This is a genomic window from Bradyrhizobium sp. AUGA SZCCT0176 (genome assembly GCF_018130145.1).
Classification (GTDB): Bacteria; Pseudomonadota; Alphaproteobacteria; order Rhizobiales; family Xanthobacteraceae; genus Bradyrhizobium.
The window spans coordinates 110064-153831 of record NZ_JAFCMB010000015.1 but is presented as its reverse complement, the minus strand read 5'-3'; the positions used below and the strand labels follow the sequence as shown (position 1 = coordinate 153831).

43 protein-coding genes and 2 tRNA genes (1 of these 45 running past the window's edge) are annotated in these 43768 nt (G+C 63.4%); 26 read left to right on the top strand and 19 right to left on the bottom strand.

From position 1 onward, the window contains the following. Nucleotides 1-618 precede the first annotated feature (618 nt). The 4 genes from thrC to JQ600_RS27720 all read left to right on the top strand — a co-directional run bounded on the left by thrC (nucleotide 619) and on the right by JQ600_RS27720 (nucleotide 4716). Nucleotides 619-2037: a threonine synthase gene (gene thrC / locus JQ600_RS27735; protein WP_212265256.1), complete on the top strand. Its 1419-nt coding sequence runs from the start codon at nucleotides 619-621 to the stop codon at nucleotides 2035-2037. Next, nucleotides 2034-3323, top strand: coding sequence for a pitrilysin family protein (locus JQ600_RS27730; protein ID WP_212265255.1), 1290 nt, complete (start codon nucleotides 2034-2036; stop codon nucleotides 3321-3323). Before thrC ends, JQ600_RS27730 begins: the two co-directional genes overlap by 4 nt. A 25-nt stretch (nucleotides 3324-3348) precedes the next feature. Next, a complete protein-coding gene (locus tag JQ600_RS27725) occupies nucleotides 3349-3936 on the top strand; it encodes a GNAT family N-acetyltransferase (protein WP_212386404.1) in 588 nt (195 codons plus the stop codon). Between the two features lie 129 nt (nucleotides 3937-4065). Then, nucleotides 4066-4716 (top strand): hypothetical protein, encoded by a 651-nt coding sequence (locus JQ600_RS27720; protein WP_212265254.1) that lies wholly within the window; start codon nucleotides 4066-4068, stop codon nucleotides 4714-4716. A gap of 52 nt (nucleotides 4717-4768) precedes the next feature. Here the strand turns inward: JQ600_RS27720 and JQ600_RS27715 are convergent, their stop codons facing one another. The 5 genes from JQ600_RS27715 to JQ600_RS27695 all read right to left on the bottom strand — a co-directional run bounded on the left by JQ600_RS27715 (nucleotide 4769) and on the right by JQ600_RS27695 (nucleotide 7370). Beyond that, nucleotides 4769-5254 (bottom strand): ATP F0F1 synthase subunit B, encoded by a 486-nt coding sequence (locus JQ600_RS27715; RefSeq protein ID WP_212265253.1) that lies wholly within the window; start codon nucleotides 5252-5254, stop codon nucleotides 4769-4771. Nucleotides 5255-5257: 3 nt separating this feature from the next. After that, nucleotides 5258-5830: a F0F1 ATP synthase subunit B' gene (locus JQ600_RS27710; RefSeq protein WP_212386405.1), complete on the bottom strand. Its 573-nt coding sequence runs from the start codon at nucleotides 5828-5830 to the stop codon at nucleotides 5258-5260. 57 nt (nucleotides 5831-5887) lie between these two features. After that, on the bottom strand, nucleotides 5888-6118 hold the full coding sequence (locus tag JQ600_RS27705) for a F0F1 ATP synthase subunit C (protein WP_192735362.1): 231 nt from the start codon (nucleotides 6116-6118) through the stop codon (nucleotides 5888-5890). Between the two features lie 57 nt (nucleotides 6119-6175). Next, on the bottom strand, nucleotides 6176-6925 hold the full coding sequence (locus JQ600_RS27700; RefSeq protein WP_192735361.1) for a F0F1 ATP synthase subunit A: 750 nt from the start codon (nucleotides 6923-6925) through the stop codon (nucleotides 6176-6178). Between the two features lie 73 nt (nucleotides 6926-6998). After that, a complete protein-coding gene (locus JQ600_RS27695) occupies nucleotides 6999-7370 on the bottom strand; it encodes an AtpZ/AtpI family protein (protein WP_192735360.1) in 372 nt (123 codons plus the stop codon). Nucleotides 7371-7709: 339 nt separating this feature from the next. On the opposite strand from JQ600_RS27695, the gene JQ600_RS27690 reads away from it, so the two are divergent. The 3 genes from JQ600_RS27690 (at nucleotide 7710) to JQ600_RS27680 (ending at nucleotide 9636) form a co-directional block, all read left to right on the top strand. Further along, nucleotides 7710-8345 carry a 2-hydroxychromene-2-carboxylate isomerase gene (locus tag JQ600_RS27690; RefSeq protein ID WP_212386406.1) on the top strand — a complete coding sequence of 212 codons (636 nt, stop codon included), beginning with the start codon at nucleotides 7710-7712 and terminating at the stop codon, nucleotides 8343-8345. A gap of 79 nt (nucleotides 8346-8424) precedes the next feature. Further along, complete coding sequence (locus JQ600_RS27685; RefSeq protein ID WP_409363265.1) at nucleotides 8425-8985, top strand: hypothetical protein; 561 nt, start codon at nucleotides 8425-8427, stop codon at nucleotides 8983-8985. Nucleotides 8986-9162: 177 nt separating this feature from the next. Then, the gene (locus JQ600_RS27680; RefSeq protein ID WP_212386407.1) at nucleotides 9163-9636 is read left to right on the top strand and encodes a secondary thiamine-phosphate synthase enzyme YjbQ; all 474 of its coding nucleotides are present in this window, start codon (nucleotides 9163-9165) and stop codon (nucleotides 9634-9636) included. 93 nt (nucleotides 9637-9729) lie between these two features. Here JQ600_RS27680 and JQ600_RS27675 read toward each other — a convergent pair whose 3' ends face one another. Then, complete coding sequence (locus JQ600_RS27675; protein ID WP_212386408.1) at nucleotides 9730-11373, bottom strand: MFS transporter; 1644 nt, start codon at nucleotides 11371-11373, stop codon at nucleotides 9730-9732. A 367-nt stretch (nucleotides 11374-11740) separates the two neighbouring features. On the opposite strand from JQ600_RS27675, the gene JQ600_RS27670 reads away from it, so the two are divergent. Together JQ600_RS27670 and JQ600_RS27665 are read left to right on the top strand one after the other, a co-directional pair. Continuing rightward, the gene (locus JQ600_RS27670; protein WP_212038440.1) at nucleotides 11741-12415 is read left to right on the top strand and encodes a response regulator transcription factor; all 675 of its coding nucleotides are present in this window, start codon (nucleotides 11741-11743) and stop codon (nucleotides 12413-12415) included. A gap of 16 nt (nucleotides 12416-12431) precedes the next feature. Next, nucleotides 12432-13106: an HAD family phosphatase gene (locus JQ600_RS27665; RefSeq protein ID WP_212386409.1), complete on the top strand. Its 675-nt coding sequence runs from the start codon at nucleotides 12432-12434 to the stop codon at nucleotides 13104-13106. Nucleotides 13107-13138: 32 nt separating this feature from the next. Here the strand turns inward: JQ600_RS27665 and JQ600_RS27660 are convergent, their stop codons facing one another. From JQ600_RS27660 to JQ600_RS27620, 9 genes are all read right to left on the bottom strand, one after another. Then, a complete protein-coding gene (locus JQ600_RS27660; RefSeq protein ID WP_212386410.1) occupies nucleotides 13139-16648 on the bottom strand; it encodes a PAS domain-containing hybrid sensor histidine kinase/response regulator in 3510 nt (1169 codons plus the stop codon). A 139-nt stretch (nucleotides 16649-16787) separates the two neighbouring features. Continuing rightward, entirely contained in the window at nucleotides 16788-18017 is a 1230-nt protein-coding gene (gene hemA / locus JQ600_RS27655; RefSeq protein WP_212265247.1) for a 5-aminolevulinate synthase, read from the bottom strand. 221 nt (nucleotides 18018-18238) lie between these two features. Then, nucleotides 18239-18439 (bottom strand): hypothetical protein, encoded by a 201-nt coding sequence (locus JQ600_RS27650; RefSeq protein ID WP_192735352.1) that lies wholly within the window; start codon nucleotides 18437-18439, stop codon nucleotides 18239-18241. A gap of 26 nt (nucleotides 18440-18465) precedes the next feature. Next, the gene (locus tag JQ600_RS27645) at nucleotides 18466-18762 is read right to left on the bottom strand and encodes a hypothetical protein (RefSeq protein WP_212265246.1); all 297 of its coding nucleotides are present in this window, start codon (nucleotides 18760-18762) and stop codon (nucleotides 18466-18468) included. Nucleotides 18763-18830: 68 nt separating this feature from the next. Continuing rightward, the gene (locus tag JQ600_RS27640; protein WP_212265245.1) at nucleotides 18831-19079 is read right to left on the bottom strand and encodes a hypothetical protein; all 249 of its coding nucleotides are present in this window, start codon (nucleotides 19077-19079) and stop codon (nucleotides 18831-18833) included. 129 nt (nucleotides 19080-19208) lie between these two features. Next, a complete protein-coding gene (locus JQ600_RS27635) occupies nucleotides 19209-20270 on the bottom strand; it encodes an MBL fold metallo-hydrolase (protein WP_212386411.1) in 1062 nt (353 codons plus the stop codon). Nucleotides 20271-20468: 198 nt separating this feature from the next. After that, nucleotides 20469-22613 (bottom strand): methyl-accepting chemotaxis protein, encoded by a 2145-nt coding sequence (locus tag JQ600_RS27630; protein WP_212386412.1) that lies wholly within the window; start codon nucleotides 22611-22613, stop codon nucleotides 20469-20471. Between the two features lie 237 nt (nucleotides 22614-22850). Then, entirely contained in the window at nucleotides 22851-23567 is a 717-nt protein-coding gene (locus JQ600_RS27625; RefSeq protein WP_212386413.1) for an outer membrane protein, read from the bottom strand. A 246-nt stretch (nucleotides 23568-23813) separates the two neighbouring features. After that, complete coding sequence (locus tag JQ600_RS27620; RefSeq protein ID WP_212386414.1) at nucleotides 23814-24134, bottom strand: hypothetical protein; 321 nt, start codon at nucleotides 24132-24134, stop codon at nucleotides 23814-23816. 101 nt (nucleotides 24135-24235) lie between these two features. Between JQ600_RS27620 and JQ600_RS27615 the strand changes: the two genes are divergently transcribed. Further along, nucleotides 24236-24472 (top strand): hypothetical protein, encoded by a 237-nt coding sequence (locus JQ600_RS27615; RefSeq protein WP_212265240.1) that lies wholly within the window; start codon nucleotides 24236-24238, stop codon nucleotides 24470-24472. Nucleotides 24473-24580: 108 nt separating this feature from the next. Here the strand turns inward: JQ600_RS27615 and JQ600_RS27610 are convergent, their stop codons facing one another. From JQ600_RS27610 to JQ600_RS27600, 3 genes are all read right to left on the bottom strand, one after another. Beyond that, the gene (locus JQ600_RS27610; RefSeq protein WP_212386415.1) at nucleotides 24581-26050 is read right to left on the bottom strand and encodes a GH1 family beta-glucosidase; all 1470 of its coding nucleotides are present in this window, start codon (nucleotides 26048-26050) and stop codon (nucleotides 24581-24583) included. 57 nt (nucleotides 26051-26107) lie between these two features. Then, nucleotides 26108-27079: a family 16 glycosylhydrolase gene (locus JQ600_RS27605; protein ID WP_409363266.1), complete on the bottom strand. Its 972-nt coding sequence runs from the start codon at nucleotides 27077-27079 to the stop codon at nucleotides 26108-26110. Between the two features lie 104 nt (nucleotides 27080-27183). Then, complete coding sequence (locus tag JQ600_RS27600; RefSeq protein ID WP_249136121.1) at nucleotides 27184-27621, bottom strand: hypothetical protein; 438 nt, start codon at nucleotides 27619-27621, stop codon at nucleotides 27184-27186. A 547-nt stretch (nucleotides 27622-28168) separates the two neighbouring features. Between JQ600_RS27600 and JQ600_RS27595 the strand changes: the two genes are divergently transcribed. Beyond that, nucleotides 28169-28933, top strand: coding sequence for a Crp/Fnr family transcriptional regulator (locus JQ600_RS27595; RefSeq protein ID WP_212386445.1), 765 nt, complete (start codon nucleotides 28169-28171; stop codon nucleotides 28931-28933). A 417-nt stretch (nucleotides 28934-29350) separates the two neighbouring features. Next, nucleotides 29351-30952: a Calx-beta domain-containing protein gene (locus JQ600_RS27590; RefSeq protein ID WP_212490172.1), complete on the top strand. Its 1602-nt coding sequence runs from the start codon at nucleotides 29351-29353 to the stop codon at nucleotides 30950-30952. A gap of 205 nt (nucleotides 30953-31157) precedes the next feature. Here JQ600_RS27590 and JQ600_RS27585 read toward each other — a convergent pair. Next, nucleotides 31158-31232, bottom strand: a tRNA-Thr gene (locus JQ600_RS27585). 320 nt (nucleotides 31233-31552) lie between these two features. On the opposite strand from JQ600_RS27585, the gene JQ600_RS27580 reads away from it, so the two are divergent. From JQ600_RS27580 to JQ600_RS37015, 14 genes are all read left to right on the top strand, one after another. Beyond that, nucleotides 31553-31756 (top strand): hypothetical protein, encoded by a 204-nt coding sequence (locus JQ600_RS27580; RefSeq protein ID WP_212265236.1) that lies wholly within the window; start codon nucleotides 31553-31555, stop codon nucleotides 31754-31756. Between the two features lie 77 nt (nucleotides 31757-31833). Beyond that, on the top strand, nucleotides 31834-33555 hold the full coding sequence (locus JQ600_RS27575) for an FAD-dependent oxidoreductase (protein WP_212386417.1): 1722 nt from the start codon (nucleotides 31834-31836) through the stop codon (nucleotides 33553-33555). Between the two features lie 125 nt (nucleotides 33556-33680). Beyond that, nucleotides 33681-34193: a hypothetical protein gene (locus tag JQ600_RS27570; protein ID WP_212386418.1), complete on the top strand. Its 513-nt coding sequence runs from the start codon at nucleotides 33681-33683 to the stop codon at nucleotides 34191-34193. A gap of 111 nt (nucleotides 34194-34304) precedes the next feature. Next, complete coding sequence (locus JQ600_RS27565; protein WP_212386419.1) at nucleotides 34305-35129, top strand: alpha/beta fold hydrolase; 825 nt, start codon at nucleotides 34305-34307, stop codon at nucleotides 35127-35129. Continuing rightward, nucleotides 35126-35785 (top strand): NAD-dependent epimerase/dehydratase family protein, encoded by a 660-nt coding sequence (locus JQ600_RS27560; protein ID WP_212386420.1) that lies wholly within the window; start codon nucleotides 35126-35128, stop codon nucleotides 35783-35785. The genes JQ600_RS27565 and JQ600_RS27560 overlap by 4 nt, the downstream gene beginning before the upstream one ends. Before the next feature lie 331 nt (nucleotides 35786-36116). Further along, entirely contained in the window at nucleotides 36117-37406 is a 1290-nt protein-coding gene (gene murA, locus JQ600_RS27555) for a UDP-N-acetylglucosamine 1-carboxyvinyltransferase (RefSeq protein ID WP_212386421.1), read from the top strand. Nucleotides 37407-37502: 96 nt separating this feature from the next. Next, on the top strand, nucleotides 37503-37958 hold the full coding sequence (locus JQ600_RS27550) for a DUF2948 family protein (protein WP_212490171.1): 456 nt from the start codon (nucleotides 37503-37505) through the stop codon (nucleotides 37956-37958). A gap of 224 nt (nucleotides 37959-38182) precedes the next feature. After that, the gene (gene hisD / locus JQ600_RS27545; RefSeq protein ID WP_212265230.1) at nucleotides 38183-39478 is read left to right on the top strand and encodes a histidinol dehydrogenase; all 1296 of its coding nucleotides are present in this window, start codon (nucleotides 38183-38185) and stop codon (nucleotides 39476-39478) included. Beyond that, nucleotides 39475-39978: a UPF0262 family protein gene (locus JQ600_RS27540; RefSeq protein WP_212265229.1), complete on the top strand. Its 504-nt coding sequence runs from the start codon at nucleotides 39475-39477 to the stop codon at nucleotides 39976-39978. The genes hisD and JQ600_RS27540 overlap by 4 nt, the downstream gene beginning before the upstream one ends. 105 nt (nucleotides 39979-40083) lie before the next feature. Beyond that, a complete protein-coding gene (locus JQ600_RS27535) occupies nucleotides 40084-40551 on the top strand; it encodes a low molecular weight phosphatase family protein (protein ID WP_212386423.1) in 468 nt (155 codons plus the stop codon). 285 nt (nucleotides 40552-40836) lie between these two features. Continuing rightward, nucleotides 40837-41460 (top strand): Maf-like protein, encoded by a 624-nt coding sequence (locus JQ600_RS27530; protein WP_192735329.1) that lies wholly within the window; start codon nucleotides 40837-40839, stop codon nucleotides 41458-41460. Then, a complete protein-coding gene (yacG, locus tag JQ600_RS27525; protein WP_212386424.1) occupies nucleotides 41450-41686 on the top strand; it encodes a DNA gyrase inhibitor YacG in 237 nt (78 codons plus the stop codon). Before JQ600_RS27530 ends, yacG begins: the two co-directional genes overlap by 11 nt. Before the next feature lie 157 nt (nucleotides 41687-41843). Next, nucleotides 41844-41919 (top strand) — tRNA-Phe (locus JQ600_RS27520). 424 nt (nucleotides 41920-42343) lie between these two features. Continuing rightward, nucleotides 42344-43768: the 5' portion of an EAL domain-containing protein gene (locus tag JQ600_RS37015; protein ID WP_212386425.1), read on the top strand. 1227 nt of this gene lie beyond the right edge of the window; the window shows 1425 of its 2652 coding nt (coding positions 1-1425); it begins with the start codon at nucleotides 42344-42346; the stop codon falls past the right edge of the window.

The window sequence follows — 43768 nt, the reverse complement described above, 5'->3', positions numbered from 1 at the left end:
GCAGGCGTCAAGCTGTCGGAGAAGCGCAAGCGGGAACGGCAGCGACGGAGTCAACCAAGAACTCGTCTCCGGGGAGATCACGGCATAAGCCGTAAAGCCATTGCGCAGGGAAGGCCGGGTGTTCTCCGCTGCCCTGTATGCTCGTGTGCACTTTGTTTTGTGCAAACCGCACGCGAGACCGCGGGTGCAGCGCGCACCCGGTCTTCCCTGCGCCCTCTCGATGAGAGGGCGGGAAGTTTCTGGCAAAGCTCGGACGCAATGCGCCGCGAGATCGCGAATGCATGTTTTGCGATGCTTATCCACGTCGTCCCGGCCTTGAGCCGGGACCCATACGCCGCGGCCCATCGGTGAGAGCGCTGACGTTAGATACCTTTTGCAAAATAACCGCCGCGGCGTATGGGTCCCGGCGTTCGCCGGGACGACATTTAGCAGAATGCGCGCTTCACCAGAATGTAACCGCCGGATGGCGCAAGCCTCCCCCGCACTCACCTTTTCGCCATTGCGGCATTTCACAAGGAGCGAAAACGCTTTAAGGTGCCGCGCGCTTTGTCGTTGGCGAAGGGTAATAATTCACAGATATCAAAGGGTTAGCGGAAGCTAACGCCTTTGGAGGGCGGTTTGACGCGGTATATTTCGACGCGGGGGGAAGCTCCCACCCTGGGTTTTTGCGATGTGATGCTGACCGGGCTTGCCCGCGACGGCGGTCTCTATGTGCCTGAAACCTGGCCGCAGCTTTCGCCCGAGACCATCGCCGGATTTTTCGGACGGCCCTATTGGGAAGTCGCGGTCGAGGTGATCCGGCCGTTCGCCGGCGGCGAGATCTCCGACGCCGATCTCGGCCGCATGGCCAATGAAGCCTACGCCACGTTCCGCCATCCCGCGGTGGTGCCGTTGCGGCAGACCGGCTCCAGCCAGTTCGTGCTCGAACTTTTCCATGGCCCGACGCTCGCGTTCAAGGACGTCGCGATGCAGTTGATCTCGCGGCTGATGGATCACGTGCTGGCCAAGCGCGCGCAGCGCACCACCATCGTCGTGGCGACCTCGGGCGATACCGGCGGCGCCGCGGTCGACGCCTTTGCCGGTCTCGACAATGTCGATCTGATCGTGCTGTTTCCGCATGGCCGGATTTCCGACGTGCAGCGGCGGATGATGACGACGACGGGCGCGGCCAACGTGCACGCGCTGGCGATCGAAGGCAATTTCGACGACTGCCAGGCGATCGTGAAGGAGATGTTCAATCATCACGGCTTTCGCGATGCGGTCTCGCTGTCGGGTGTCAATTCGATCAACTGGGCGCGGGTGGTTGCGCAGGTGGTTTATTATTTCACATCGGCGGTGGCGCTCGGCGCGCCCGCGCGCACGGTCGATTTCACGGTGCCGACCGGGAATTTCGGCGATATCTTTGCCGGCTACGCCGCCAAGAAAATGGGCCTGCCGATCCGCTGGTTGCGCATCGCCTCGAACATCAACGACATCCTGCCGCGCACGCTGAAGACCGGCATCTACGAGGTGCGCGAGGTCCATGCGTCCGCGTCGCCCTCGATGGATATCCAGGTGTCCTCGAATTTCGAGCGGCTGCTGTTCGAGGCTGGTCAACGCGATGCCGCCAGCGTGCGGCGGCTGATGGGTTCGCTGAAACAGTCCGGGCGCTTCGTGCTGCCGGATGCGACGCTGGCCGCGATCCGCGAGGAGTTCGACGCCGGCCGCGCCGATGAGACCGAAACCGCGGCCACGATCCGCGCCGCCTGGCGCGAGGCCGGCGACCTCGTCGATCCCCATACCGCGGTGGCGCTGGCGGTGGCCGACCGCGACACCTCGGATTCGAAGATCCCCAATATCGTGCTGTCGACCGCGCATCCGGCCAAATTCCCCGATGCGGTCGAGGCGGCCTGCGGCGTGCGACCGCAATTGCCGGCCTGGCTCGACGGCCTGATGACCAAATCTGAACACATCACGGTGATGAAAAACGATTCAGCCGAAGTGGAGCGATTCGTGCGCTCGGTGAGCCGTGCCGCGAAGCAGGGAGTTGCCGGATGAGTGTTGACGTCACCAAGCTAGCATCCGGCCTTACCGTCATTACCGATAGCATGCCCCATCTGGAGACCGCCGCACTTGGCGTGTGGGCCGGCGTCGGCGGTCGCGACGAAAAGCCCGACGAGCACGGCATCTCGCATCTGCTCGAACACATGGCATTCAAAGGCACCACGCGGCGCTCCTCGCGCGAGATCGTGGAAGAGATCGAAGCGGTTGGCGGCGACCTCAATGCGGGGACCTCGACCGAGACCACCGCCTATTATGCACGGGTGCTGAAGGCCGACGTGCCGCTGGCGCTCGACGTGCTCTCCGACATCCTCGCCAATCCGTCCTTCGTGCCAGATGAACTCGAGCGCGAGAAGGGCGTCATCGCCCAGGAAATCGGCGCGGCGCAGGATACGCCCGATGACGTCGTGTTCGAGCATCTCAACGAGCTCTGCTATCCGGACCAGCCGATGGGGCGGTCGCTGCTCGGCACCACCAAGACGCTGAAGAAATTCGATCGCGACATGCTGCGCGGCTATCTGACCAGGCATTATCGCGGGCCCGACATGGTGGTGGCGGCGGCGGGCGCCGTCGATCACAAGCGCGTCGTCGAGGAAGTGACGCAGCGCTTTGCGAGTTTTGAAGCAACGCCGGCGCCGAAACCGCAAGCAGCGATGTTCGGCAAGGGCGGCTCGCGCGTGGTGCATCGCGACCTCGAACAGGCGCATATGACGCTGGCGCTCGAGGGCGTGCCGCAGACCGACCTGTCGCTGTTCTCGCTGCAGGTGTTCACCAACACGCTCGGCGGCGGGATGTCGTCGCGGCTGTTCCAGGAAGTGCGCGAGAAGCGCGGGCTGTGCTACTCGATCTACACCTTCCATGCGCCCTATAGCGACACCGGGTTTTTCGGCCTCTATACCGGCACCGATCCGAACGATGCGCCGGAAATGATGGAAGTGATCGTCGACGTCATCAACGACGCGGTGGAAACCCTGACCGAGGCCGAGATCGCCCGCGCCAAGGCGCAGATGAAGGCGGGGCTCTTGATGGCGCTGGAAAGCTGTTCCTCCCGTGCCGAGCAGCTGGCCCGCCATATGCTCGCTTACGGCCGGCCGCTGACGGCGGAGGAGCTGGTCGCCCGGATCGACGCGGTCAGCGTGGAATCGACCCGCAATGCCGCACGGGGCCTGCTTTCGCGCAGCCGGCCGGCGGTCGTGGCGCTCGGCAGCGGCAGGGGTCTGGACACGGCGGTGACTTTTGCGGAAGGATTGACCAAGGTGAAGGCAAAGACGCTGCTCCACTGAAGGAGAGCGTTCTGGGAGTTAGGGCATGGCCCTGTTTCGGTTGCCATCCAGCGGACCGGCCGCACTCATGCCGCGCGGCCACGGCCTGTTGCTGCGCGCCCCGCAGATGGCGGATTTCCTGCAATGGGCGCAATTGCGCGAATCGAGCCGGGCCTATCTGACGCCGTGGGAGCCGATCTGGCCGTCGGATGACCTCACCCGGGCCGGCTTCCGGCGGCGGCTGCGGCGCTATGCCGAGGATATCGCGGCCGACCGGTCCTATCCGTTCATCATTTTCCGCGAATCTGATGGCACCATGATCGGCGGCATCACGCTGGCCAATGTCCGCCGCGGCATCGTGCAGGCCGGCACCATCGGCTATTGGGTCGGCCAGCCCCATGCCCATCGCGGTTACATGACGACGGCGCTGCGGGTGCTGCTGCCGTCGCTGTTCGGCGAGCTCAATTTGCACCGTATCGAGGCCGCCTGCATTCCCACCAATACGCCCTCGATCCGGGTGCTCGAGAAATGCGGCTTTACCCGCGAGGGGCTGGCGCGGCGCTATCTGTGCATCAACGGCGTCTGGCAGGACCATCTGCTGTTCGGCATGCTGCATGAGGATTTCCGCGGTTAACCCATGATTTCAGGCCTTGCCGGATGCCTCACGCGCCTTCAGGTGGCCTTGGGTTCGCCGCCATTGGCCTGCTATAAGGCCCGCCGGGGGAAGATAACTTCGAGATGACGTGGATACCGGGGACGTCGCATGGGTAATGATCGGTTGTTCAGGGTAGCGCTCGCGGCCACGGTCGTGGCCGGGCTCGGCTGCGGCCTCGCGCAGCCTGCGTCGGCGCAGTCGCTGACCGACCGCTTCAAGGGCCTGTTCGGCGGCAAGTCGGACGAGCCGGCCCCGGCCCCGGGCGCAGCGCCGAAAGCTGAACAGGATATCGGCGACCTCACCTGTCCGGAGGTGAGGGTCAGGGCCGGCGCGTCGACCTATGCCGTGGCCGCGCCCGGCAAGCAGCCGGTCGGCAATGATTTGCGCTTCCAGGCGACCATCGGCAAGACGGCGCGGGAATGCAGCCTCAATGGCGGCGTCATCACCGCGCGGATCGGGATTCAGGGGCGCGTCATTGCAGGTCCTGCCGGCGCGCCGCCGTCGGTGCAGGTTCCGCTTCGCGTCGCGGTGGTGCAGGGCGGGATCAGCGAAAAGACCATCGCTACCAAGGCCTATCAGACCACGGTCACCATGACCGAGACCGGGAGCGAGCCCTTTACGCTGGTGGCCGAAGATCTGGTCTATCCGGTGCCTGCGCCCGGGACCAGCGACAACTACATCTTCTACATCGGCTTCGACCCGCAGGCCCTGAAGCCGGAGCGGCCGGCGCCGCGCAAGAAGGCGGCGCCCACGCAATAAAAAACCGGCGCGAAATGATCGCGCCGGCTTCCGTCTCTTGATTTGAAACCGCTCAGTTCAGCTTGGCGCGAACCTCGGCGATACCCTTGGCCATCAGGTCATCGGCCACCGAGCCCTTCACCGACTGCGACAGGATGGTCGACGCTGCGGCGACTGCGGCATTGGCCGCGGCGGAACGGACGTCGGCGAGCGCCTGTGCTTCGGCGAGGGCGATCTTGCTCTCGGCGGTCTTGGTGCGGCGGGCGACGAAGTCTTCCATCTTGGCCTTGGCTTCGACCGCGATCCGCTCGGCTTCGGCCTTGGCGTTGGAGATGATTTCCTCGGCCTCACGCTCGGCGCTGCTGCGCTTGGTCTTGTATTCCGCGAGCAATGCGGCGGCCTCGTCCTTCAGGCGGCGGGCGTCGTCGAGTTCGGCCTTGATGCGTTCGGCGCGATGGTCGAGCGCCTTGAACACCGTGCGATGGATGCCGAGATAGGCAAACAGCGCCATCAGGATGACGAACGCAATGGCAACCCAGGTTTCTGGCAGGGCGAACATCATCTATCCCTTCAACGAAGCATCGACGGCGCTGTTCACCGCGCCGCCGTCGGGCAGCACGCCGGTCAGCCGCTGCACGATCGCGCCGGCCGCATCCGCGGCAATGCCACGGACGTTGCTCATGGCGGTCTCGCGCGTTGCCGCGATGGTTTTCTCGGCCTGGGCGAGCTTGGCGGAGAGCTGGTCTTCCAGCGTCTTGCGCTCGGCTTCCGAGGCCGCGTTCAGCTTCTCGCGGGTCTCGGCGCCGATGGCCTGGGCGCGGGAGCGCGCCGAAGCCAGGTCGGCTTCATACGCCTTCAGCGCCGCGGCCGACTCGTCCTTCAGCTTCTGCGCTGCGGCCAGATCGCCTTCGATCGCATTCTGACGTGCATCGATCACGCCGCCGACGCGCGGCAGCGCAATGCGCGACACGATCAGGTAAAGCGCGACGAACGCGATGACCAGCGACACCAGCTGCGAAGCGAAGGTGCTCGACTCGAACGGAGGAAATCCTCCGCCGTGATGGCCACCATCGGCTTCGGTGTGGGCGCCGGTCTTCTGGCCCTTGGCGGGGGCGCCCTGACTCTTTTCAGCCACGGGGTACTCCTGTTGCTGTCATGCGCGCCGCCGGAGGGCGGCGCGGGAAGGTGCAGCTCAGAGCGGAACGAACAGCAGCAGCAGCGCGATCAGCAGCGAGAAAATGCCGAGCGCTTCGGTCACGGCGAAGCCGAAGATCAGGTTGCCGAACTGGCCCTGGGCTGCGGAAGGATTGCGCACCGCTGCGGCGAGGTAGTTGCCGAAGATGATGCCCACGCCGACGCCCGCGCCGCCCATGCCGATGCATGCGATGCCCGCGCCGATGAGTTTTGCTGCTGATGCTTCCATTTTCTTGAGCTCCTTAGAGGGATAGACGAAGTTGTGGGTGGGAATTCTCCGGACCGCTTAGTGTCCCGGATGAATGGCGTCGTTGAGGTAGATGCAGGTGAGGATCGCGAACACGTAGGCCTGCAGGAACGCGACCAGCAGTTCCAGCGCGGTCAATGCGACGGTGAGCGCCAGCGGCAGGATGCCGCCGATCCAGCCGACCGCGCCCAGCGAGACGCCGAGCATCGCGACGAAGCCCGCGAACACTTTCAGCGCGATGTGCCCGGCCAGCATGTTGGCGAACAGACGCACGCTGTGCGAAACCGGCCGCAGGAAGAACGACAGGATTTCGATGAACATGACCAGCGGCAGGATGTAGATCGGAACGCCGGAGGGTACGAAAATCTTGAAGAACTTGAGGCCGTTCTTGTAGATGCCGTAGAACAGCACGGTGAAGAACACCAGGAACGCCAGCGCGGCGGTCACGATGATGTGGCTCGAAATCGTGAACGTGTAGGGAATGATGCCGACGAGGTTCGAGACGCAGATGAACATGAACAGCGTGAAGATCAGCGGGAAGAACTTCATGCCTTCCGAGCCGGCAGTGCTGCGAATGGTGCTGGCGACGAACTCGTAGGAGATTTCGGCGACCGACTGGAAACGGCCGGGAACCAGCTGCCGCCCGCCACCCAGCATCAGCACCGCCGTCAGCGCCACCGCGATGAACATGTAGAGCGACGAGTTGGTGAAGGCGATCGTCTGATTGCCGATATGGCCGATCGTGAAGAGGGGCTCGATGTTGAACTGATGAATCGGGTCGATTTTCATCCGCGCGGGCCTTGGTCCGCCGGCCTAGCTTGCCGGCAATCGAATTTCAAATGTCGTGACTTCCCGTCGGCGCTCAGCGTTTGCCCGAGGCTACGCCCGCGTATCTCACCACGTTGACCACGCCGGCGACGAAGCCGAGCAGCAAAAACACGATGAAACCGAACGGCGATGTCGACAACAACCAGTCGAAACCCCAGCCAATCCCTGCCCCGACGGCAACGCCCGCAACCAACTCCGAGGAAAGACGGAAACCAAGCGCCATCGCCGAAGCTCTGGCCGCCCTGTCGCCGCTTTCAGTACCGGGTTGATCAGTCCTGATTTTTCGGCTGTCACGAATTTCGGACAACCGGTGATCGAGACTTCCGAGCCTTGCGGAAAGCGCAGCTTCATCGGACGACGATTGATCGCGATTTCCACCTGCGTTGTCGCTTTTGTCTTCGGCCATGCCCAAGACATTAAACGATGCTGCGGTTGATGGAAATTACGCCCGTCACCCTTAAAAGCCGCGCGGACCATACTTACCGCGTCTAATCAAGTCAAGATTGCGCCGTAACCAGTTAGTGCATTGATTTCACTGAATTTATTTAGAGATATTCCACGACCCTGTGGACCCGTCATCGCAGTGCAGCAGCAAAAGCGTTTTGAAGCGAAGCAGAGGCTGGTTCGCGTCAAGAAAATCCGCTCGAACAAAAGGCCATGGCGCGGCAAGGGGCGATCTTGCGCCGATTCGGCTGACCTGTTGGGATGCCGCTAGCGCCTATCATCAGCCGTTCCCGGAGCCCGCATGCCGCGCCAGGTCGATTACTATTTCTCGTTTCAATCGCCGTGGGCCTATATCGGCCATGGGCCGTTTAGCGATCTCGTAAGTACCTACGATCTCAAGGTAAATCACAAGCCCGTGGTGCTGGTCGATCTGTTCTCGGAAACCGGCGGGTTGCCACTGATGAAACGCCATCCGGTACGGCAGCGCTACCGGATGGTCGAGCTGCAGCGCTGGCGCGACAAGCGCGGCCTGAAATTCCATCTTCAACCCGCGAATTGGCCCTTCAACGCACGGCTCGCCGACGGCGTCGTGATCGCGGCGATCGAGGCCGGGCTCGATCCCGAACGGTTTCTGCGGCGGGGCTTTGCCGGCGTGTGGGAGGATCAGCTCAATCTGGCCGATCCCGCGACGATTGCGCAACTGGCCGACGAATCCGGGCTGCCCGGCAAGCAATTGGTGGAGCGATCCGCCGCCGAGGCGATCAGCACGGCCTATGAGCAGAATCGCCAGGATGCGCTGGCGGCCGACGTGTTCGGCTCGCCGGTCTATGTGCTGGATGGCGAAGTGTTCTGGGGACAGGACCGGATAGAATTGCTGGGAGACGCGTTGAAGTCCGGCCGCGCGGCCTATAGCTCAAAGGTCCAGGGTGTTGCGTGAAGAGGCGTTGCGTGATGCGTCTTTGTGTGCGCCCTGGCGGTTGAGGAAACCGGTACTGTCCTTAAGGCGGAGCAAGCCCATGAGCACAGCGTCGTCCTCCAGAATGTCTCATTGCAGATCGTTTCTCTCCGTTGTTGCCGTGCTGGCGCTGGGTGTTGCCGGCGCCAGCGCCGCGCCTCCGAAGGCAATGCCGGATACCGAGAACGGCCGTTATGCGCTGTCCTCGACGCCGGATGGCGTGCTGCGGCTCGATACCCGAACTGGCGCGATTTCGACCTGCAGCAATTCGGGCGCGGGCTGGGCCTGTTACGCAGTGCCCGACGAGCGTGCGGCGCTGGATACGGAGATCGGCCGGCTGCAGGCCGACAACGAAAAACTCAGGAAGGACCTTGCTTCGCGCGAACCAACCGTTGCCGGCAAGATCGAAGAGCCGATGCCGAAATCCGACTCGCTGAAGAAGAACGAGCCCAAGAACGACCCCAAGAACGACCCAAAGATCGCCGAGGGCGAACGCAAGATCGAAATTCCACTGCCGAGCGATCGCGACATGGATCGCATGATGTCGTTCCTGGAGCGGGCCTGGCGGCGGTTGATCGAGATGGCCAACCGCGTGCAGAAGGACGTCAACGGCAGGATTTGAGCCGTGCTCTTTCCATATGTCGTCCCGGCGTAGGCCGGGACCCATAACCACAGGGCGTTGTTGTTCGAGGAAGTCGTCGACCACTGCCTTTCATCAGCACGGCCGCGGCGTATGGGTCCCCCGATGCGCAATTGCGCATCTGAGCTCAAGGCCGGGACGACGGAGAGATTGGTTCTCATGACATCATCCAAATCGCTGTCCCGCACGCCATCCTCCAGCGTCACCGCGACGAGCGTCGCCTCCTCGCTGCTGACTGTACAAACCCCGGGACCGGGCTTTACCGACCTCACGGCCGAGATCGCAAAATTCGTGCGCGAGGCCGGCGCGCGCGAAGGGGCGGTGACGCTGTTCATCCGTCACACCTCGGCGTCGCTGACGATCCAGGAAAATGCCGACCCGACGGTGCTGGGCGATCTCTTGACGGCGCTGAACCGGGCCGCGCCCGAAAACGCCGGATGGCGCCATGACACCGAAGGTCCTGATGACATGCCCGCGCACATCAAGACCATGCTGACCGCGACCTCGCTGCAGGTCCCGGTGCTGCGCGGCGCGCTGGCGCTCGGAACATGGCAGGGGATCTATCTGATCGAGCATCGGGCGCGGCCGCATCGGCGCGAGATCGTGCTGCAGTTTATCGGCGTCACGGCTTGATTCGCGCCAGCCAAAAGTAAAACCGGCCGCGGATCGCTCCGCGGCCGGTTCGTGTAGTGATCGTCCGCCGGCTTCCCGACGGACGAAACCGGGTTACTTCGTGATGTCGACGTCCTTGGTTTCCGGCAGGAAGAAGAAGCCGACGACCGCGGTGATCGATGCGAAGATGATCGGGTACCAGAGACCTGCGTAGATATCGCCGGTCGAAGCCACGATCGCGAACGAGGTCGCGGGCAACAGACCGCCGAACCAGCCGTTGCCGATGTGGTAGGGCAGCGACATCGAGGTGTAGCGGATCTTGGTCGGGAACAGTTCGACCAGCATCGCCGCGATCGGCCCGTACACCATGGTGACGAAGATCACCAGGATGAACAACAGCCCAATCACCGCCGCGACCCGCGGTTTGAAGATGTCGAACGGGTGCGCCATCTTCACGATCTGGGCGTCGCCGGCCTTCGGATAGCCTGCGCCCTGCACCGCCGCCAGCACCGCCGGGTTCGATGTCTTGGCATCCGTGTAAGCCACGTCCTTGCCGTTGACGACGACCTTCACGCCGGTGCCTTCATAGCGGGTCGTATACTTGACCGACTGCTGGGCGAGATAGGCGCGGGCGGTGTCGCAAGGCGCGGTGAAGACGCGGGTGCCGACCGGGTTGAACAGGTCGCCGCAGGCCTTGGGATCGGCGACCACCTCGACCTTGACCGTCTCGATGGCTTTCTCCAGCGCCGGGTTGGCGTTGGTGGTGATCATCTTGAAGATCGGGAAGAAGGTCAGCGCCGCGATCAGGCAGCCTGCCAGAATGATCGGCTTGCGGCCGATCTTGTCGGACAGCGCACCGAACACGATGAAGAAGCCGGTGCCGAACAGCAACGACCAGGCGATCAGCAGGTTGGCGGTGTAACCGTCGACCTTGAGGATCGATTGCATGAAGAACAGCGCGTAGAACTGGCCCGTGTACCAGACCACGCCCTGGCCCATCACGCCGCCGACCAGCGCGATAATGACGATCTTGGCATTGCTCCAGTTGGCGAAGGCTTCGGTCAGCGGAGCCTTTGAGCTCTTGCCCTCGTCCTTCATCTTCTGGAACACCGGCGATTCGTTCAGGCGAAGCCGGATCCAGACCGAGATGCCGAGCAGCAAGACCGACACCAGGAACGGAATACGCCAACCCCATGCGGCGAAATCAGGCTCGCCCAGCGCGGTACGGGTGAACAGGATCACCAGCAGCGACAGGAACAGGCCGAGCGTTGCCGTGGTCTGGATGAACGAGGTGTAATAGCCGCGTTTGCCCATCGGGGCATGTTCGGCCACGTAGGTCGCCGCTCCGCCATATTCGCCGCCGAGCGCGAGGCCCTGCAGCAGGCGCAACCCGATCAGGATGATCGGCGCTGCAATGCCGATGGTCGCCGCATTGGGCAGGATGCCGACGATGAAGGTCGACAGGCCCATGATCAGGATGGTGACGAGGAAGGTGTATTTGCGGCCGACGATGTCGCCGACCCGGCCGAACACGATGGCGCCGAACGGGCGGACGATGAAGCCCGCGGCGAACGCCAGCAGCGCGAAGATGTCGCGGGTGGCCTGGTTGAACATCGGCTGATTGGTTGCGGGATCAATGACGCCGAAGAATTGCGCGCCGATCACGCTGGCAAGCGAACCGAACAGGTAGAAATCATACCATTCGAAAACCGTGCCGAGTGACGAAGCCAGAATGACGAAACGTTCGTCCTTCGTCATTCCCCCCGTTCGCGTGGATGTTGCAGCCATTGTGGACATCTCGATCGCTCCCCTGAATATCTATTGATGCAAAGTCCGCCCGTCGCCGAACTTGGCCGGATTGAGCTGTGGGCTTCGTCTTACGGTAACATCCCCGTGAAACCTGCCCCAATACGACTTTTGGCCCTTTGCACGGCTGCAACAGTGGCGTCGGGCATCCCGGCACCGTCGATCCTGACCCGGATCGGGTCGGTCAACCCGCACTATTGCGGCGCACAAGCGGTCGGATTAACTGCTTTCAGACGTGATAGGATTGCGCTCTTGCACGTGGCCGCCTGCCGGGAGACAAAGCGATTACGGGCTTACCGCAAGCCGATTGCGAGACATCATGACGACCGTTGCCAGCACCCATCTCGTCATCGCCGATGACCACCCGCTGTTCCGCGACGCCCTGCGGCAAGCGGTTGCGAGTGTCGTCAGCTCGGCCGTGATCAGCGAGGCGGGCTCGTTCGACGACCTCACGGCGCTGCTGGAGCGGGACTCCGACGTCGATCTGATCCTGCTCGATCTGACCATGCCGGGGATCTCCGGCTTCTCCGGCCTGATTTACCTTCGCGCGCAATATCCGGCGATTCCGGTCGTGATCGTCTCCGCCAGCGACGACGCCGGAACCATCCGACGGTCGCTCGATTTCGGCGCCTCCGGTTTCATTCCCAAGCGCTTCGGGGTCGAGACGCTGCGCGACGCCATCATGAAGGTGATGGAAGGCGACGTCTGGGTTCCGCAGGACACCGACCTGTCTTCCGCCGCCGACCCGGACATGACGCGGCTGCGCGACCGGCTGGTGACGCTGACCCCGCAGCAGGTGAGGGTGCTGATGATGCTGTCGGAGGGGCTGCTCAACAAGCAGATCGCCTATGAACTCGGCGTCTCGGAAGCGACCATCAAGGCGCATGTCTCGGCGATCCTGCAGAAGCTCGGCGTCGAAAGCCGTACCCAGGCCGTGATCGCAGCCGCGAAAATCTCCGGCGGCCAGTGGCGCCAGGGTACGCCGACGGCGTAACGGCAAAGCAATCCGAATGCCGCCAGTATCAGGGAAAGCGCTGCTGTTCGACATCGACGGCACGCTGGCCGACACCGATGCGCTTCATCTGGAAGCGTTCAATCGGGTCCTGGGTCCCCGCGGTCACACCTTTGATCACGCGCGCTTCACCAGAGAGCTTCAGGGCTTCTCCAATGCCTCGATCAGCGCGCGGTTTCTGGCCGAGGAACCACCGACGCGCCAGACGGCGATCATCGGCGAGAAGGAGGCAACCTTCCGCAAGCTCGTTGCCGGGAAAGTCCAGCCATTGCCCGGCCTGCTGGCGCTGCTTGCGCGCGCGGATCGCGCTGGCATCCCCATGGTCGCGGTGACCAACGCGCCGCGGCTGAACGCCGAGATGTTGCTCTCCGGACTTGGGATCACGGATCGGTTCAAGGCGCTCGTCATCGGTGATGAACTTGCCCACGGCAAGCCGCATCCCATGCCGTATCTGGAGGGCTTGCGCGCGGTGGGTGCCGCAGCCGCTCTGTCCGTTGCGTTCGAGGATTCTCGTTCCGGCATCCAGTCGGCGTCGGCGGCAGGTATCGCGACGATTGGGATTCGAACGAGCCTTGCTCATGCTGACATGGTCGCGGCAGGCGCCGTCACGACGGCCGCGAACTTCGACGATCCGGAATTGGCTCGGATGGTCGGGGCGACGATGGATTGGTAATGGTTGCTACGATCTCGCGCTACGGCTCGCGCCTACTCCGCCGCGACCAGCTGCTGGGCGCGCCACTGGCCGAGTAGCGCCCGCAGCGATGCCGGTTTGACCGGCTTGTTCAGCACCGCGATATTTTCCTCGCGCGCGGCCGCCCGCACGTTCGGACTGCGGTCCGCCGTGATCAGGATGGCCGGAATATTCTCGCCGAAACGACGGCGGATCTCGCGGATCGCGGCGACGCCGTTGCCGCGGTCGAGGTGATAGTCGACCAGAAGGCCGGTGACGCTTCCGCCTGACGTCTCGATCGCGGCGATCGCAGCCTCGGGGTCAGCCACCGCGATCACCTCTGCGTCCCACGCCGTGAGCAGCGTCTTCATGCCATCGAGGATCGCCGGATCGTTTTCGATGCAGACGATCAATGCGCCGCTCATCGGCGTTTTCGAGAGCGGCGTCGCGCTGGTGACCGCGGCGGTATAGTTGACCGCCTTGGCGACCGGCACCGTCACCGAGAAGACCGAGCCGCCGCCGGCATTGGCGCCCAGCGCGATGCCGTGGTTGAGCACCCGCGCCAGCCGCTCGACGATCGAGAGCCCGAGGCCGAGCCCGCGCGCGATCCGCGCGCCCTGTTCGAGACGGTGGAATTCCTTGAAGATCTCGCCGCGCTTCTGCACGGGAATTCCGACGCCGGTATCATAGATGCCGATCTGCAGGGTTTGCCCGCGGCGGCGACAGCCGACCAGCACCCGTCCGCGCGGGGTGTATTTGATGGCGTTGGATATGAAGTTCTGCAGCAGCCGGCGCAGCAGCGCGCGGTCGGATTCGACCGGCAGCGAGCACGGCACGAAGGTCAGCTTCAGCCCCTTGGCGCGGGCGATCGGGGCGAATTCGATTTCCAGCGACCGCATCAGGTCGGCCATCTTGAAGCTGGTGATCGAGGTGGTCATCGCGCCGGCGTCGAGCCGCGAGATGTCCAGCAGCGCGCCGAGGATTTCCTCGATCGCTTCCAGCGAGTCGTCGATGTTCTCGACCAGGCGCGAATCCTCGCCGCCGCTCTGGCGCTCGACAAGGCTCGTGACATAAAGCCGCGCCGCGTTCAGCGGCTGCAGGATGTCGTGGCTGGCGGCCGCGAGAAACCGGGTCTTCGAGATGTTGGCGTCCTCGGCGGTGCTCTTGGCCAGCGCCAGTTCGGAATTCAGCCGGGTGAGTTCCTCGGTGCGGTCCCGCACCCGCTTCTCCAGCGTCGCATTGGCGCGCTCCAGCGCTTCCGCCGCCTCGAAGCTCGGCGTGACGTCGGAGAAGGTGATCACGAGCCCGCCGCCCGGCATCCGGTTGGAGCGGACCTCGATCACCATGTGGCGGTCGGGCAGGCGTTCCAGATAGGGCTCGCCCTCGGTGGTGTAGGCTTTCAGCCGCAGCGCCAGCAGGGCGTCGCTGTTGCCGGAGCCGGGCGGGCTGACGGCGTCCATGAATTCGAGGATTTCCTGCAAGGGAATCCCGAGCTGGACCAGATGCGGCGGCAGCGCGAGGATTTCGCCGAACTGCGCGTTCGAGCAGATCAGCTGCAGATCGGCGTCGAATACCGCAATGCCCTGGCGCACATGGTTCAGCGCGGTTTGCAGGATCTCGCGGTTGAAATGCAGCGCGGCATGGGAATCGTCGAGCAGCTTCAGCGCCGCCTTGGCGGAGACGGTGCGCTTGCGCAGCAACAGCGACATCACGAGGCGCGAGGAGGCCGCCCCGATCGAGGACGCGATCAGGCGTTCGGCGTGCTGCAGCAACTCGAAATCGGCAGGCGCGGCCGGATCGAGATGATTGGGATGGTCGGCGGTAAACGTCTCGAACGCCTGGCGGGCGCGGTCGGGGCCGAGATATTGCGCCACCGTGCTCTGGATATCCTGCACCGTGACCGTGGTGCGCCAGCGCCGGAAGGTCGGCGTGATCGGCGTCAGCGTGCTCGGCACGAACAGGTCGGCCTGCAACCGTTCGATCGACGACGGCTGGCGCGCCATCGACATCGCGACGTAGGTCAGGATGTTGAGCCCGAGCGACCACAGCACGCCATGCATCAGCGGCGGCAGATCGGCGCCGAACAGCGCCCGTGGGCGCAGCGCCTCGATGGCGAACGGTCCGTGCTGCAGGAATTGCAAACCCGCAGTGGTGGTTTCGAGGAAGCTCGGCAGGAACAGCGTATAGGTCCACACGGCGACGCCGACCAGCATGCCGCCCATGGCGCCGTGCGCGGTGGCCCGCCGCCAGAACAGGCCGCCGAAGAAGGCCGGTGCGAGCTGGGCGAGGGCCGCGAACGACAACAGCCCGATCGCCGCCAGTTGGGTGCTGCCGAGCGCGCGATAGTAGAAATAGGCCATCACCATGATGGCGAAGATCGCAAAGCGCCGCACCTTGAGCAGGAAGTCGCCGAAATCCTGCTGGCCCACGCGCGTTCGCGGGCTCCGCTGCAGCACCAGCGGCAAGACGATGTCGTTCGAAACCATGATGGAAAGCGCCACGCATTCCACGATCACCATCGCGGTCGCGGCCGACAGGCCGCCGACAAAGACGGCGATGCTGAGCAAGGGAGCGTTTCCCTCAATCGGCAACGCCAGCACGAACATGTCGCTGTCGACGGCGCCGAACGGGAAGGTGACGAGGCCGGCGATCGCGATCGGGATCACGAAGAGATTGATGGCTACAAGGTAAAGCGGAAACAGCCAGCGTGCGCGATTGACCTCGTCGATGCTGGAATTCTCGACCACGCTGACGTGAAATTGCCGCGGCAGCAGCATGATCGCGCAGAACGACAGCAGCGTCATGGTCAGGAAATTGCCGATTGAAGGCGAGTAGTTGATCGCGCGCATCGCTTCCGGTGTCTTCATCGCGCGTTCGATCAGTTCGACCGGCGAGAACATCCAGAAGGTGACGAAGAGGCCGACGGCGAGAAACGCCACCAGCTTGACGAGGGATTCGGTGGCGATCGCCAGCATCAACCCGTGCTGGTGTTCGGTGGCGTCGGTCTGGCGGGTTCCGAACAGCACGGCGAACACGGCCATCGCCAGCGTCACCACCAGTGCGATGTCGCCTATCAGCGGGATCGAGGAGAACAGCTTGTCTTCGCTCAGGATTGTCTCCAGCGAGGAAGACATCGCCTTGAGCTGGAGCGCGATGTAGGGCACCGATCCGATAATCGCGATGACGGCCACGGTCGCGGCCACCGCCTGGCTCTTGCCGTAGCGGGCGGCGATAAAGTCGGCGATCGAGGTGATGTTCTGCGATTTGGCCAGCTGGATCACGCGGCGGAGCAGCGGCGTGCACAATCCGATCATCAGGATCGGGCCGACATAGATCGCGAGGAACTCGACGCTGGTGCGGCTGGCGAAGCCGACCGAGCCGAAGAAGGTCCAGGAGGTGCAGTAGATCGCCAGCGACAGCGGATAGATCATCATGCTGGCGCGGCCGCGTTGGCTGGGCGACAGGCGGTCGCCATAGCTGGCGACGAAGAACAGCAGTCCGATATACGCGAATGCGGCGGCGATCACGCCCCAGTCGTGCAGCATTGCTGCCTGTCTCCCTTCCCGGCCTCTGTTCGGGCGCCTCTTGTTCCGCCGCGCCGGACCGGAAGCACCAGTATAAACGCATTGAGCCGGCAGCGCACCGCGCTACCGGCTCAATTTCCCGGAGTTCGGATTGGTAGGGTTACTCGGCCGCCAGCGATTTCTGCTTCAGCGGCAGGCCAAGGCGCTCCCAGACCTGCAGCAGCGCGTCGGCCAGGTGATCGATCAGGCCGTCATCATGGTAGGGCGAGGGCGTGATCCTCAAGCGCTCGGTTCCCTTGGCGACGGTCGGATAGTTGATCGGCTGGATGTAGATGCCGTGCTCTTCGAGCAGGATGTCGGACGCCTTCTTGCAGTTCTCGGGGTCGCCGACGAACAGCGGCACGATGTGGGTCTCGCTCGACATCACGGGCAGGCCCGCGGCGTTCAGGATCGCCTTGACGCGGGCGGCGCGGTCCTGGTGGCGCTCGCGCTCCCAGGTCGAGGTTTTCAGGTGGCGGATTGCCGCTGTCGCGGCCGAGCAGATCGCCGGCGGCAGCGCTGTGGTGAAGATGAAGCCCGGCGCGTAGGAACGGACGGCATCGATGATGTCGGCCTTCCCGGCGATGTAGCCGCCGAGGCAGCCGAACGCTTTGGCCAGCGTGCCTTCGAGCACGTCGATGCGGTGCATGACGCCGTCACGCTCGGCGATGCCGCCACCGCGCGGGCCGTACATGCCGACGGCGTGCACTTCGTCCACATAGGTCATCGCGCCGTATTTTTCGGCGAGATCGCAGATTTTGGCGAGCGGCGCGATGTCGCCGTCCATCGAATAAAGGCTCTCGCAGGCGATCAGCTTGGGCCGGTCGGGGCCTGCAGCAATCAACAGCTCTTCCAGATGCGCCATGTCGCTGTGGCGGAAGATCTGGCGATCGCAGCCGGCCTGGCGCACGCCTTCGATCATCGAATTGTGGTTGAGCGCGTCGGACAGAATGAGGCAGTTCGGAATCAGCTTGGCGATGGTCGCGATGCCGGTCTGGTTGGAGACATAGCCCGAGGTGAACAGCAGCGAGGCTTCCTTGCCGTGCAGATCGGCCAGTTCGGCCTCCAGCTGCACCAGCGGGTGATGGGTTCCGGCGATGTTGCGGGTGCCGCCGGCGCCGGTGCCCACTCTCGTGGCGGTCTCGACCATGGCGCCGACCACTTTCGGGTGCTGGCCCATGCCGAGATAGTCGTTGGAGCACCAGATCACGACGTTGCGCTGGCCCTTCGGCGAGTGCCAGACCGCATGCGGGAAGCGGCCCGCGATCCGCTCGAGGTCGGCGAAAACCCGGTAGCGCCGCTCGTCATGCAGGCGGTTGAGGGCGGCGGAGAAGAATTTGCTGTAATCCATCACAAGACCTGAAACGGAACCGGCCGGAGCGGCGTGGGCTCTTTTTAGAGCTTTTCCAGGTTTGGTGTCTATGTGAAATCCCACATTTCAGCGGGCCTCCGGGATGCACCCGAGGCAGGGCAAATATTGATATCGATCAACGCGCTAGGCGCGATTTGCGGTCCTGGTATTTTGGCGGTGCGGCTGAAACCACGAGTAATCCAAGGGGCGGCCGAGCCGGTTCAGGAATCGAGTTCCCTGATGGCGCGATTGGCCGCGATCAAGGCGTCGTCTTCGGACTTGCTGTCTTCGGCCGTCACAAAGCCCCGGATCGCCGCGCCCCGCGTGATCGTCGGGGGCTGGACGATAGGCGTCATATTGGCCCGCCAAAGTCCGGGCTGCCGCTGAAAGGTAATGATTCGATAGTCCGACACTTTGGCCATTGTCGTCCTTCTTCGTCGGCCGTGGCTCAGCAGCCGCGACAGATGTTGTTCAGTTTGGACGTGGTGCGGGCGTTCTCCGCGAGGAAGGGATCCTTGTATTCGGGTCGTGAGGCGTCGCTCTCGATCGCCCTGGGTTTTTCCTTGGATTTTTCGCTGGATATTTCCTTGGATATTTCCTTGGGCGTTGCGATTTTCGGAGGCTGCGCTGCGTCGTAGCAGGCGAGCCGTGCGCTGTTGCCTTCGACCGCGCGGCATTCCGGGCTTGCAGCGAACGCGTTCTGTGCGAAGGCGCACAGCGCCAGGACGGCGACAATTATTTTCATCTATTTTCCTTTGCGGGCGTAATCACCCGGGACAAAAAGTTACATTTCGGAAGGTCACATTAGAAAAGTCACATCGACGAATAGCGAACCGCGCTCTTCAGCGCGCCGTCGATCTCGTCAGCCAATTCGGCCTCTCCGATCTCCTGAAGCGCCGCTGCCATATTCGATGCCTGCACCGCGCTCATCGAAAGCGGCTCGCTCGCCTCATAGCTGAATTTGATGCGCCAAATTCCGCCGGGATTGCGATGCGGCTCGATCAGCAGCGCCGGAAGATCAGGCAGTCCGTTCTCAAAAAGCAGCGCCGCGCGCGTCAGCATGACGGCGTCAAATCAATGCCGCCGCTGGGAAAGGCTTCAATGTGGAAGTTCGTCTGGCACGACAGCCGGGATAGCATGGCGCGACCGTGCGCCCTTTTAGGCCCAATAGCTATGGATTAGTTGGGCGCGTCAGGTGGTCCGGAAATACAGCACGCCGTCGGTCACCTCAGAAGTCAGACGTCCCTCGACCAGCATGTAGTTGACGTGGGCGATCAGTTCGCCGGCTGCAAAGCCCATCTGGTGAGCGTCGAGCACGTGCTTGTGGAACACGACCGGCACCAGTTCCTTCGAGGTCTGCGGCACGGTCCGGCAGGCTTCGGCGATCAGGCGGCAGCGGTCCTCGTGATGATCGGCCAGCTGCTTGATCCGGGTCTTGAGGCCGTAGAATGGCACGCCATGGCCGGGCAGCACCATGACGTCATAGGGCAGCGTGGTGGTGAGGCTCGCCAGCGAGGCCAGATATTCCCCGAGCGAGTTCTGGTTGGGCTCGACCGCCCAGACGCTGACATTGGGCGAGATCTTGCTCAGCACCTGGTCGGCGGAAAGGAACAATTTGTCGGCGGCGCAATACAGCATCACCTGGTCGAGCGCGTGGCCGCCGCCGGTGATGACCTTGAAGCGCCGCGTGCCGATGGAAATCTCGTCGCCATGCGCGATGCGGCGATAGGACGGCGGCAGGATCGACACCTGCTTCAGATAGTCCTGGCCGCGGCTCAGCAGCGTGTCGGTCAGGCTCTCGTCCATGCCGTGACGGCGGAAAAACAGCCGCTGCGCGTTGCGGCGCTCCTCGGTGCCGCGGTTCTGGTGATAGACCGACTGCAGGTATTCGACCTGCGACATCTGCAAGGGACAGTCGAAGCGCTCCGTGACCCAGCCTGCCAGACCGACGTGATCGGGATGCGAATGGGTCACGATCAGGCGGGAGATCTTCACGTGCCGGAGCGGGCCCTCGAACAGCGTGGTCCAGGCTTCGATGGTTTCCTCATTGCCGAACCCGGAATCGATCATCGCCCAGCCGTCGCCGTCGGCGAGCAGGTAGATGTTCACATGATTGAGCCGGAACGGCAGCTTGAGCCGGACCCACAACACGCCCGGCAGCACCTCGACGACCTGATCCTGGCCGGGGTGATGTTCCCAGGGGTATCGCAGGGCCTCGGCGGAGGACTGAACGGGGTCGGTTTTCGAGTGCATCCCACCGACTTACCCGCACAATTGGTGCGGCGCTAGCCGAAAAGCAGGTGCCCGGTGGGATAAAAGGCATGGGTATTATTTGCACCGTCATTCCGGGGCGATGCGTAGCATCGAACCTCAGGTGCGCAATTGCGCACCGGGGAATCTCGAGATTCCGGGTCTGGTGCTAACGCACCATCCCGGAATGACGGCAGCCATCTAAGCCGCCCGGATATTCCCCAAAAACGCGTCGATTTCCGCGCGCAGCACGTCGGCTTCGCGGCGGAGCGCGCCGGAGGCGGTCAAGACCTCGCTGGCGGCGGAGCCGGCTTCGGTCGAGGCGCTGGAGACGCCGACGATGTTGCTGGAAACCTCGCTGGTGCCGCCGGCGGCATGCGAAATGTTGCGCGCGATCTCGCGCGTCGCCGCGCCCTGCTCCTCTACCGCCGCCGCGATCGCTGTCGTGACGTCGTTGATCTCGCCGATCGTGGTAGAGATGCTGCGGATCGCTGACACCGCCGATGTCGTCACCGTCTGCATGCTGACGATCTGCTGGCGGATCTCGTCGGTGGCCTTCGCGGTCTGGGTGGCGAGGCTCTTGACCTCGGAGGCGACCACGGCGAATCCGCGGCCCGCTTCACCGGCGCGCGCGGCTTCGATGGTGGCGTTCAGCGCCAGCAAATTGGTCTGCGAGGCGATGGTCTGGATCAAATCGACCACCACGCTGATGCGGGCGGCGTTGTCGGCCAGGCCCTGCATGGTGGCATCGGTGGCGCCGGCTTCCTCGACCGCCTTGCGGGCAATCTCCGCCGAGGTGACGACCTGGCGGCCGATTTCCTCGATCGACGACGACAGTTCCTCGGTGCCCGACGACACGGTCTGCACGTTGACCGAGGTTTCCTCGGCGGCGGAGGCCACCGCGCTCACCAGCGCGCTGGACTGATCGGCGGTCGCCGACATGCTCTGCGCGGTGGTCTGCATCGAGCCGGCCGCTTCCTGCAAACTGTCCAGCGCCGTGCGCACCGTGGTTTCGAACTCGACGATGCGGGCTTCCATGCGGGAGGCGCGCTCGGCCTTGGCGATGCGATCCTGGTCCTGGTCGGCGGTGAGCGCCCGGCTCTGGATCATGCTCTCGCGGAACACGTGCAGCGAATTGGCCATCGCCGCGATCTCGTCCTTCTGGCTGGACCGATAGATTTCCGATTCGAGGTCGCCGCTGGAGAGCAGCTGCATCGAACGCTGCAGATTGCCGATGCGCCGCAGAATGTTGCGGCCGACATAGAGCCAGACGAACAGCACCGATCCGATCAGGGTGGCCGCACCGAGCGCGAGCATGACCGTGGTCGCCAGTGAAATCTCCTTGCCCGCCTGCTGGGTCGAGGCGTCGGTCTCGCCGCGCACCCCGTCCACCAGTTGCTGCACGCTGATGCCGAGGCCGACATTGAGCTTTCGGGTTTCTTCCAAAATGGTCTGGCCGTAATCCGTGGCGTCCAGTTCCTTCTGGCGAACCTTGAAGACGCCGGTCTTGCCTTCGCCGAGCGCCAGCAGGGCTTTCGAGGCGTTGCTCAGCGCCGTCGTAAGAGAACCCTTGGGAAGCTGGTCGAGGTTCGATTTCACGCGCTGCTGCGCAATGCGGGTTTGCTTCTCGATGTTCTCGAGCGTGTCGCTGCTCTCGGATGAAAGCGCGGCCATCATGTTGAATGCGGTCAGATTGCCGGCGGCGATGATGTCGCTGATCTGCTCGACCGTTATCTCCGCCTTGGTGGCTTCGTCCTGATTGAAGCTGGCGGCGCCGAAGATGCTGCTGAGCTGGGTCTGGGCGTCGACCATCGCGGGCGCGGCGGCCTTGACGAACGCGGCCTGGGCCGTGCGCAGCGCTTCATACAGTTTTTCGTGCTGGGCGCCGGTTTCCAGCCGTTCGCGTGCCGCGCCGCCGAGACTCTTGATCATGTCCTCGATGTTCTTCACCGTCTCGGTGAGGGCTGCGACGGTATCCTTGTTGGCGCCGAGCTTGGTGATCTCGGCAAGCCTTTGCAGGGTGATGCGCTGGGTCTCCTGCATTTTTTTGGAGCGTTCGTTCAGCATCTCCTCGCTGCGGGAGGCGAGCAGCCCCGGGCCCTGGCTGGCAAGACTGGCGCTTTCCGCCGACAATTGCAGGCTGGCCGCGAGGCGGGGGATGTCCCGTCCGCTCAGGTCGACCATGGCGCCGCCGAGATGTCCGAGCACCAGGCCGGCGCCGGCGCTGATCACGATCGCCATGCCGGCGATGACGGCAAAGGCGGCAAACAGGCTGCCTCTGACGCCGAATTTCGGAAAGCTGAAACCCTTGAGCCTGATCTTGCCGATGCTGAATCGTAACGCCATTTGCCGCCGCCCCGTCCCGCTATCCCTGGATGATTCCCCGCGCGGCAGTATCGTGGTACCCGGTTAACAAGTCGGGAAAATGCGGACGCTTTTCGCGATTTGAGCGCTGGCCCGCCATCGAACAATGTTTGAAAATCGGCAGCCGCTTCGCTGGAAAACGCCATTGCGCAAACAACATTGCGCAAACAAAAAGGCCGGCGTTCAAGCCGGCCTTTTCGCGCCTCCCTGTAGAAGCGATCAGTAGCGCGCGCCCGCGAAGTTGAAGCGATAATTGACGCCAACCTTCAACGTATGCTCGTCGTTATGGAAGGTGCCAAAGGGGACCAGCGCGACCGGGGTCACGAAGCGGGTAGTGCCGAAATCGTAGTACATGTATTCGGCCTTGGCCGACCAGTTCGGGGCAAACATGTATTCGACGCCGGCGCCGACGGTGTAGCCATTGCTGTGATTCTTATCGAGCGTGAACGCGACCGGCACGCCGGCAAAGGTCAGGGTGTCGCGATTGTTCGAATAGGCGTAGCCGCCTTTGACGTAGAGCATGCCCGGACCCCAGGTGTAGCCGACCCGGCCGGTGATCGACGCGATCGCGCGCCGATCGTGGTTATAGACCAAGCCGTTGGGGAAAATCGCATTGAGGTTGTTGTCGCCGAGCCAGCTGTACTGCCCCTCGGCGCCGACGACCCAGTTCGGCGCGAACTGATAATCGGCGCCGGCCTGCACGCCGCCGAGCAGGCGGGCGCTGTGGTCGCTGAGCACGAGACCGTTGAAAGTGTTGCTACTCGCGAACGCGCCGCCGATATGGGCGCCGAGATAGAACCCGGTCCAGTTGTAGAGCGGCGCGGCATAGGCCGGCGCCTTGTTGTAGTAGGGCCGTGCGCCCATGTCGGCGCCGAGCGTCGGGGACGCCGCGCCGAGGGCTGCAAGAGCGACGATAGCGAGCAGGAACTTCTTCATGGTCGTGGGTCTCCGGAAAATCGTTGGGAGGCGCCACATGCCGGGCGCCGTCCATGGCGTGCAGTTAGACAGCTTTTGAATAAAATGCTGTCACTTGCCGGGCACACCGATCGATTACCCAACCCATTGGAGAACAAACGTTTTTTGTGCTTAATGAAGTCCTATTTTCTGTGCTTAACGGCGTCCTAAGGCCAGCTTAATGAAGCCTTAAAATCGGGTCTCTCGGGCGCGGCGCGGAAGCTTGCCTTAGGCAATGCGCCGCCGCACGTCGCTGCGCATCTGCTCGCGGAACGCCTGCCGCCGCGCCGGCCGGTCCTTTTCGGCGACGTCATGGCGGTCAAACACGTTGAACATGTCGAGGATGGGATAGCGGTCGCTGGCCATCGCCAGGATGCGCAGCAGTTCGGCGACCGGGCCGGTCGGGCCGGTGACTTCCCATTTCCGAATCGTGTTCGCGCCGTCTTCAGGCGGCAACCCGCAGAGCTGGGCCATGTTGGCTACGCCAAGGGGTTGGCCGATCGCCTCACCGAGGTCTTCGCGCAGTTTCTTCAGTTCCGGACCGGTCACGGGTTCTCCATTTTAAAGCGGCTTCTGTGAAGTACGTCACACACCGGGGCCGGAGTGCAAGCTATACGCAGCGCCATCAGTTCCTCGAGGAGGAGGCAGTCATGCGCAGCTTGATCGAAAGCCTTACCCCCGACAGCCGCCGGATCTACTGGCGCTGGGTCGGTGGCATCTTCGGCCTTTATGTCGTCTTGATGGTCGGCGCCGCCAGCATGTTTATCAGCCACGAATCATCGCGGACCGTGCGGCATGAACGCGCCGTGACTGTGGCAGTCAAAGGTGATCGCGCGCCGTCACACGAGACTTCGATGCCCCAGCCGCAGCTGGTGCGCTATCACTAGAGCGTTTTCCAGCGAAGTGGACACCGGTTCGCGTCAAGAAAACGCGTCAAGACAGGAATCTAGAGCCCCGTTCCGATTCCATCGGAACGGAAAAGGCTCTAGGCGGCTTCAGGGGCCGATCGCGTTGCGCGTCACCACGTCGCGATAAAACGACGCACTGAGCTTCGGCGTCCGGCGCTGGGTTTCAAAATCGACGTGGATGAGCCCGAAGCGCTTTTCGTAGCCGTAGATCCATTCGAAATTGTCCATCAGGGTCCACAGGAAATAGCCGCGGACCGGCACGCCCTCGGCCACGGCGCGCTGCAGCTGCCGCAAGTAATTGCGCAGGTACATGATGCGGTCGAGATCGTAGATCTTGCCGTCGGCATGCACCTTGTCCTCCGACGAGGTGCCGTTCTCGGTGATGTAGATCGTCTTGAGGTTCCAGACCTTGGCCGCGAGCCGCGGCGCCCAATAGATCGTTTCGGGACCGATACGCAGCCAGTCGGCACTCATGTGCGGAAACGAGGCGGGGAAGGGCAGCACCGACCAGCCCGGCTTCTTGTCTGACGCTGCGATGTAGAATTGCGGCGCGTAGATGTTGAGGCCGACGAAATCATTGGGCGAGCCGATGATCTTCAATTCGTCGGCGGTGAATTTCGGCGCGTCCTTGCCGGCATATTCGAGGAAGCCGTCGGTGTATTTGCCTTCCAGCATCACGCCGAGCAGGCCCGAGTTCAGTTCGCGGGTCGCGATCTCGGCGGCGCGGACGTTTTCGGGCGTGTCGAAGGCCGGCACGCAGGTCGCGATGTTCTCGGCCGGGCCGACCTTGGTGCCGGCGCGCCCGCGGGCGCGGATCGCCTGCACCGCAAGGCCGTGGCCGAGGACGACGTTATGCCGTGCCTGGTTCAATTCCGCCGCCGGCAGTTTGAGGCCGGGCGCGTCGATACCCCATCCGTAGCCGAAATTCAGGAAACGCCCGGCTTCGTTCAGCGTGAAGATGTTTTTGACGCGGTCGGTCAAACGCTCCGCGATATAGCCGGCGTAATCCGCGAACGCCTTTGAGGTGTCAGTGGACTGCCAGCCGCCGACGCGGTCCTGCAACGCCTGCGGCAAGTCCCAATGATACAGCGTCGCGTAGGGTTCGATGCCCTTGGCCAGGAGTTCGTCGAGCAGGCGGTTATAGAAATCGAGGCCCTTGGGATTGGGCTTGCCGGTGCCTTCCGGAAACACCCGCGGCCACGCGATCGAGAAGCGGTAGTGCTTGACGCCGAGATCGCGCATCAGGCCGACGTCTTCCTTGTAGCGATGATAGTGTTCGTTGGCGCGGTCCCCGGTGGTCTTGTCCTCGATTTTGCCCGGGGTGTGGGCGAAGGTGTCCCAGATCGAACGGCCGCGGCCGTCCTCGTTGACCGCGCCCTCGATCTGATAGGCCGATGTCGCGGTGCCCCAGCGAAAGTCCTTCGGGAAACGGGCAGGGGCGTGCGGGTCGGCGGCTGTTTTTTGTTTTGGGGCCGCGTTCGCCGGTGTCGCCGCCAGACCAAGCGCGGAGAGGCCCGCCAGCTTGGCAAATTGCCGGCGCGAGAATTTCCCGGACATTACGTTCTCCGTCAGCTTCGGTGCTGCCGGCGTGCGCGTCCCGGCCGGTTGCAATGATCAGTATGCATCAATTTGATAAGCCGAAATCCGGTCGATTTCGAATTCCACGACATTGGGAGACAGGCCGTCGACGAATCCGACGCCTTCCATGGTTTTCGAGCCCATCGCAAGGTTGACGATCATGTACATGGGAGCGTCGAAGCCGACCGGGACCTTGATCTCCGACACCGGCTGGCGGTCGATGAAATAGATGATGCGATCGCGCTGCCACAGCACGCCATAATTGTGGAATTCGCTCCTGGTATCGGCGACCATGAAGTCGAACCCGCAGCGCTCGACCCGCCCGGTGGCCGGGATCCGCCAATGCGTGGTCATCACGATGTTGTCGTGCTGCTGTCCGCGGCCCTCCATGATGTCGATTTCCGGCGGCCAGCCGCCGTCATCGGCGAGCATCCAGAACGCCGGCCACACGCCGACGCCGGCCGGTATCTTGGAGCGCATTTCGAAATAGCCGTACTTCTGCGTGAACTTGCTCTGCGTCGTCAGGATGCCCGAGATATATTCATTGTTGAACAGCAGGGACCGCAAGTCGGGCGGAGTCCTGCTGGCGATGATCGAGAGTATGCCGCCCCGGACGCGGAACGGATCGAGCCCGAGCGGCACCGTGCCCCGCCCGCCATACACCGAATCGACGTAGATCTGCTGTTCGCCATTATAGCTGGTCTTGCGCTTGAAATCGGAGCCTTCGCCGCCCCAGTAGCGCGACTGCGGCCAGGCGGCGCCACCGGCGTAGTGCGGTACCCACCGTGCCTCGACCAGCGGATGCACGTCGAAATCATCGTGGAAGGTCCGATGCAGCGACACCGGCACCAGCGGATCATCAGCTTCGATCTTGCGGCACTGATCGCCGAGCGCGCGGGTCGGCACCTGCAAGGTGAGCTCGGCTAGCGCCAGCGTGGGATCGCTTTGCGGACAAGCCGGCATGGCCGTGAAAAGACAGCCGATCAATGCGAGAGCGTGCGGCCTCAACCTCTTGATCCCCAGGGTTCGCGCATACGAATCCCGGGGTTCGCGCATGCGCTGAAGTCGACGGGCGAAACACATAGCAGATCGCGGAAGCGAAAAGGATGCGGCTATTTGATCGTCGCGTTCACCGTAATGACCGACGTGCCTGACGCCGTCGGCCCCTTGCCCGTTGCCTTGATCACAAAAGTGTCACTCCCCTTGTATTTCGCCTTCGCCCTGTATTCGTAAGTGGATGCGTCGAGCTTCTTCAACTTGCCGCGTGCCGGCTTTTGCGAAATTTCAGAGCTGGTCACCGTGCCGCGTATCTTGATCGGAAACACGCAGCTTTCCCCGGCCGCGATGTCAATGTCGCCGGTCGAGTTCTCGCCCCAATTCGCCAGTGTCGTTGATGCCGAACAGTCAGAAGCGGCCGGCGCCGAAGATGCCGGCGCCACGCTCGTGGCTGCAACGATCAGCGCCAGGGCCGCGACTTTGGAAAAGCGCATAGTCAACTTCCTCATTTTCATGCAAACCCGATCAAGGTCTCCCCAAATGAGGGCTATCATAATCCGGAATTGGACGCGCGCGTGGCGTGTGGAGCAACGATGCCGAATTGATGGGCATCGCGACGGGCGGTCAAGCAAACCGCGCAACAATCACCGAGCCTGATCCTCGGGCGTCGCTAGCCGATCGCAACTCAAAACCGTTTTCGGCCACACGCTGGTCGATCTTATCAAGGCATCGGACAAGATCGCTCGAAGCTGATCGAGATGGCAGTCGGGACAGAATAGAGGGTGAGTGCGCGCAGATCTTTGAGCGCGGCGATGTCTCGAGTGAGACAGTGCCAGGAATGGTGCTGCCAGACAGGATTGAACTGACGGTGTCTTTGGCTAATCCTTGCGGAACAAAGGTGGAACATCTGTGGTTCCTCAAGGTTCGCCTCAGCTTTACTGGCATGGCGCGTTAAGGTACTCAGCAAATGTCGTATCCATGACGGCCGTTCGAAGCCGGCGCGATGAAAGTGGAGTTAGTGTCGGCGCAGCGCAGAAGACATTCCTGCCAAAGACATTCCAGGAGAGCTGCGTGTTCTTCTGAGGGAGGAAGTCTCTCGTGATGGGCCGTTCGGCGAGCGCCGGTAATCGTCTTCTCGCCGCGTTGCCGTTGGCAGACCTCGCGTTGCTCGCCCCCCATCTCCAGAAGGTGTCGCTTGAACAGGACGCCGTGGTGATACGGGCGGGAGATCGACGCGACCATGTTTACTTTCCCCATAGCGGTGCCATCTCCTTCATGCTCGGCCTTCCGCGCGGAGAAACGATCGCAACTGCGGTAATCGGGCGCGAGGGAGCGATCGGCGCATTATCGGTGCTGGGACCCTCTTTCATGTCGTCCGTGACGGCGGTCGTGCGGGTGGGCGGCACCGCATCGCAAATCTCCGTGTCGCGGTTTCATGCAGCCTACATGAAGAGCGGCGCCATCAGACATGTGGTCGAGGCGCATACGAGGTCGATACTCATGCAGTTCCAGCACGTCTCAGCGTGCAACGGACTGCACTCGGTCGAGGCCCGCATGGCCCGGTGGCTGCTTCACCTGCACGATCGAACCGAGGACAACAACATCCTGCCATTAACGCAGGAGACGCTTTCGCAATTGCTCGGGGTGCGACGAACGACCGTGACGCAGGTGATTGCCAAACTCCGCGCCTTGGGTGCCATCAGATCCGTTCGGCGAGGCTTGGTCGAAATCGACAGGGCGCGGCTCGAGGAAGCAACCTGTGAATGCTACGACATCATACGCGGTGCAACCGATCGGATCGTCCCGCATGAAGTCGTGGGGTCGCACCCGCATTTTGCGTCGGCCGACAAACTCCACGGTGTATGATCGTTTTCAACCTCACATGACGTGGTCTTTGTACCAGTGTGGTGGCCGCTGATCCCTTGGCAGCTTGGCCAAGATCGCTTTAACATCGGCCAGGATAGGCTTTCGGAAGTACCAGTTGTCGGAGCCGAGACGCTTAGTAGGACAGGCCATTCGTAGAACCCGTCGTGCGACACCTGTGTGTATCAGGGCGCGGCGAGCCATCTGTCCTTGAAGGCCAATGATGGAAGCGAGCAGCTTGCCACGCTGTTCCCGAAATCCCGCACATCCTCCTGAGACGCTCCCTTGACGCGCTTCTTCGGTTCGACCGAACATCGGCACGTAAGTATACATCCTTCGATAGATATGGTTAGCCGCCGCGACATTTTATGGTGAGCGGCCGAACTGCCTTACCCAAAATTTGAAGCATGGAGACGTGCGATGCCGCGTCCCTCCAGCCCAAATCCGACCTTTGCCGTTGCATCTTTGGACACCGTCAATCCCGAGGGCAATACCGGCACGACCGCGTTCACGTTCACTGTCACCCGCGCGGGACCGTCGGGAGGCGCGGCTTCAGTAAACTATACCGTCACGGGCGCTCAGCCCGATGATTTCGCCGGCGGCGTAAGGCCGAGCGGCACGATTGCGTTTGCGCGGAACGAGACCTCGAAGACGATCACCATCCTGGTCGCGAGTGACAGCCAGTTCGAGACGGACGAAGCCTTTACCGTCACGCTCTCCCGTCCCACCGGGGCTCGGATCGGCACCACCAGCGCGACCGGCACGATCCAGAACGATGACCCTGCCTCGTCCGCAGTCGAGCGCATCTCGGTCGCAAGCGACGGCACGCAGGGCAACGGCTCCAGCCTCGACTCCTCAATCTCAGCCGACGGGCGGTACGTGACGTATCACAGCGATGCCCCGGACCTGGTCGATGGCGACACCAACGGGATAAATGACGTCTTCGTCTTCGATCGTGAGACAGGCACCACCGAGCGGGTCTCCGTCAGTTCCACCGGCGAGCAGGGTAACAACGCCAGCTTCAGCCCCAATATCTCGGCCGACGGGCGCTACGTGACCTATTTCAGCCTCGCCTCGAACCTGGTCGATGGCGACACCAACGGGAATTATGACGTCTTCGTCTTCGATCGTGAGACAGGCACCACCGAGCGGATCTCCGTCAGCTCCACCGGCGAGCAGGGCAACGGCACCAGCTTCAGCCCCGATATCTCGGCCGACGGGCGCTACGTGACCTATTACAGCGATGCCTCCAACCTGGTCGATGGCGACACCAACGGGACGAATGACATTTTCGTCTTCGAGCGTGAGACCGCGACCACCGAGCGGGTCTCCGTCAGCTCCACCGGCGAGCAGGGTGACGGCGGTAGCTTCAGCTCCGATATCTCGGCCGACGGGCGCTACGTGACGTATTCCAGCACTGCTGCCAACCTCGTTGATGGCGACACCAACGGGCAGGCTGACGTCTTTATTTTCGACCGTCAGACGGGCACCACCGAGCGGGTCTCCGTCAGCTCCACCGGCGAGCAGGGTAACAGCGCCAGCTTCGAACCGTCGATCTCGGCCGACGGGGGCTACGTGACCTATCAAAGCCTTGCCTCCAACCTGGTCGATGGCGACACCAATGAGACGTTTGACGTCTTCGTCTTCGACGGTCAGACGGAGACCACCGAGCGCGTCTCCGTCAGCTCCGCCGGCGAGCAGGGAAACGACGCTAGTATCGCTCCCTCGATTTCGGCCGACGGGCGCTACGTGACCTATTTCAGCCCTGCCTCCAACCTGGTCGATGGCGACACCAATGAGACGTATGACGACTTCGTCTTCGACCGTCAGACGGACACGACCGAGCGGGTCTCCGTCAGCGCCGCCGGCGAGCAGGGAAACAGCGATAGCTCCAATGCCTCGATCTCGGCTGACGGCACGTTTGTGACCTATTCCAGCTCTGCCTCCAACCTGGTCGATGGGGATACCAACGGGACATATGACGTCTTCGTGGTGCAGCTGCAGGATCTCCTGCTCGCATGAACCCGCGTCGGCTGTTCGGTGCGAGGCGAGGCGTGAAAGCTGGAGCGGGATCAAGCCGTCGCTTGCGAAGAACGGGTAGCGTGCTAAGCCTCTTGAGGCGTCTCGAACATGTCGCCCTGTGATTTGGCGGGGGAAGCGGCAGTGAGGTGATGCCCAGCACCTGCATTCTGGGACTTGCCAACTTCGCGATGTCTCCAGGAAAAGATGGTGCTGCCAGACAGGATTGAACTGTCGACCTCTCCATTACCAATGGAGTGCTCTACCACTGAGCTACGGCAGCATGCCCGGTATCCGAGGAATCGGCCCAAAAGGCCTCTACGGGCGGCCGGTTCTTGCCACAAGGGCCCCTCCGGTGCAAGCACGCGGCGGGGCTGGAAAGGGCCTAAAACGGCCAAAAACCAACGCGAGGTCGCGCTTCCTGCCACAACCGGGCCAACTCCGGGCCGATCCGGTTCCATTTCGCAGGCCCACGGCCTGAGAAGCCGGTTCGGGCGAATCATTGGACTGCGACCGGGAGGACGCGATTGCGCGACAGGCGGACGAAACCCAATATGTTCGGACGGTAGAGAGCGCCGCCACGGCACACGCAACAGGTCCAGGATGCAGGACGATCAGGACAAACGCGCGGGAACGGCCAAGCCTGACGTGAAGGATTCGCGACAGCAGCGCTTGAAGCTGGCGCTGCGCGAAAATCTCAAGCGGCGGAAGTCGCAGGCGCGCGGGCGCAGCGATGAAGGTGCCGCACCTTCCGAAAACACCGATGTCTCCCTAGATGACGCAGGCGGAGTAAAGCCGGGCCAGTAGCGGCCAGGGAAATTCCCGACCGCTCGCCGGGTGGCCAGCCTCTCCGCAAAACGCTGGGTTCTTTATTGGGTGGCGAGATGAGTGCAGACACCACGACAGCCGGTCCGGCGGCCGGCCAAAATTCCTTCGCGTTTCCGCGCCACGAGCAGACCTTCCCGACGCTGACGTCGCAAGAGATCGAGCGCATGCGCCGGTTCGGCGAGTTGCGCAGCTATGGGCACGGCGAGGCGCTGTTCGAGACCGGCAAGCCCGGGCCCGGCATGTTCGTGGTGCTGTCGGGCCATGTCGCGATCACGCTGCGCGACGGCCTCGGCCATGTCACGCCCGTCATCGATCAGTGCGTTGGACAATTCGTGGCCGAGATCGGCCAGCTCTCCGGCCGCGTCGCGCTGGTCGACGGCCATGCCGAGGGCGATGTCGAGACGCTGCTGATTCCGCCGGACCGGTTGCGGGCGCTGCTGATGGCCGAGGCCGATCTTGGCGAGCGCATCATGCGCGCGCTGGTGCTGCGCCGGGTCAGCCTGATCCAGGGCGGCGTCGGCGGCCCGGTGCTGATCGGGCCGGCCTCGCTCGGCGACATGGCGCGCTTACAGAATTTTTTGACGCGCAACGGCCAGCCGCATCATCTGCTCGACCCCGAGAACGACAAGGACGCCGCCGATCTCGTGGAACGTTATTCGGCCGCGCGCAGCGATCTGCCGCTGGTGGTGTGTCCTGACGGCACCGTGCTGCGCAATCCCTCGGAAACCTCGCTGGCGCTCGCGATGGGCATGATCACCAACCATGCGCATGACAAGCTCTACGATGTCGCCGTGGTCGGCAGCGGTCCGGCCGGGCTTGCCACCGCGGTCTATGCGGCGTCGGAAGGGCTGTCGGTCGCGGTGTTCGATTCGCGCGCCTTTGGCGGACAGGCCGGCGCCAGTGCGCGGATTGAGAACTATTTGGGATTCCCGACCGGCATTTCCGGCCAGGCGTTGGCCGGGCGCGCCTACAACCAGGCGCAAAAGTTTGGCGCCGAGATGCTGATCCCGGTCTCCATCCGCTCGCTGGATTGCACGAAGCCCGATGGCCTGTTCGCGCTGGCGACCGAATGCGGACAGTCGCTGAAAGCCAAATCGGTCGTGGTCGCGAGCGGCGCGCGCTACCGCCGGCCCGAGGTCGAAAATCTCGACGCCTTTGAGGGCCGTGGCGTCTGGTACTGGGCCTCGCCGATCGAGGCCAAGCTGTGCGTCGATCAGGACGTCGTGCTGGTCGGCGGCGGCAACTCCGCCGGACAGGCCGCGGTGTTTTTGTCCAGCCATGCGCGAAAAGTTTACATGATCATCCGCGGCGGCGGCCTCGGCGCCAGCATGTCGCACTATCTCATCGAGCGCATCGAAGCGACTGACAATATCGAACTGATCTTCAACGCCGAGGTGGTCGGCCTCGAGGGCGAGGACGCCTCGCTGCGGCGCGTGCGCTGGCGCAGCCGTCTGGCGCCGGACGAGGTGCAGAGCCTCGACATCCGCAATCTCTTTCTGTTCGTCGGCGCCGACCCCGCGACCGGCTGGCTCGAAGGCTGCGGCGTCAAGGTCGATCGCGCCGGCTTTGTTCTCACCGGCGTCCAAGGCGGCGTTCAAAGCGGCCAAAATGGCGAGCGTCCGGTGCCGTTTTTGGAAACCACCGTGCCCGGCGTGTTCGCGGTCGGCGATGTGCGCTCCGGCTCGGTCAAACGCGTCGGCGGCGCGATCGGCGAGGGCGCGCAGGTGGTGGCGGCATTGCACGGCTTTCTCGCCGACGGTTCGAAGCCGGCGCTCTGATCCGCGTGCGACTTTCGTCGATGCCTCGCGTGTTGCCGCGCATGACGGTTGTGCAATGGGCGCGTGTGGCAATTTCCTGCGCTGCATCGTAACGTTCGGCGGGTTTCCAACGAAGGGGGCGCTTCATGATACTCGGTATGAGTACGGCGACATTTGTTCTCGTGCATGTCGTCATCAGTTTGATCGCAATCGTCTCAGGCCTCATCGTGATGTTCGGAATGCTCGGCTCGAAGCGGCAGCCGGGGCTGACCGCGATCTTCCTGCTGACCACGATCCTGACCAGCGCCACCGGTTTTGTGATTCCGCCGCTGCTGTTTGAAAAAATGTTGCCGTCGCACCTGTTCGGCCTGCTCTCGCTGGTGCTGCTGGCGATCGCCTGCTTCGCGCTCTACATCATGAATCTGCGCGGTGCCTGGCGCTGGATCTACGCGCTGACCGCGCTGGTGGCGCTCTATCTCAACGTGTTCGTGCTGGTGGTGCAGTCGTTCCTGAAAGTGCCCGCGCTGCACGCGCTGGCGCCGAGCGTGCCGCCGGCCGAGCCGCCCTTTGCGGTCGCGCAGGGCATCGTGCTGGTGTTCTTCGTGATCGTGATCATCGGCGTGATCCGGCGCTACCGGCCGGCCTCGACATACGCCTGACATTCCCGTCATTCCGGGGCGATGCGTAGCATCGAACCCGGAATCTCGAGATTCCGGGTCTGGTCCTTCGGACCATCCCGGAATGACGAACCAATCCAGAGGAGCTCCCCCATGCCCATGATCACAACAAAAGACGACGTCGAGATCTTTTACAAGGACTGGGGCTCCGGTCAGCCCATCGTGTTCAGCCACGGCTGGCCACTGTCATCGGACGACTGGGACGCGCAGATGCTGTTCTTCCTCCACAACGGCTTTCGCGTCATCGCCCATGACCGCCGCGGCCACGGCCGCTCTGCCCAGGTCGGCGACGGCCACGACATGGACCATTATGCCGATGACCTCGCGGCGGTGACGGCACATCTCGATCTGAAGAACGCCGTTCACGTCGGCCATTCCACCGGCGGCGGCGAGGTGGTGCATTACATTGCCCGCCACGGCGAGAGTCGGGTCGCAAAGGCCGCGATCCTCAGCGCGGTGCCGCCGCTGATGGTGAAGACGGCGGCCAATCCGGGCGGCCTGCCGAAGGATGTCTTCGACGGATTCCAGGCCGCGCTCGCCGCCGGCCGTTCGCAATTCTATCGCGACGTCGCGGCCGGTCCCTTCTATGGCTACAACCGGCCCGGCGCCAAACCATCGGAGGCCGTGATCGAGAATTGGTGGCGCCAGGGCATGATGGGCGGCGCCAAGGCGCATTACGATGGCATCGTCGCCTTCTCGCAGACCGATTTCACCGAGGACCTGAAGAAGATCAATGTGCCCGTGCTGGTGATGCATGGCGACGACGACCAGATCGTGCCCTATGCCGACTCCGCGCCGTTGTCGGCAAAGCTGCTGAAGAACGGGATACTGAAAACCTACAAGGGCTTTCCGCACGGCATGCCGACCACGGAAGCGGCGACGATCAACGCGGACCTGCTCGCCTTCATCAAGTCATGAAAGTTATCCTGTTCGGCGCCACCGGCATGGTCGGGCAGGGCGTGCTCCGCGAATGCCTGCTCGACGCCGGTGTCGAGCGCGTGCTGGTGGTCGGGCGCAGCCCGACCTGGCGGCAGCACGCCAAGCTTCGTGAAGTCCTGCATAAGGACTTCACGGACTTCTCCGCAATCGAGTCTGATCTTGCCGGATACGACGCCTGTTTCTTCTGCCTCGGCGTTTCCTCTGTCGGCATGGACGCCGAGCGCTACCGGCATCTGACCTATGACGTCACGATGGCCGCGGCGAACACGCTGGTTCGGCTCAACCCCGGCATGGTGTTCACCTACGTCACCGGCCGCGGCACCGATTCAACCGAACAGGGCCCGGTGCGCTGGGCGCGCGTTAAAGGCAAGACCGCGAACGATCTGCTCAAGCTGCCGTTCAAGGCCGCCTACATGTTCCGGCCCGCCGGCATCCAGCCGCTGCACGGCGTGCGCTCGAAGACCGGCTGGGTGAACGCGATCTATGTCGTCGCCGCACCGCTGCTGTCCTATCTCGCCCGCACCTCGCCGAAGTTCGTGACAACAAGCGAACAGCTCGGCCGCGCCATGATCAAGGTCGCGCGCGATGGCTATCCGAAGCCGGTACTGGAGAGCGAGGATATCAACGCGGTGTAGCTGTCGTCCCTGCGACCCGTCTCCGCCAAGGCTTCGCCGAGGCGGGATAGGAGGCTCGCCGAAGCTTTAGCGAAGGTGGCACGCAGGGACCCATACGCCGCGGCGCCAATGTTTTTTGCACGCTGATCGACGGCTTCGCTTCAACAATAGATGACCGGGGTTATGGGTCCCTGCGTTCGCAGGGACGACGAATCGTGTTATCCTGGAATGACGGCGGATCGTCGAGCCCACCCCACCCCACCCCACCCCATCAAATAGCCGCAAACTTCAAGGCTTTTGCCATTGGGGTTTCGCGGCCCCCATACGTTCTGCATAACAAAAGGGGGGTGGCATGGACCGCATTCGGATTGTCGGCGGAAGCCCGCTCAACGGCACCATCGCGATTTCGGGCGCGAAGAATGCTGCGCTGCCGCTGATGATCGCGGGGCTGCTCACCGAGGAAACCCTTGTTCTCGACAATGTGCCGCGACTTGCCGATGTCGCGCAGCTGCAGCGTATCCTCGGCAATCACGGCGTCGACATCATGTCCGCGGGCAAGCGGCCCGGCGACCGCGAGTACCAGGGACAGACCCTGCATATTTCGGCGGCTGATATCATCGACACGACCGCGCCCTATGAGCTGGTGTCGCGGATGCGCGCCAGTTTTTGGGTGATCGCGCCGCTCTTGGCGCGGATGCACGAGGCGAAGGTCTCGTTGCCGGGCGGCTGCGCGATCGGCACGCGGCCGGTTGATCTGCTGATCATGGCGCTGGAGAAACTCGGCGCCGAGATCACCATCGACGCCGGCTACGTGGTCGCCAAAGCGCCCGGCGGCCTGCGCGGCGCGTCGATCGATTTCCCCAAGGTGACGGTCAGCGGAACCCATGTCGCGCTGATGGCGGCGACGCTGGCCAGGGGCACGACCATCATCGACAACGCCGCCTGCGAGCCCGAGATATCAGACGTCGCCGATTGCCTGAACAAGATGGGCGCGCGGATCACCGGCGCCGGCACGCCGCGCATCGTGGTCGAGGGCGTCGAAAAACTGCACGGCGCGCGGCATACCGTGCTGCCCGACCGCATCGAGGCCGGCACTTATGCGATGGCGGTGGCGATGACCGGCGGCGAGGTGCAGCTGGCGGGCGCACGGCCGGAGCTGCTGCAATCGGCGCTCGACGTGCTGACCGAAGCGGGCGCCGTCATCACCGTCAACAAGGACGGCATAAAGGTTTCCCGCAACGGTGCGGGGATCAAGCCGGTCAACGTGTCGACCGCGCCGTTCCCGGGCTTCCCGACCGATCTGCAGGCGCAGCTGATGGCGCTGATGGCCTGCGCCGGCGGCTCCTCGCAGATCACCGAAACCATTTTCGAGAACCGCTTCATGCATGTGCAGGAGCTGGCGCGGTTCGGCGCGAAAATTTCGCTCGACGGCGAAACCGCCACCATCGACGGCACCGCGAGCTTGCGCGGCGCGCCGGTCATGGCGACCGACCTGCGCGCGTCGGTGTCGCTGGTCATCGCCGGCCTTGCCGCCGAAGGCGAGACCATGGTCAACCGGATCTATCATCTCGACCGCGGTTTTGAGCGGCTGGAGGAAAAACTGTCGGCCTGCGGCGCCTCGATCCAGCGTATCAGCGACTGACGTGTATCCCGCAAAAAGCATGTCCCCGGACTTGGTCCGGGGATGGGAACCGGTTTTGCGGCTAGGCTACGCCCAAATTAAAGGTAAAGTTGGCGCATGGGTTCGCCTGAACAGCTCAAACTGATCGCGCTCGATTCCGATGATCTCTCGGTGATCTCGGCGCATGTCCAGGATGCCCGGGTGCAGGTCTCCGACATCGTCTGGCGGCAGGACGAAAAACGCCTCGTGGTCGGCATGTTCAGGCTCGACTGGGAGCAGACGCTGTCCGGCGGCACCACCCCGCGGCGGACGATCGCAGCATTGCGCTTCGACCGGGTGCTGGCCTGCAAGTCGCGCAACATCGATCTGGATGCGCCGGCCGCCGTTCTGGAACTGGTCGGGATCGAATTCCACCCCGGCGAAGCCCCCGGCGGCAGCGCCTTGCTGCTGTTCAGCCATGGCGAAGCGCTGCGGCTGGACGTCGAATGCCTGGAATGCGAGCTGACCGACCTCGGCGCCGACGATCTCGGCACCAGCGATATCGGCATCGCGCCGTCTGGGCAGGAGGCCTGAAAAGCCCGCTGCGTAGGGTGGGTAAAGGCGCTCTTCGCCGTGCCGCCAAAATAGGGGCAGATTTTCAGCCTTTCCCCGAGTTAGGTGGGCACGCTTCGCTTTGCCCACCCTACGGGACCGGCCTGACCCTTTGAACCATCCTGCCATGGCGGACTCAAAGGGTTGACGGCCATGGGCCGCCGCGCCATTGAGCATAGGCCCGCAAGCCTCCACAGAAAGCCACCATGCCCATTCGCCTGGACAGAAGCAGCGCCGATTTCGACCAGCGCTTTGGCGCCTTTCTCGGCGCCAAGCGCGAAGCATCCGCCGATGTCGAGCGGGCGACCCGCGCCATCGTCGATGACGTGGCCGCGCGCGGCGACGCCGCCCTGCTCGAGGCGACCCGTAAATTCGACCGGCTGGATATCGCAGCCAGCGGCCTGCGCGTCACCGGTGATGAGATCGGGGCTGCGACCAAAGCCTGCGACAGCGCCACGTTGGATGCGCTGAAATTCGCGCGCGACCGGATCGAGATGTTCCATCGCCGCCAACTGCCCAAGGACGAGCGCTTTACCGATGCGCTCGGCGTCGAGCTCGGCTGGCGCTGGAGCGCGATCGACGCGGTCGGCCTTTACGTGCCCGGTGGCACGGCGGCGTATCCGTCCTCGGTGCTGATGAATGCGGTGCCGGCCGCGGTTGCCGGCGTGCCGCGCGTGGTGATGGTGGTGCCGTCGCCGGACGGCAAGCTCAACCCGCTGGTGCTGGCGGCAGCTGAACTCGGCGGCGTCTCGGAAATCTACCGCGTCGGCGGTGCGCAGGCGGTGGCCGCGCTCGCCTACGGCACCGCCACGATCGCGCCGGTTGCGAAAATCGTCGGCCCCGGCAACGCCTATGTCGCCGCCGCCAAGCGGCAGGTGTTCGGCAAAGTCGGTATCGACATGATCGCCGGCCCCTCCGAAGTGCTCGTCATCGCCGACGACACCGGCAATGCCGGCTGGATCGCGGCTGATCTTTTGGCGCAGGCCGAGCACGATGCCAGCGCGCAGTCGATCCTGATCACCGACAGCGAGCGTCTCGCCGCCGAGGTCGAACAGGCGGTCGAAGCGCAACTCGTCACCCTGCCGCGCGCGGAAATCGCCCGCGCCTCGTGGAAGGATTTCGGCGCCATCATCATGGTGAAAAAGCTCGACGACGCCGTGGAGCTGGCGAACGCCATCGCCGCCGAGCATTTGGAAATCATGACCGCGGACGCCGAAGCCTTGTCGGCAAAAGTCCGCAACGCCGGCGCGATCTTTCTGGGGGCCCATACGCCCGAGGCGATCGGCGACTATGTCGGCGGCTCCAACCACGTGCTGCCGACCGCGCGCTCGGCGCGGTTCTCGTCGGGCCTCGGCGTGCTAGACTTCATGAAGCGCACCTCGATTCTCAAATGCGGGCCGGACCAGTTGCGCGCGCTGGGACCCGCCGCGATGACCCTGGGCAAGGCCGAAGGTTTGGATGCCCATTCACGCTCGATCGGATTGCGTCTCAACCTGTCATGACCAAGCCGCCCGCAGAAGAGGATCCGCAGAACCGCATTGTCGCGGTGACGCTGGACGAGGAATCGATCGGGCGTTCCGGGCCTGACATCGAGCACGAGCGCGCGATCGCGATCTACGATCTGATCGAGCAGAATCTGTTCGCGCCTGACGGGGCGGAGAGCGGCCCGTTCACGCTGCACCTTGCCATCACCGGCAACCGGCTGATGTTCGACATCCGCCGCGAGGACGGCACGCCTGTGGTGGCGCATCTGTTGTCGCTGACGCCGTTCCGGCGGATCGTGAAGGACTATTTCATGATCTGCGACAGCTACTATCAGGCGATCCGCACCGCGACCACCGACAAGATCGAGGCCATCGACATGGGCCGCCGCGGCATCCATGACGAGGGCTCGCGCACGCTGCAGGAACGGCTGAAGGGCAAGGTACGGATCGATTTCGAAACCGCGCGGCGGCTGTTCACGCTGATCTGCGTGCTGCACTGGAAGGGGCAGGACGCATGACCCCGAAAAGTGCGAAGCGGTTTTCGGATCAGGTCATGCGTCAAATAGAGCGCGTGATCCGGTCTTCGGAGAAGGTCCCGCTCCAAACCAGAGAAGACTGACCGCATGGACGCGCCGCCCCGCGCGCGCAATCCGCAGGCCGTATTGTTCTCATGCGGCCTGAACAGCGTGCGTTCGCCGATGGCCGAAAGCCTGCTGCAGCAGATGTTCCCGCAGGCGCTCTATGTGAAATCCGCCGGCGTCAGGAAGGGCGAGCTCGATCCGTTCGCTGTCGCCGTGATGGCCGAACTCGGCCAGGATATTTCCGGCCACAAGCCGCAGACGTTCGAGGAACTCGAGGATTGGGAAGGGCTCAATTTCGATCTCATCATCACGCTGTCGCCCGAAGCGCATCACAAGGCGCTGGCCCTGACGCACACGCTGGCCGCCGACGTCGAATACTGGCCGACGCCGGATCCGACCGACACCGAAGGCAGCCGCGAGCAGAAGCTGCAAGCCTATCGCGACGTCTGCGACGGCCTCTCGCTGCGCATCCGCCGGAGGTTTTCGAAGGTGGGCGCGGCGAGCGGGTAGCTTCTTCCCTCTCCCGCGCTTTGCGGGGTCGAGACGAGCGAAGCTCGCTCTTAGGGTGCCGAGCAAAGCGAGGCGGGTGGGGGCTCTCTCCGCGAGTCCCGTCGCCGAGGGAGCCCCCACCCCAACCTTCCCCCGCAAGCGCGGGAGAGGGGGCGCACTGCGCGTGCGGCGATAGGATTTTTCCACGCAGCCACAACCACTTGCCACCCGGTTGTGAAAACCACGCCCTTCCGATAGGTTCCGCGCGCATTCGCCCCCTCGATTCCTCTGCCTCCCAAAATCAGCATGCTTGGCCGTCCCAAATTCGTTCTTGCCTCCGGTTCGCCGCGACGGCTCAGCCTGCTCAACCAGGCCGGCATCGAGCCCGACGCGTTGCGTCCCGCTGACGTCGACGAGACCCCGAAGCGGGGCGAGCTGCCGCGCGCCTGCGCCAATCGCCTGGCGCGCGCCAAGGCCGATGCCGCGCTGAAATCCGTGCAGCTCGACGACGAGCTGCGCGGTTCCTTCATCCTCGCCGCCGACACCGTGGTCGCGGTCGGCCGCCGCATCCTGCCGAAGGCGAACCTGGTCGACGAAGCCTCGCAGTGCCTGCGGCTGCTGTCGGGCCGCAACCATCGCGTCTACACGGCGATCTGCCTGGTGACGCCGAAGGAAGCCTTTCGCCAACGCCTGATCGAGACCCGCGTGCGCTTCAAGCGGCTGAACGAGGACGACATCCAAGCCTATATCGGTTCCGGCGAATGGCGCGGCAAAGCCGGCGGCTATGCGGTGCAGGGCATCGCCGGATCGTTCGTGGTCAAAATGGTCGGCTCCTACACCAACATCGTCGGCCTGCCGCTCTATGAAACGGTCACGCTGCTCGGCGGCGAAGGTTTTCCGATCCGATTCGGCTGGTTGAATGCCAGCTGACCCGCCCAAAGATGCGGGGAAGGATACGGGCCAGGCCGGATCGGGCGTGTCGAAGCCTTCATCGAAGCCTTCATCGAAGCCTTGCCCGGAATGCGGCAGGCCCGCCGAGAACCCCAAAACCCTGCCGTTCTGTTCCCCGCGCTGCCGCGACGTCGACCTGAACCGCTGGCTCTCCGGCCGCTACGTCATCCCCGGCAAGGAGAATGAGGCAGAAGACGAGGAGTAGGGCGGGGCATGCCGGATACGAAATACCAGTTAATTTCCAATAGTTTGTGGACGATACCGACGCCGAGCCGCGCCAAGCGAAGCCAACGGCGAAGCTGGGTGGACACAGCCGTCCGGCCTGACTATAAACCGGCGCTCCCTGCTCCGCGCCGGGACATGCCCAGGTAGCTCAGTTGGTAGAGCATGCGACTGAAAATCGCAGTGTCGGTGGTTCGATCCCGCCCCTGGGCACCATTAATCTCAGTCACGCCGCATCCCGAAGAAGCCGCCGAGTAAAGGCTTGTCCCGGCGTAGCCCGCTTGGGCGAAGCCGGATGGTTCGATCCCGCCCCTGGGCACCATTAACCTCAGTAACGCCGCATCCCGAAGAAGTCGCCGAGCAACGGCTCGCCGCGGCGTAGCCGTCAGGCGAAGCGCAGGATCGCAGCTATCTCCGTGATGTTACGGGGGGTTTTGACATAAACATTGAACCTGCGCGAACACGAAAACTTAAGGCTGCCGACGCTACGTTCAGGGATTGCAAGATCTCGGCGGTGTCCGGCCGCGGCGATGCGGATCCCCGGGCGGTTCAGGCGAAGATAGTCGATGTCATATTTGAAGGCGTTGCTATGCTCTGAGAGCGCAACCGTGGGTTTCCGGCTCGCGCGGGATTGCGTGCTGTGATTCACGCCCGCAGATTGGTTCGCAAAGCTGCAAAGGGAATCCTGCGAAATGCCCCGCTGCAAATCGCGCTGTTCTTTTTGCCGCTGGTGTGGATCGGCTACTTCGCGATCACCTCTTCGGAACGGGCGGAGGCGCTGCAACAGGCGCGGGCGCACGGAAACAGTGTCGCTCAACTGTTTGAGGAAAATACCGAGCGGATATTCGAGCGGGTAGATCAGTCACTGCTGGTCGTGCGTGCGCTTTACGCCCAGGATCCGGCCGCCTTCAGCCTGAAATTCTGGGCCGGTAAAGCGCAGATGGCGAGCGGCGACGTGGTGCAGTTCTCGCTGATCGGAGCAAACGGCTATTTGTCCGATACGACGACCGGCTACTCCGGCCCGCCGCTCTATCTCGGGGACCGGGAGCACTTCGCCAAGGTGATGGAGCTGACCGAAGATCGGCTCTACGTCGCAAAGCCGGTGTTCGGGCGGGCGTCGAACAAATGGACCATCCAGATCGCCAGAAAGCTGTTCGACCACGGCAAAGGTCCGGCGGGCGTCGTCGTAGGCTCGATCAGCGTGGATCTGGTCGGCAGGTTCTACGATACGGCAAAGCTCGGTATCGGAGGAACCCTTGTCCTCAGGAATGCCGACTACATCGTGCTCGCCGCGCGGGGAATAGACCAGGGCACGGTGCTCGGACAGCGCAATCCCGGCCACGTCGAAGGCGCGTTACGGGACAGCGCCTATAGCCAGTATTGGAACTGGAGCGGGAGCGAAGGCCGCGCGAACCGGAGCAACAGGTTGGTCACGGCGCGCAGATCGCGCGTTTTTCCGCTGATCTTTACCGCCGGCATTTCAGAGCAGGAGATCTATTCGCGCTCTCAAGCCAGGCAGCAAATCTATCTCGGTGGAGCGCTTCTGCTCACTTTCATCATTCTGATGGCGACCGCGCTGCACTGGCGAAGACAGAAGGCGCTCGACGGGGCGCAGCGCGAACTGCGCGACTCCCTGAGCAAATTCGAGGATGCGCTGCGAAATCTTCCGCAGGGGTTGAGCATGTTTGATGGCGAGGATCGCCTGATCGCGTTCAACCGACAATGGCTCGATGCCTATGAGCTTTCGCCTGACAACATCAGGGTCGGCATGAATTTCCGCGAGGTGTTTGCACACCAGGAGGCCGTGCGTGATCTCGACGCCTATCTGGTTGACCTCAAGGACCGGCTCGCCAAATCGGAGCACACTTCGAACACGGTGCAGTTTCCGGACGGGCGCGTCATCCATATTTCCTATGGACGGCGCGAGAGCGGTGGCTGGGTTGCGACGCATGAGGACATCACCGAACGCAAGGCTTCCGAGGACCGCATCGAGAGGCTGGCGCACTATGACAGCCTGACCGGCCTTGCGAATCGTAACCTGTTCAGGGGTTCCCTTGACGAAGCG

Bases quoted from the DNA above. Each gene is read 5' to 3' on its own strand.
- JQ600_RS27705 (WP_192735362.1), bottom strand. From the start codon at position 6,118: ATGGAAGCATCAGCAGCAAAACTCATCGGCGCGGGCATCGCATGCATC.
- JQ600_RS27675 (WP_212386408.1), bottom strand. From the start codon at position 11,373: ATGACGAAGGACGAACGTTTCGTCATTCTGGCTTCGTCACTCGGCACG.
- JQ600_RS27575 (WP_212386417.1), top strand. From the start codon at position 31,834: ATGAGTGCAGACACCACGACAGCCGGTCCGGCGGCCGGCCAAAATTCC.
- JQ600_RS27645 (WP_212265246.1), bottom strand. From the start codon at position 18,762: ATGAAAATAATTGTCGCCGTCCTGGCGCTGTGCGCCTTCGCACAGAAC.
- hisD (WP_212265230.1), top strand. From the start codon at position 38,183: ATGCCCATTCGCCTGGACAGAAGCAGCGCCGATTTCGACCAGCGCTTT.
- JQ600_RS27700 (WP_192735361.1), bottom strand. From the start codon at position 6,925: ATGAAAATCGACCCGATTCATCAGTTCAACATCGAGCCCCTCTTCACG.
- JQ600_RS27630 (WP_212386412.1), bottom strand. From the start codon at position 22,613: ATGGCGTTACGATTCAGCATCGGCAAGATCAGGCTCAAGGGTTTCAGC.
- JQ600_RS27615 (WP_212265240.1), top strand. From the start codon at position 24,236: ATGCGCAGCTTGATCGAAAGCCTTACCCCCGACAGCCGCCGGATCTAC.
- JQ600_RS27610 (WP_212386415.1), bottom strand. From the start codon at position 26,050: ATGTCCGGGAAATTCTCGCGCCGGCAATTTGCCAAGCTGGCGGGCCTC.
- JQ600_RS27730 (WP_212265255.1), top strand. From the start codon at position 2,034: ATGAGTGTTGACGTCACCAAGCTAGCATCCGGCCTTACCGTCATTACC.
- JQ600_RS27530 (WP_192735329.1), top strand. From the start codon at position 40,837: ATGCTTGGCCGTCCCAAATTCGTTCTTGCCTCCGGTTCGCCGCGACGG.
- JQ600_RS27720 (WP_212265254.1), top strand. From the start codon at position 4,066: ATGGGTAATGATCGGTTGTTCAGGGTAGCGCTCGCGGCCACGGTCGTG.
- hemA (WP_212265247.1), bottom strand. From the start codon at position 18,017: ATGGATTACAGCAAATTCTTCTCCGCCGCCCTCAACCGCCTGCATGAC.
- JQ600_RS27680 (WP_212386407.1), top strand. From the start codon at position 9,163: ATGACATCATCCAAATCGCTGTCCCGCACGCCATCCTCCAGCGTCACC.
- JQ600_RS27625 (WP_212386413.1), bottom strand. From the start codon at position 23,567: ATGAAGAAGTTCCTGCTCGCTATCGTCGCTCTTGCAGCCCTCGGCGCG.
- JQ600_RS27725 (WP_212386404.1), top strand. From the start codon at position 3,349: ATGGCCCTGTTTCGGTTGCCATCCAGCGGACCGGCCGCACTCATGCCG.
- JQ600_RS27560 (WP_212386420.1), top strand. From the start codon at position 35,126: ATGAAAGTTATCCTGTTCGGCGCCACCGGCATGGTCGGGCAGGGCGTG.
- JQ600_RS27665 (WP_212386409.1), top strand. From the start codon at position 12,432: ATGCCGCCAGTATCAGGGAAAGCGCTGCTGTTCGACATCGACGGCACG.
- JQ600_RS27565 (WP_212386419.1), top strand. From the start codon at position 34,305: ATGCCCATGATCACAACAAAAGACGACGTCGAGATCTTTTACAAGGAC.
- JQ600_RS27690 (WP_212386406.1), top strand. From the start codon at position 7,710: ATGCCGCGCCAGGTCGATTACTATTTCTCGTTTCAATCGCCGTGGGCC.
- JQ600_RS27570 (WP_212386418.1), top strand. From the start codon at position 33,681: ATGATACTCGGTATGAGTACGGCGACATTTGTTCTCGTGCATGTCGTC.
- JQ600_RS27685 (WP_409363265.1), top strand. From the start codon at position 8,425: ATGAGCACAGCGTCGTCCTCCAGAATGTCTCATTGCAGATCGTTTCTC.
- JQ600_RS27535 (WP_212386423.1), top strand. From the start codon at position 40,084: ATGGACGCGCCGCCCCGCGCGCGCAATCCGCAGGCCGTATTGTTCTCA.
- JQ600_RS27550 (WP_212490171.1), top strand. From the start codon at position 37,503: ATGGGTTCGCCTGAACAGCTCAAACTGATCGCGCTCGATTCCGATGAT.
- JQ600_RS27635 (WP_212386411.1), bottom strand. From the start codon at position 20,270: ATGCACTCGAAAACCGACCCCGTTCAGTCCTCCGCCGAGGCCCTGCGA.
- yacG (WP_212386424.1), top strand. From the start codon at position 41,450: ATGCCAGCTGACCCGCCCAAAGATGCGGGGAAGGATACGGGCCAGGCC.
- JQ600_RS27650 (WP_192735352.1), bottom strand. From the start codon at position 18,439: ATGGCCAAAGTGTCGGACTATCGAATCATTACCTTTCAGCGGCAGCCC.
- JQ600_RS27590 (WP_212490172.1), top strand. From the start codon at position 29,351: ATGCCGCGTCCCTCCAGCCCAAATCCGACCTTTGCCGTTGCATCTTTG.
- JQ600_RS27695 (WP_192735360.1), bottom strand. From the start codon at position 7,370: ATGGCCGAAGACAAAAGCGACAACGCAGGTGGAAATCGCGATCAATCG.
- JQ600_RS27595 (WP_212386445.1), top strand. From the start codon at position 28,169: ATGGGCCGTTCGGCGAGCGCCGGTAATCGTCTTCTCGCCGCGTTGCCG.
- JQ600_RS27640 (WP_212265245.1), bottom strand. From the start codon at position 19,079: ATGCTGACGCGCGCGGCGCTGCTTTTTGAGAACGGACTGCCTGATCTT.
- JQ600_RS27715 (WP_212265253.1), bottom strand. From the start codon at position 5,254: ATGTTCGCCCTGCCAGAAACCTGGGTTGCCATTGCGTTCGTCATCCTG.
- JQ600_RS27600 (WP_249136121.1), bottom strand. From the start codon at position 27,621: ATGATAGCCCTCATTTGGGGAGACCTTGATCGGGTTTGCATGAAAATG.
- JQ600_RS27670 (WP_212038440.1), top strand. From the start codon at position 11,741: ATGACGACCGTTGCCAGCACCCATCTCGTCATCGCCGATGACCACCCG.
- JQ600_RS27660 (WP_212386410.1), bottom strand. From the start codon at position 16,648: ATGCTGCACGACTGGGGCGTGATCGCCGCCGCATTCGCGTATATCGGA.
- JQ600_RS27580 (WP_212265236.1), top strand. From the start codon at position 31,553: ATGCAGGACGATCAGGACAAACGCGCGGGAACGGCCAAGCCTGACGTG.
- murA (WP_212386421.1), top strand. From the start codon at position 36,117: ATGGACCGCATTCGGATTGTCGGCGGAAGCCCGCTCAACGGCACCATC.
- JQ600_RS27540 (WP_212265229.1), top strand. From the start codon at position 39,475: ATGACCAAGCCGCCCGCAGAAGAGGATCCGCAGAACCGCATTGTCGCG.